Here is a 57,671-nt window from a genome sequence, read left to right as displayed (position 1 = left end):
TCGAATCGAACGTGCGCTCGGCGATGGTGGTCGGCATGGTCGGCGCGGGCGGGATCGGCGTGGTGCTGTACGAGGCGATCCGTTCGTTCAATTACGCGCAGACGGCTGCGGTGATGATCATGGTGATCGTTGTCGTGACGGTGCTCGACATGGCATCCGCGTGGCTGCGCGAACGCGTGACCTGATGCAATTTCACGCTGCCTGAGGTGCCCCGATACCGATCGGCACTCAGGGCTGGCGAGGCGCCAAAGCGCCATTCAGCGCCTCGCCAACCTTACCGAAGAACGCTTCATATTCTTCGCGCGCCAACACCGTCTTCGTGCGAGCGTCGCCGTTGCTGTCCCATACCGTATTGTCGAAACGCGCCCGCACGACGACACCCTGGCCACTTTCTGCCGGCCGCACGCTGACGAGCGCCGCGGTGTACTGGTGATCGGGTTTGGCCGGCAACATGCCGATACGCGTCTTGAGCACGCCACGCAGCACTTCCCGCCATTTCGGCACCAGCACTTCGGAGCGGCCGGCTTCCACCAGCGCCGTATCCGTTTCCACCGTCACCGGCGCATAGCCGCTCGATTTCAACGCGCTGGCGACCGCCGTCAGCGCCTTCTCACGCGTGGCGCCCGGAAAACCGCGGTCGCGCATCGCAGCAAGCGCGGTGCGTTCGCTGTCGGTCAGATCCACGCTCACCTGACGCGAACTGTATTTGACCGCGGTGCCGCCCGAGCCTGTCACGCGCTCGTTCGGATCCGGCGCCTTGCATGCGCCCAGCAGGGCGAAGACGCCCGCACACATGCAGACACTGCGCCAGAACGGGCGGCGCCGTGCCTTGGGATAACAGGAAAACTGGGTTGTGGCGCGCTGCAACACGGGCAATGCCATTGCTATGACCGGTGGTGGAAAGCCTTATCGTAAAAGCGTGAAGCCGATATCCTCAATGGAAAGTTTCTGTTAGAAATACAAGTAATACTTGGATATAGGGCTTTTCATGCGCCGCCTGCCTCCTCTCAACACGTTGCGCAGCTTCGAGGCTGCCGGACGCCTCGGCAGCCTCACCAAAGCCGCCGAGGAACTGTGCGTCACGCATAGCGCGATAACACAACAGATTCGCGCGCTCGAAGACTATCTCGGGCAGAAGCTGTTCGAACGCAACGGCCGCACGCTGCAAATGACGCCGCATGCCAGGCATTACCTGGTCGATGTCGCCGGCTGTCTGAGCCGGCTGGCCGAAGCCACCGCGCAAATGCGCGGCAACACCACGCGGCGAACACTCCGCGTGAATACATCGGCATCGTTCGCGCACGGCTGGCTGATTCCACGGCTCGCGCGCTTTCACGCGCGCCACCCCGAAATCGACGTACAGGTCGTTACCGTCAACGGCCTGAACATCGACCACCTCGACGAAGCGCACGATGCCATCATCCGCCGCTACCAGCCGAATCTGCGGCGTTACGGCTTCGACTCGCGGCCCCTCGTCCCCAATGTGGCAGTGCCCGTGTGCGCGCCCAACCTGCCCGAACTGGATACCCTGCGTACCCCCGCCGATTTGCTGCAGGCGCGGCTGCTGCACTATGCGGGCTTGCCGGAGGCCTGGCAGTACTGGTTCCACTGCGCGGCGGTACCGGCCGGCGAAACACTCGGCGGCCCCTTCTATGAGCAGTTCTTTTTGCTCGTGCAGGCAGCCGCGAGCGGTCTCGGCGTGGCGCTCGCGCCTCATGCCATCGTCGAAGAAGACGTACAGCGCGGGCGGCTGGTTGCCCTCTTTCCGGAAGTCAGGCTCGAAGGACCGCCGTTTCATTGCCTGTATCGCGTGGCGCCGCAGGACCGCGAACTCGGCTTATTTCTCGACTGGTTGTTCGACGATGCACCGCGGGCGACGGCGGCAGCCGAAAGCGCCTCAAAGCCCCTGTAGTTAAAGCGTGATTCGGTTATTGCGGCGTTCTGCTGGAATAATCACGGGCTTGCGGCCGCCTTTGCGGTCTTCTTCTCCCTCTCCCTGATCTGCGATGGACACCTTAGTCGTTTCGCTGGTGCTGCTTTCCGCGCTGCTTCACGCCACCTGGAACGCGTTTCTGCATCTATCCGAAGACCGTGTATGGCTGCTCGGCATGATGGCGATTCCGTATATCGCGGTCAGCGCGGTCGGGGTGGTCGTATTGCCTTTGCCCGATCCGGCGGCCTGGCCTTATATCTTCGCCTCGGTGGTACTCGAATTCGGCTACCTGCTGGCACTGATCCGTGCCTACAAGAGCGGCGACTTCGGGCAGATCTATCCGATTGCGCGAGGTCTTTCGCCGATGCTGGTGTTCGTCGGCGCGCTGGTGTTCGCGCACGAAGCGCTCAAACCGCTGGCGGCAATCGGCGTGGCGCTCGTGTCGCTCGGCATCGTCTCGCTGGCATTTCGCCGCGGCATGCGGTTTTCCGGCGAAAGCGTGCCGTTTGCGCTGCTGACCGGCTTCTTCATCGCGACGTATTCGGTCGTCGATGGAATTGGCGCACGCGTGGCGGGCAACGGCCTGAGCTACATCATGTGGGTGTATCTGATCTGGAATATCCCGCAGTTTCTGCTCGCCTGGCATTGGCGCGGCGGCGCCCGGGGGCTCTTCATCGGCCGCACGGTGGTGCTCAAAGGGATCGCCTCCGGCGTGCTCGCGCTCACCGCCTATTGCCTGATCATCGAGGCCTACCGCTATCTGCCGATCGCGATGGTCTCCGCGCTGCGTGAGCTGAGTTCGATCTTCGCGGTGCTGATCGGCTGGCTGTTCATGCGTGAAAAGCTGACAGCGCGGCGTATCGTGGCATGCGCGCTGGTTACGCTGGGGGCAGTGTTGATACGGATTTGACGCTCACCGTCATGCGCCCTCACGCGAACTGCACCAGGGTCGCGTCGATCGCATCCGCCAATGTATTGAAAGCAGGCGCGATCTCCTCGTCGGGCACGCATGCATAGCCGATCAGCAAGCCCGACGGCGCCAGCGACGGTTGCGCGTAATACCCCGACAACGGCCGCACGACGATATTGCGTTCCAGCGCGGCGGCAGCCACCGCGCGGTCATCGCTGCCTGCCGGCAATTGCATCACCAGATGCAGACCGGCATCGCCGCCTACGGCCGGCAACGCATCGCCATAACGGTGCGCAGCGGCGTCCAGCAGGGTCTGGCGACGCTGCCCGTAAAGCGTGCGCATCTTGCGGATATGGGACGTGAAATGCCCTTCCGCGATAAATTCCGCCAGCATCGCCTGCTGCAGCAACTGTCCTTCGCGATATAACTCCGCGCTCGCGGTCGCAAAGCTCTCGGCCAGCGCTTCGGGCACGACCAGGTAGCCGATGCGCAGGCCCGGAAACAGCGTCTTGCCGAAGCTGCCCACGTAAATCACCTGTCCGGACCTGTCCAGACCTTGCAGCGATGCCAGCGGCCGGCTGCCGTAGCGGTATTCGCTGTCGTAGTCGTCCTCGATGATCCAGCACTGGTTCTGGCGCGCGTACTCGAGCAGCATGCGGCGCCGCGCGAGGCTCATCACCATGCCGAGCGGATATTGATGCGATGGCGTGACGAGCATCAGCTTCGGCGGCTGCGCGAGATCGTCGGCGGACGGATTGATGCCTTCTTCGTCGACGGCGATCGGCCGCGATTGCAGGCCGGACACGTGCAGCACGCTGCGCACGCCCCAGTAGCACGGGTCTTCGGTCCAGATCAGGTCGCCCGGATCGGACAGCAGACGCACGGCCAGGTCGACCGACTGGTGAATCCCGGTCGTGATGATGATCTGCTCGGGCGTGCAGCGCACCGAGCGCGACGTGCGCAGATAGTCCGCCAGCGCGTGCCGCAACGAGGCCAGCCCGCCGCCCGGCGCGTAGGTCAGCAAGTCCGGGCGCAGCCGGCGCCAATACTTGTTGTGCAAACGGCTCCACACGCGTGCCGGAAACCTGGTGACATCCGGCACCCCCGGCATAAACGCGCCCCATTGCCGCTTCGAAACGCCGGCCCCCGCGATGAGCCGCGCGCCGCGTGTCGACAACGCGCGCTTGCCCTGCGACGACGGTGGCGGCGGCAATGATTCGGGCGGCATGCCCGGCGCCTCGGCGTCGGGTGCGCCGACGATCTCGTCCGGCGCGCTATCGGCGACGAACGTGCCACGGCCGGTCGCCGAGCTCACATAGCCTTCGAGCACCAGTTGCTCGTACACCTGCGTAACGGTATTGCGCCCGATGCCCAATTCCTGCGCCAACAGACGCGATGACGGCACCTTGCTGCCCGCCGGCAATTCGCGCGACAGGATCGCCTGCTGCAACAGCCGATGCAGCTGGCGATAGATCGGCTGGCCATTGCCGCGATCGAGGCGCTGCGCCAGCCAGTCGGACAAAACGCTCGCGCGCATGATTGGCTCCTACTTTTTTATTGAAATGGCTCTGAAATTAAGAGCCAAATCTCATTATAGTCGCTGCATGTGCTGCGTTGAGCACGCAGTCCCCTGCAAAATCGAGGAGCCAAGGAGATAACCATGAAGAATGCTGACCTGAAGAGCCGTAAAGACGCCGCCACGCCGCGCGGCGTCGGGGTGATGTGCGATTTCTACGCTGAGCGCGCCGAAAACGCCGAGTTGTGGGACGTCGAGGGGCGCCGCTTCATCGATTTCGCCGCGGGTATTGCCGTGTGTAACACGGGCCATCGTCACCCGAAGATTCTGGCGGCGATCCGCGACCAGCTCGATCATTTCACGCATACCGCGTATCAGATCGTGCCGTACGCGTCGTACGTCGAACTGGCTGAGAAGATCAACGCGCGTGCGCCGGGCGACTATCCGAAGAAGACTGCCTTCTTCACGACGGGTGCCGAAGCCGTTGAAAACGCGATCAAGATTGCGCGTGCCGCGACGGGCCGTCCGGGCGTGATTGCCTTCACGGGTGGTTTTCATGGCCGCACGATGATGGGCATGGCGCTGACCGGCAAGGTTGCGCCGTACAAGATCGGCTTTGGCCCGTTCCCGGCGGACGTATTCCATGCTCCGTTCCCGAATCCGCTGCATGGCGTGACGACGGCTGATTCGTTGAAGGCGATCGAGTTTCTGTTCAAGGCCGACATTGATCCGAAGCGTGTCGCGGCGATCATTTTCGAACCGGTTCAGGGCGAAGGCGGTTTCTACCCGGCGCCGGCCGAGTTCGTGCGTGCGTTGCGCAAGCTGTGCAATGAGCATGGCATTTTGCTGATCGCCGACGAAGTGCAGACGGGTTTTGCCCGTACCGGCAAGTTGTTTGCCATGCATCACTACGACGTGGTGCCTGATCTGATGACGATGGCCAAGAGCCTGGCAGGCGGCATGCCGTTGTCGGGTGTGGTTGGGCGTGCCGATCTGATGGATGCGGCGGCGCCTGGCGGTCTGGGTGGCACCTATGCGGGCAACCCGCTGGCGATTGCGTCCGCGCATGCTGTGCTCGATATCATCGATGAGGAGAAGCTCTGCGAGCGGGCTACCGTTTTGGGCGATCGCGTCAAGGCGAAGCTGATCGCGCTGCAGAGCGAAGTTCCGCAGATCGCCGATGTGCGTGGGCCAGGCGGGATGGTTGCTGTTGAATTCTGCAAGGCCGGTGGGACCGAGCCGGATGCTGAGTTCACCAAGCGGGTGCAGGCGCTGGCGCTTGAGCGTGGGTTGCTGTTGCTCGTTTGTGGTGTTTATTCGAACGTGGTTCGGTTCCTGTTCCCGCTTACGATTCAGGATTCTGTTTTTGATGAGGCTATGGGGATTCTTGAAGCGGTGCTTAAGGAGAATGTTGCTGTAGCTGTGTGATCAGGGTTTGGGCCTGGTCGGCGGGTTTGTTGTCTGGTTTTTTTTGGCGTTGCCCGTTTGGTCTTTTTGCCTTTTGGTCTTTTGGCCTTTCCTTGCTGTGTTAGTGGTCTATTAGCGTTCCCCCTGTGCGGGGGAGCACCTACTTTTCTTTGCCAGCCCTCCATGTCAGGCTAGTTGTCGCCTCACTCGAACGATTGATGTAAAGATGGAGGGCGGACAGCGAATGGAATATGAGACGCTATTCAGCAGAGACGCGGGAATGGGTAGTCAAACAGATGATGCCGCCGTTCAATCGTGCGGTCATCGAGCTGGCAGGGGCGACGGGCATCACGACGGTGACACTGCGTGCCTGGCGGCAGAGCGCGAGACAGGCTGGGGGATTCATGCCGGGCAATGGCAAGACAAGCGATCAATGGTCGAGCGCCGACAAGTTCAGGGTGGTGCTGGAGACGGCATCGCTGAACGAGGTGGAGACCTCAGAATACTGCCGTAGCAAGGGCATTTATCCGGAGCAGATCCGGCAGTGGCGTCAGGCGTGCGAGCAGGCCAACGTGCCGGAGGCGAAACTCACGGCTGCCCAGCGCAAGGAAGTGAAGGCTCACCAGAAGCGCATCCGTGAACTGGAGCGCCAGCTCAAGCGCAGCGATGCGGCCCGTGCGGAGGCGGCGGCGTTGCTGAACCTGCGAAAAAAAGCCGACGCGATCTGGGGCAAGGAAGAGGAAGACTGATCAGCAGCCCGGATCGCGATGAAGCCATGCAGTTGATCGATGAAGCCGTACGGCAAGGGGCATGCCGCTCGCGAGCATGCGAGCAGTTGGGGCTCAGCATACGCAGTGTCCAGCGCTGGCGCCTGTTGCCGCATGACGGGCGCACTCAGGTGAAGCGTGCAGCGCCGCCCAACAGGCTGAGTGAAGCCGAGCGGCAGGCCGTACTCGATGCGGCCAACCGCCCGGGCTACGCGAGCCTGACGCCGCACCAGATCGTGCCGAAACTGGCCGATGAGGGGGTTTATCTGGCTTCCGAATCGACGTTCTACCGGGTGCTGAAAGCGGCAGGACAGGGCCAGCGCCGGGGCCGCGCGCGTGCCCCGCAACGACGCACGCTCACGACGCATTGTGCCGATGGTCCGAATCAGGTGTGGTGCTGGGATATCACCTGGATGCCGACCACGGTAAGGGGCCGGTACTTCTACTGGTACATGATGAAGGACATCTACAGCCGCAAGCTGGTGATGAACGAGGTCTGGGAGCAGGAGTCGGCCGAGCACGCGAGCGTGCTGCTGGCCAAGGGGTGTCTGCGTGAAGGCGTCGCCGGGCGTCCGCTGGTGCTGCACTCTGATAACGGCAGTGCAATGAAAGGCGCCACCATGCGCGCGGCGATGATCGATCTGGGTGTGCAGCCTTCGTTCAGCCGGCCGCGTGTGAGCAACGACAACGCTTTTGCCGAATCGCTGTTCCGAACGGCGAAGTACTGTCCGTTGTGGCCAGAGCAGCCGTTCGACACGCTGGAGGCGGCTCGGCAATGGGTGCAGCGCTTCGTGCAGTGGTACAACGAAGAGCACTGTCACAGCGGTCTGAAGTATGTCAGCCCGGGCCAACGTCACCGGGGCGAAGCCAGTGACCTGCTGGCCCGACGGCGAGCGCTGTACCGGAGCGCACGCATGCGAAACCCGGCGCGCTGGTCAGGAGCTATCCGGAACTGGCATCTGGCAGACGCGGTCTATCTGAATCCGGAACGAACCTCGGCCTCGACCCAAATGTACAGGCAGGCAGCGTAACGGTTCACGCGACAACTACCTTGACACACACCGCCAGCCGCAAAGAAAAGTAGGGGCGGTTTCAAAATACAAGTGCAACAGCCTCAGTTAGGATGCGTTGCATGGGAAAAATATACGAACATCTGAGCGTCGAAGAGCGCGGCGTGATCTTTGCGATGAAGATGGAGAATCGCAAATCAAGCGAGATTGCGCTCGCTTTGCAGCGCTCGCGCAGCACGATCAGTCGGGAGTTGAGGCGCAATAACTGGAAGCCGAAGCACGAACGCGGCGCACTGGGCAGGCCGCCGGTTGCGGGTGGATACAATGCAACATTGGCCGGGCGCAGGGCTGCACAGCTTCGTCATAAGCCGCGTCGCGAACGCAAGCTACAGCCTGAAGGAGCCCTGTGGGCTGAAGTGCGTCAGCATCTGGACGAGTGTCACTCGCCCGAACAGATTTCTGCCGAACTCAAACGTACCCATCCAGACGAACCTGCCTTGAATGCCTCACACGAAACCATCTACAACGCCATCTACGCCATGCCGCGTGGAGAACTCAAGCGCGAGTTGGTGGGTCTGTTAAGACAGGGGCGTAGCACGCGCAAGCCGCGCACGCGAGGCGAAGACCGACGGGGCAAACTGGTCGATATGGCTAGCATCCATATCCGGCCTCCGGAGGCCAATGAGCGGCGGATTGCCGGACATTGGGAGGGGGATCTGATCAAGGGTGCGGGCAACCGTTCGGCAGTGGGCACACTGATCGATCGCAGCACGCTGTTCGTGATGCTGGTGAAGATGGAGGACAGCACCGCCGAAGCCGCGCTCAAGGCGTACAGTGCGGCGTTTGCGCCGCTCGATCCGGATTTGCTGAAGACCCTGACTTACGATCAGGGCAAGGAAATGGCGCTACACAAGAAGCTGGCCGAAACAACCGGTATCAAGGTGTATTTCTGTGATCCGCATAGTCCCTGGCAACGCGGTATCTGCGAGAACACCAATGGGTTGCTGCGCCAGTTCCTGCCGAAGGGCGTGGACCTGTCAAAGTTCACGCAGCGCGAACTCGATGCCATCGCGCTGAACCTGAATCGGCGACCTCGCAAAACACTCGGCTGGCGCCGGCCCGGCGAGGTCTTCATTGATAACTGCGCCAGACAGGGAATTGTTATCGACCCGGCTGTTGCACTTGGTATTTGAAACCGCCAGGCAAAAGAAAGCGGCTCAAACCGCTAGCTCATAAGCGGGTCCCCTAGCTTGGAGGGGGTAGTGGTGCATCTGGAATCTGTCGCCTCGCACATTCGGCGTTAGTGACAAGGCAGTCATACCTCCGGCGGCCTGCGCCGCCGAAACCCGGTTTCGAAAACCATCAGTTATGCAAAGCGCTGACCAGGTTTCCCAGGCAGACCCATCCGCGACGCATGCAGTGCGGAGTGGGAGCTGATGAGTCCTTTGTCAACGGCGCGGAGTGTGCGTGGGCACGGATTCCAGATGCACCACTACCCCCTCCAAGCCAGGGGACCCGCTTATGAGCTAGCGGTTTGAGCCGCTTTCTTTTGCCTACTTTTCTTTGCGGCTGGCAAAGAAAAGTAGGTGCCCCCCGCACAGGGGGAACGCTAATAGACCACTAACACAGCAAGGAAAGGCCAAAGAGCCAGATCAACAACAAAACCGCCGAGCAGGCCCAACCCTTAAAACTTCAAACCCTGGAGCAAAACCCAAATGCCAACGCTAGCCCTGCAAGACCCCACTCTTCTAAAAACCCAAGCCTACATAGCAGGCGAATGGCAACCCGCCGACGACGGCGCCACCTTCGAAGTAAAAAACCCAGCCACCGGCGAAACAATCGCCACCGTGCCCCGCATGGGCACAACCGAAACCCGCCGTGCAATCGACACGGCCAACGCAGCATGGCCGGCATGGCGTGCCACCACCGCCAAACACCGCGCCACGATCCTGCGTAAATGGCATGACCTGATGCTGGAAAACGCCGACGATCTGGCGAAAATCCTCACCACCGAACAAGGCAAACCGCTAGCGGAAGCCAAAGGCGAAATCCTCTACGCCGCGTCGTTCCTCGAATGGTTCGCGGAAGAAGGCAAACGCGTCAACGGCGATACCATCCCCACGCCGGCAGGCGACAAGCGCATCGTCGTAACGAAAGAACCAATCGGTGTCTGCGCGGCCATCACGCCGTGGAATTTCCCGGCAGCCATGATCACCCGTAAAGTCGGCCCCGCACTCGCCGCCGGTTGCCCAATCATCGTCAAACCGGCCGAAGCCACGCCCCTGTCGGCACTCGCCCTCGCCGCGCTCGCGGAACGCGCCGGTGTGCCGCGCGGCGTATTCAATGTCGTCACCGGCGAGCCGAAAGCAATCGGCGCCGAAATGACCGGCAACCCGATCGTGCGCAAACTGTCCTTCACCGGCTCGACACCAGTGGGCCGTCTGCTGATGGCGCAGTGCGCGCCGACAGTCAAGAAAGTGTCGCTCGAACTCGGTGGCAACGCACCGTTCATCGTCTTCGAAGACGCGGATCTGGATGCGGCCGTCGCGGGCGCCATCGCGTCGAAGTATCGCAATAGCGGTCAGACCTGCGTCTGCACGAATCGCTTCTATGTGCACGATAAAGTCTATGACGCGTTCGCCGAAAAGCTGCGCGTTGCCGTCGAGCAACTCAAGGTCGGCCGCGGCACCGAAGATGGCGTCACGCAAGGTCCGCTGATCAACGAAGCCGCCGTGCTCAAGGTCGAGTCGCATATCGAAGACGCACTCGCCAAAGGCGCGCGCATCGTCACCGGCGGCAAACGCCATGCGCTCGGCCACGGCTTCTTCGAGCCGACCGTGCTCGCGGACGTCACGCCGGCCATGAAGGTCGCGCGCGACGAAACCTTCGGGCCGCTCGCGCCGCTGTTCCGCTTCTCGTCGGACGAAGAAGTGATCCGCCTCGCCAACGATACGGAATTCGGCCTCGCGTCGTACTTCTATAGCCGCGATATCGGCCGCGTCTGGCGCGTCGCGGAAGCACTCGAATATGGCATGGTCGGCATCAACACCGGATTGATTTCCAACGAAGTCGCACCGTTCGGCGGCGTCAAACAATCCGGTCTCGGCCGCGAAGGATCGCACTACGGTATCGACGACTACGTCGTAATCAAGTACATGTGCGTCGGCGGGATCTAACGCAAAAACGGCAAAAAACGGCCACGTCGGAATCTCCGACGTGGCCGTTTTATCTTGAGTGTGAATGCAGTGCCTTTCTCAGAACGAATGGCGAATGCCGGCCATCACACCAAGTTGCCCAATGCCCGGCGCGGGCGTCGTCCCTCCACCGCCCTGGCTCACCGTATAGGCAGCGTGCGCACTGTTGAACAGATACGCGCCTTGCAGGTACACCGCGGAACGCTTCGACAACAGATACGTGGTGCGTAGCGCGGTGATTGTGCCGCGGGTGTCGTCGGCACGATTGACGATGCGGTACACGCCGCCGTCGAGAATAAACGCCGGGGTCACGTTATAGGACGCGGTCACGTAGTACAGATTCGAGCGCACGTCCGGCAACGCCGGCGACACCGTTTCGACATGACGGCCAAGCCAGCCCGCGCCGAGTTTCACCGGCCCGATGTGTCCATAGCCGTTCAGTTGCATCCGCACGTCCTTGTCTCCGGATTGCGTCAAGGCAAAAGGCGCGGTGCCGTCGTATAGATTCGCGGCCGCGCCTGGGCCGCCACGTTGTTCGTCGTAGGCGCCCGCCACGCCATAGCCGTTCATGTCATAGCGCAGCATCGCCGACCATTCGCGACAACTCTGCGAGCTGCCCGGAATCGACCCTGCGCAGGTGCCCTGCCCCGGTGAATTGCCGGTACCCGCCGAATCGCGGCCGAACGAATACGTTGCGCCGAATGTGAAACCCGAGAACGTACCCTTGTACGCAATCGTGTTGTCGCTACGCGCGCTCGGCATGTACTGATCGAACGACCCGGTGCCGCCGTATATGTCCGGACCGAGCAGGTCGGAATCGAGAATCGCCCAGTACGTCATGGTGTACTGGCGGCCGAAAGTCAGCGTGCCATAGGGGCTCTCGATCCCTACGTAAGCTTGCCGCCCAAACATCCGGCCGCCCTGGTTGAGCGTGCCGCCTTTGGTGTTAAAGCCGCTTTCCAGCACAAACACCACGGACAGCCCACCGCCCAATCCTTCCTTGCCGCGAATCCCCCAGCGCGACGGGAATTCGCCGGTAATGCCTGGCATGCGCACGACGCTATCGCCCGCCGCGTTCGCATGCGTCACCAGTTCGATACCGGTATCGATGATCCCGTATAGCGTCACGCTGCTCTGTGCGAACGACGAGGCGCTGATACCGAGCAGCACGCTGCCCAAAGCGAGTTGGTATTTCATTATCTCCGTGTCTCCTGGACTGGCGCTTTGTATGGACGCGCACCTATCCCGATGCGGCCTATACGCGGCATTTTTTATGTAGCGATACTAATTACAGACGTGGCCATGCCGACCGCTATTCAAGCCGTCCGGCACATTAACGATTGACTGCTTCAGATAGCGGCGATCCGCATCTCATGCCCGATCGCCGCAAGTCAGGACATTGCGTCCCTCAAACACCTGGCCTCGGAATATGGCGCTTGACCACCATCAGCGCGACCATCACGATCAACATCGCGATTCCGAGCATCCACAGGTACGACGATGCCCCGCCGGCCGTAATCACCACCGCACCCGCGAACGCGCTGGCGATCGCACCGAGCCGGCCGAACGCGAGCGCCGACGCGGTACCGGTGGCACGCACACGGGTCGGATAAACATACGCACACAGCGCGAACATCGTTGACTGAACCGCGTTGACGAACAGTCCGTGCACGCCAAGACCGAAGATCAGCAAGCCGGTGTGATCGGAGATATTCACGCCGAGCAGCAGCAACGCGCTCGCCGCGCCACCCGCGCTACAGAGAATCAACGGCCAACGCGAGCCGGTGCGCGCAATCACCGCGGCACACAGCAACGCACCAAGCACGCCGCCCAGGTTGTACGCGGTGAGCCCCGCACCCGCCACCGACACCGACAAGCCCTGCGTGCTCAGCATCGTCGGCAACCAGCTGAAAGCGCTATAGACGGCCAGCAGGCATAAGCAGAACGCGCACCAGATCGCCACCGTATCGGGCGCCAGGCCTTCGCGGAACAGTGCGGTAAAACCCGTGTGTTTCTCGACGGCCTGTTCGCGCGAGTCGGTAAATACGCAGTTGCTTGCGACCGGACGCGACATCCGTCCTAGCAGGCGTTTGAGTTCCGGCCAGCGTTGCGGGTGCCGGGCGAGAAAGCGCGGCGACTCGGGCAACGTGAAGATCAGCAACACGCCGAGCGCGAGCGGCAGCACGCCGCCGATCATGAACAGCCCGCGCCATCCGTACGTCGGCAGAATTTCGTGCGCGAACAATCCCGCCACCATGCCGCCGAGCGGCACGCAGACAATCGTCGCAGTGACGGCCAGGGTGCGGCGGCGAGCCGGCGTAAACTCCGCGGTCATGGTCGTCGAACTCGGCAACGCGCCGCCAATGCCGAGGCCGGCGATAAAACGCAGCACGGCAATCGTCACGATGTCGGGCGCGAAGCAGATACCGCAAGTGGCGGCACCGAACACCACCACGCTGCCGATGACCGCCCAGCGGCGGCCAAAGCGGTCGGCCAGCAACCCGGCACACGCACTGCCGATGCCCATGCCGATCAAACCGGCCGCGACCACCGGCGCAAAAGCCGCGCGCGTGACGCCCCATTCCTTGATGAGCACGGGAATCGCAAAACCGATCAACTGACTGTCGAACCCGTCCAGCACGATCGACAACGCCGCGAGCAACACCACGATCTTCTGCATGGCGGTGTAAGGACCTTCGTCGAGCGCGCGGCCGATGTCGACCGCGTGACGCCCTTCGCCGATTCCCGCGCGATTGCCGGCGAGCGGCGCATCGGCCGAGCCGCTTGCCGCACTGGCCGGGCCGGCCGGTGGTACATAACTGGTCATGCAACTGTCTCCTGATGTGTGTGCGCGATCTGAGCGCCGCGCTTTTGCCGTCATGCTCCGGGGTTACGCTTTGGGCTCAGTATGTGAGCGAGCGGCCGGCTTCTGACATTGCCATTTCGAGCAAAAGCCATGACATGTATGCATGGCTTTCGCGGCGCGTATCGTTGCGGCGCTTAACGGCACAAGGACACGCGAGAACACGCGAGAACATGCAGCGTCCGGAACGACACTCGTCCCTTCAGAACGGATAATGACGTGGCGTGGTTTGCACGGTAATCCAGCGCAGATCCGTGAATTCAGCAATGCCCGCCTGCCCGCCGAAGCGTCCAAAGCCGCTGCCCTTCATGCCGCCGAACGGCATTTGCGCTTCGTCGTGAACGGTCGGTCCATTGACGTGACAGATGCCCGATTCGATGCGCCTTGCAACATTCATCGCACGTGCTACATCGCGGCTGAACACCGCCGATGAAAGCCCATACTCGTTGTCATTTGCACAGGCCACGGCTTCGTCTTCGCCATTGACGCGCACAATGCCCTTCACTGGCCCGAACGATTCCTCGCCATAAATACGCATCGCCGGCGTGACGTGATCGAGCAGCGTGGCGGGCATCAGGGTGCTGTCCGCCTTGCCGCCGCAGACGAGCGTGGCGCCTTTGGCCAGCGCGTCGTCGATCAGCGCGTTGCAGCGTTCCACGGTCGCCATATCGACGACCGATCCCAACACCACAGGACCTTTGCGAGGATCGCCGAGCGGCAGGCCGCGTGCCTTCTGCGCGAGCCTCGCGACGAACGGCTCGGCGATCTGTTCGTCGACGATGATCCGCTCCGTCGACATGCAGATCTGCCCGGAGTTGGCGAACGCGCCGAATGCCGCGGCATTGACGGCTGCGTCGAGATCCGCGTCGTCGAGCACGATCAACGGGGCCTTGCCGCCCAGCTCAAGCACCGACGGCTTCAGATAGCGCGCGCAGGTGGCCGCGATAATCTTGCCCACGTGCGTGGAGCCCGTGAAATTGACGCGCCGGACTTTCGAATGGGCAATCAGCGCCTCGACCACGGCGCCGGCATCGGCCGGTGCGTTGGTGACGAAGTTCACCACGCCTTTCGGCAAACCCGCTTCCTGCAGGACTTCGATAATCAGCCCGTGCGTGCCGGGGCAGATTTCCGAGCCCTTCAGCACGACGGTATTTCCACACGCAAGCGGCAACGCGATCGCCCGCACCGCGAGGATCACCGGCGCATTCCACGGCGCGATACCGAGCACGACGCCCGCCGGTTGACGCATGCCCATCGCGAGACTGCCGGGCACGTCGGACGGGATCAACTCGCCGCCAATCTGCGTCGTGAGCGCCGCGGCTTCCCTCAATCCGCCGGCCGCGAGATGGACATTGAAGCCCGCCCACATCGCCGATGCCCCCGTCTCCGCGGCCATCACGCTGGCGAACGCGGCGCTGCGCGCCTCGAGGGCGTGCGCTGCCTTCATCAGCAGCGCGCGGCGCTCGCCCGGTCCGAGCGCGGACCATGCAGGAAATGCCGCTGCCGCCGCATCAGCCGCGGCTACCGCGTCGGCAACCGTGGCGGCGGGAGCCCGCGTCGCGACTTCGCCATCCAGCGGATTGCGGCGCTCGAAGGTGGCGCCGTTACTCGCTTGCACGGCTGCGCCGTTGATCAGCATGGAAATACTCTGCATCGTGTTGTCTCCTGCGGAAAATTGTAGGGATGCGGCCGCGGGGCACGCTTAACGTCAAGCCACAACGACTTCGACGAGCCTCGGTCCGGATGATGCCAATGCCTCGCGCAAAACCTCATGCAGGCGTTCGGCATCGGTCACGCGCGTGCCGTGGCAACCCATGCCCGCGGCCAGCGATACGAAGTCGAGTCCCGGCAGATCGGTGCCTTGTACAGGATCGTCCGGGCCAAAGCCGAATTCCGGCGCGAAGTCCTGCAACGCGGCATAGCGGGAATTGTTCAGGATCACGAATGTGATCGGAAGTTTCATCTGCACGGCGCTGTAGATAGCCTGGATCGAATACATACTGGAGCCGTCGCCGATCAGGCCGATCACGCGCGTGCCGGGTTTCGCCAACGCCACGCCGACAGCCGCCGGCATGCCATAACCGAGGCCGCCGCTATCCATCGTGTAGAAAGTGCCGCTGCGCGTGAACGGCAGATAGTTCTGCATCACCGGCCGCGAACTCGGCGCCTCCTCGACCACGATATCGTCCGCATGGCGCACCTCGGCGAGGGTCTGCAACGCGAAGGCCACCGACATCAACGCAGACGGTTCGGCGCGCGGACGTGCGGCGCGCGGCGCGGGTAACGGGCGCGTTGTCGGCGCCGCGCGCGATAGCAGATCGGCTACGCCCAGGCGAATATTGCCGACCGCCGCGGTGCCGGTCGGCGCCCACGCCGCGATAGCCGGATCGTCGATCAACTGGCACAGCGTTGCACCGGCCGGCAGATGCGGCCCGTGACCTTCGACGTGATACGTGAAGGCCGGTGCGCCGATCACGAAGATCAAATCGTGACCGCCGAGCAGTTCGACGATCTTCTCGCGCATGGCCGGCAGGAAACCGGCGAACAGGCGATGGTCTTCAGGGAACGCGCAACGGCCGGTCATCGGCGCAACGAACACACGGGCATTGTGACGCTCCGCGAGGCTCACCACTTCATCCCAGCCGCCGGCCCGGTCGACTGCGCCGCCCACCACGAAAACCGGCCGCTCACAGGTATCGAGCGCCGCGCCGATCTGCTCCAGCACGAACGGCTCCGGCCGCGCCCCGGTACTGACTACGCGGGCCGGCACCGGCTCCGCCGCGCGGTCCCAATCGTCGACGGGAATCGACACCAGCACCGGCCCGCGCGGCTCCTGCATTGCCACGTAGTAAGCGCGTGCGATCGCCAGCGGCACGTCTTCGGCGCGCGCCGGCTCGATGCTCCATTTGACGTACGGCTTCGGCAATTCGGTGGCCTGGGTCGACGCGAGAAACGGGTCGAACGGCAGAATCGAACGGGCCTGCTGCCCGGCGGTGATCACGATTGGCGTGCGGTTGCGGAATGCGGTGAAGATATTGCCCATCGCATTGCCCACCCCCGCCGCCGAATGCAGATTGACGAATGAAGCGTTGCGGGTGGCCTGCGCATAACCGTCGGCCATGCCGACCACGACCGCTTCCTGCAAACCCAGCACGTAACGGAAATCCTGCGGGAAATCGCGGAACAACGGCAATTCCGTCGAACCCGGATTGGCGAACACCGACGTCATGCCGAGGCGGCGCATGAGATCGATGACGGCGTCGCGCACGGTGAACGGAGTGGATTGAGCGAGTCCCGATGCGTCTGAACGGGGCGCGTTGCTGGTCATGCCTGTCTCCTGTAGATGAGCGCCGTTTCTTGAAGGCCCCATTATCGGAAGCTCGAGGTTAATTGAAAATTGCCTTTTTTGAGAAAAGGCATTACTTTTGCGCATGACTTTCAATCTTCAACAATTGCATGCGTTCGCCACCATTGTGGCGAGCGGCAGCCTTGGCCGTGCTGCGGAAGTGCTGCACGTCACGCAGCCCGCGCTGAGCCGCACCATCAAACGGCTCGAGGATCAGGTCGGCGCGCCGCTGTTCGAACGGCACTCGAAGGGTATGCAGCTTACTGCGATCGGCAGCGCGCTGTTGCCGCACGCCACCCTGCTGCAACGCGAAGCCGATCACGCGCGCGAGGAAATCGACGCGATGCGCGGTCTCGCGAAAGGAACGATTCGCGTCGGCGCGGTGGCGAGCATTGCGACGCTCGTGCTGCCGCTCGCGGTGAGCGGCGTGCTCGCGCGCTGGCCGAATCTGCGTGTGGAGATTATGGAAGGGGTGTGGGACCGTCTTGCGGACAGTCTGATGAAACACGAGATCGATCTCGCGCTCAGCATGGCGGTGCCCGACACGGATGAGATAACCGCGATTGCCGATTGCCGTTGGGAAGACACGAGCTATGTGGTCGCCGCGCTCGATCATCCGCTGCGCAACAAACCCGATTTATCGCTTGCCGACACGCTCGATCAGCAGTGGTGCGTTCCGCCGCGTGGAACGGGTCCGTTCGAGCACATGCAGCATGTGTTTGCCGAGCACGGCTTCGGCATGCCGCAGATCGCTGTCGAGACGCGTTCGATCACGGTGCTGAAAAGCCTCGTGACGCGCGCGGGGTTTCTGAGCTGGATGGCCATGCCGATGTACGACACCGAAAGCGCCGCCGGCGTGTTCGATACGCTGCCGATTCCGGGCCTGGTCGCACGCCGCACGTTGACGGCGTTTCGCCGCCGTCAGGGGATTTTGCCGAGTCCAGCGGTGAAATTGCTGGAGCAACTCAGGCAGTTGACTGCCGTACAGGGCTAAGCGCCCGCGCGAGGCCAAGAAGCCAATTACGTCGTTCAGCGCTCAATTGCAAAGCGGCCCCGCTTTCACATTGATGTGAAGGCGGGGCCGCGGTCCAACAATATCAATCAGCAATCAGGCGGGTGCGAGGCTATCGCTCACACGACCGCTTTTTAGTGCCCGAAGTTTGCAACCGGAACCGAGTACGAGCTCGGCGTCACTTCAGTGCGGCTGCCTGCTTGCGACGAGCCATTCGTGGCCGAACCGTAACCGCTGCCGTTTTGTGCGGCGACGCGCGCTTCGGCTGCCTGAATGTTTGCCGGGTAGTCGTCGACGTTCGCGGTGGCCGGGTTGTAGCCGGCCTTTTCCAGCTGAATCAGTTCAGCGCGGACCTGAGCGCGGGTGACCGGCTGGTTCGATTGCGCAAAAGCCGCGAGCGGCGCAGTGATAAGAGCAGCGATAACAGCAGCTTCGATCAGGGATTTCATGACGACTACCTCCAGAGATTGTTTTTTGCCGCGCCGCAAACGCATTTGTTTGCAGCCAGTGGACACAGTCTAGGAGTCAGTTGACCTAGGGTAAACACCTAATAAGCGAATTCACTGTTGCTAAAAACGGCACAATTGTCGCGAAAGGTCATTGAAAGCTCGCCAATAAAGCCAAGGGCGGCGCTGTCTCGCCTGATGGCAGCCCCGCTCCGCCGTTTCTGCCGCCCGTCACCTGCCGGTCGTTTCTCGGGCTGACGCCGAATCGCGCCCGATACGTTCGGGAAAAATGCGAAGGCGACTCGAACCCGCACGCGACACAAATCGACGTGATCGACATGTCGGTCTGTTGCAGCAACTCGCGCGCGCGGGTGAGGCGCAGTTGCAGATAGAAGTGCGTCGGCGTGTCCTTCAGCGACGCGCAGAACAGCCGCTCCAGTTGCCGCCGCGTCACGCTGATCTCGTCCGCGAGCTGGTCGGGCGTCAGCGGCTCTTCCATATGCTGTTCCATTGCCCCGATCACCTGAATCAGCTTGCGGTTGTGTACGCCGTAACGCGCTGCGATTTCCATGCGCTGATGGTCCGAACGCTGCCGGATCCGGCTCACGACAAACTGCTCCGATACCGCGGAAGCCAACGCCGCGCCATGCTTGCGGCCGATCAGGTCGAGCATCATGTCGATCGACGCCGTGCCGCCCGCGCAGGTGATGCGCCGCGCGCCGATTTCGAACAGCTCCTGGCTTGCGTTCAATGAGGCATAGCGCTCGCGAAACGCCGACAGCGCCTCCCAATGCACGGTCACGCTATCCGCGCCGCTGAGCAGCCCGGCTTCCGCAAGAACGAAGCTGCCCGTATCGATGCCGCCGAGCGTCGCGCCGCCGCGCTCGAGCCGCTTCAGACAATCGCCGAGCTCACGCGTATAGCGAGCGAGCGGCTCGAAGCCCGCGACCACGAATACCGTCTGCGCCTCATCGACGTTCGCGATTGCCGCGTCCGCATTGATCGAAATGCCGTTGCTGGCCGCGACCGGCGCGCCGTCGAGACTCAGAATGCGCCAGCGGTAAAGATCGCCGCGAAAGCGGTTCGCCACGCGCAACGGCTCGACCGCCGACATGAAGCCGATCGCCGAGAAGCCAGGCAACAGCAGGAACGACATATCTTCGGGCATCGTGCACAGACTCGATCAGGGACTTACGGGGGGCACTTAGGGCGCTCAGAGGTGCTTGAGGGACACAAACCGCGGGCGAACCCGGGGATTCCGGGCGAGCGTAGCAAGCAGCGCGCGATGCGGCAAGGCGCACCAAAATTCGCCGGACCCATCGATGCTGCACCGCAATGGCGACCGATGCTGGTTTTCCCTCGTTGTCGCATAGGAGCAAGAACGGGTCGCTGACGGTCGCTTTGGCGGGAATATGGGGCATTAACGTTACGTCACTCGTGCAGCGCGGACGATGCTGAGGTCCAGCTCAGTGCATGACTCAATACCAGATCGCGCAATGCCGCGCCATGCGGCGCAAGTCCGGAGGCCGCCCTGCTTTGCTCGGCGCGGCTGTTTCGAAACACGCTGTTTAACGTGTCAGAAGAGGGAACGTCATGAAGTTACGCGTCAAAGCCTTGCTTGCCTGTCTGGTCTGTCTGGCGGCCGTCACCGCTGCGTCGCCGGTCCTCGCACAGGATCCCGCAACCTGCCGCGCGGTGCATTTTGCCGACATCGGCTGGACCGACATCACGTCGACCACCGCGCTCGCGTCGACCGTATTCGAGGGACTGGGCTATCAGCCCGTGACGACTGTCGCGTCGGTGCCGATTTCGTTCGCCGGCCTGAAGAGCAAACAGCTCGACGTGTCGCTCGGCTACTGGTGGCCCGTGCAGGAAAAGGCGATTGCCCCCTTCGTCGATTCGAAATCGATCCAGGTGCTGCAACCGCCTAACCTGACCGGCGCCAAAGCGACCTTCGCCGTGCCGAGCTACGAATACGACGCAGGCCTGAAGACTTTCGCCGACATCGCGAAACACCGCGACCAGCTCGACGGCAAGATCTATGGCATCGAACCTGGCAGCAGCGCAAACGCAGCAATTCAGAAAATGATCGCCAGCAATCAGTTCGGCCTCGGCGGTTTCAAGCTGATCGAATCGAGTGAAGCGGGCATGCTGGTGTCGGTGGATCGCGCCATTCGCGAGAAGAAATGGGTGGTGTTTCTCGGCTGGGAACCGCACCCCATGAACATCCAGATCGACATGAAATACCTCACCGGGAGTGACGGCGTATTTGGTCCGAACGACGGCGAGGCACGTGTCTATACGCTGACGTCCCCCGACTATCTGACGCGTTGTCCGAACGCGGGCAAGCTCGTGAGCAATCTGCGCTTTTCGACGCAGCTTGAGAACGTGGTGATGCAATCGGTGATGAACAAGGAGAAACCCGCCGATGCCGCCAAAGCGTATCTGAAGAAGAACCCGCAAGTGCTCGATGCATGGCTTGCCGGCGTGAAGACCTACGACGGTAAGGACGGCTTGCCGGCAGTGAAAGCCTATCTCGGACTTTGATGGGGCCGCCTAGGTGGACCGGCCAGGTGTGGTCGCCAGTTGGCGGCCGCCTCAATCCATCGAGTTGCACATCTCAATCCACAGGAACCAGCACGCATGAATCATGAAGTCATCGTGACCTGCGCGGTCACCGGCGCGGGCGATACGGTCGGCAGGCATCCGGCCATTCCCGTTACACCGAAGCAGATCGCCGAAGCCGCTATCGAAGCCGCGAAGGCCGGCGCAACCGTTGCTCACTGCCACGTGCGCGATCCGAAGACCGGCCGCGGCAGCCGCGATCCGCAGTTGTATCGCGAGGTTGTCGACCGGATCCGTTCGTCGGGCACCGACGTGATCATCAACCTGACGGCGGGCATGGGCGGCGATCTCGAGATCGGTCCTGGTGAAGATCCGCTGCGCTTCGGCGCGGGCACGGACCTCGTCGGCGGTTTGACGCGGCTCGCGCACGTCGAAGAACTGCTGCCGGAAATCTGCACGCTCGATTGCGGCACGCTCAATTTCGGCGACGGCGACTACATCTATGTGTCGACTCCCGCGCAATTGCGCGCCGGCGCGCAGCGTATCCAGGAACTTGGCGTCAAGCCGGAACTGGAGATCTTCGATACCGGGCATCTGTGGTTCGCGAAGCAATTGCTCAAGGAAGGCTTGCTCGACGCGCCGCCGCTGTTTCAGATCTGCCTCGGTATTCCATGGGGCGCCCCCGCCGACACCACGACGATGAAAGCGATGGCCGACAGCCTGCCGCCTGGCGCGCAATGGGCCGGTTTCGGCATTGGCCGCATGCAGATGCCGATGGTCGCGCAGGCGATGCTGCTGGGCGGCCACGTGCGCGTCGGTCTCGAAGACAACATCTGGCTCGACAAAGGCGTCCACGCAACGAACGGCACGCTGGTGCAACGCGCGGTCGAGATCATCGAACGGCTCGGCGGCCGTGCACTGACACCCGCGGAGGGGCGCCGCAAACTCGGCTTGCCTGCGCGCGGCGAGCGGCAACTGGAGCGGCGTGCGGCGGGACAGTACGCATGAGCATGCCGCTTGTCCGTTGCGCCGGATAGCGTGCGCTGCGGTACCTGAGAACTCATAGGCAAAGGAAATATCAGCAATGGCAGTGATCGTCGATATCAAAACATTTGCGGCAATCGGCGCGGGCGTGATCGGCAGCGGCTGGGTGGCGCGCGCGCTTGCGCATGGGCTCGACGTCGTCGCCTGGGACCCCGCTCCCGGAGCGGAAAAACAGTTGCGCGAGAACATCGCGAACGCGTGGCCAGCGTTGGAGCGTGTCGGTCTTGCTGCGGGCGCAGCGCCGGAGAGGTTGCGTTTCGTCGCTACGATCGAAGCCTGTGTCGAGCAGGCGGACTTCATTCAGGAGAGCGCGCCCGAACGCGAGGAATTGAAGCTCGCCCTGCATGAGCAGATCAGTCGTGCAGCAAAGCCGGATGCGATCATCGCTTCGTCCACGTCCGGCCTGCTGCCGAGCGATTTCTATGCACGGGCGGTAAATCCGCAGCGTTGCATCGTCGGCCATCCGTTCAACCCGGTGTATCTTCTGCCGCTCGTCGAAGTGGTGGGCGGAGAACTCACCGCGCCGGCGACCATCGACGCCGCGATGCAGATTTACCGCTCACTGTCGATGCGGCCGCTTCTCGTTCGCAAGGAAGTACCCGGTTTTATCGCCGACCGTCTGCTCGAAGCGTTGTGGCGCGAAGCGCTGCATCTGGTCAATGAAGGCGTGGCGACCACCGGTGAAATCGACGACGCGATCCGCTTCGGCGCAGGCATCCGCTGGTCGTTCATGGGCACGTTCCTGACATACACGCTGGCGGGCGGCGACGCGGGCATGCGCCACTTCATGCAGCAGTTCGGACCGGCATTGGAGCTGCCGTGGACTAAACTGGTAGCGCCGCGCCTGACCGACGAACTGATCGATCGGGTGGTGGCCGGAACCTCCGAACAGGTTGGGCCGCGCTCGATCAAGCAGCTTGAACGCTATCGTGACGATTGCATTACGAGCGTGCTGGCAGCGATCGAGGAAGCCAAAGCGCGGCATGGCTTGCTTCCCGCGGAGTGACGCGGCCGGGTGCCGGCAAGCATACCGCTGCGCAGGCCGCTTGCGCTCCAGCAGCGGCCCATGCAACTCATATTGATGAAGGAGACGTTTGCCCATGCCGGATCACGCTCCACTACCCCACTATCGCGATACCGTGCGCGCTGAATGGGTCGATTACAACGGCCACTTGCGCGACGCGTTCTACATGCTGATTTTCAGCTTCGCGACTGACGCGTTGATCGACATAATCGGACTGCCCGATCCGGTGCGCAAGGAACGCGGCCGCTCGATCTATACGCTCGAAGCGCATATCAACTACCTGCATGAAATCAAGGAAGGCGTACAGGTTCGCGTCGATATGCGTGTGCTTGGGCATGATGCCAAACGGCTGCACCTTTACCTCGAAATGTTTGCTGACGATGGCGTCGAGCCGGTGGCCGCCGGCGAACAGATGCTGCTGCACGTCGATACCGGTGGTCCGCGCGCTGTTGCCTTCGACCCCGACGTCGAGGCGCGTGTTCGGGCACTGGCACAAGCGCATACTGCGTTGCCGGCGGCCAGGTTTGCGGGCCGCGTGATCGGCTTGCCGGTCAAGACGCCACGCAACGAAACTGAGGGCAGCAAGCATGCTTGAACCGGAGATCGCCGCGTTCATCGAACGAACCGCCGCCATCTATGCAGGGCATTCGACGTCCCTGCCGCCGAGCGAGCAGCGCGCGATTTACGATCGCTATGCGGCGGCGCTCACGCCACCTTTGCCCGCCGACGTGATCGCCGACGACGCTGTGTTCCAGGCGAGCGCCGGGCATCCGATCAGACTGCGGCGCTATCGGAACCGTGGAAAAGCGAGCAGGACACCGGGCGGCACCGTCCTGTACTTTCACGGCGGCGGCTTCGTGCTCGGCTCATTGGAGAGTCATCAGATCGTGACCGCGCGTATTGCCGCGGATACCGGGCTCGATGTGATCGCAGTCGATTACCGGCTGGCGCCTGAACACCGCGCGCCAGCCGCCCATGACGATTGCCTGGAGCTCACGCTGGCCGCATTGAACGGCAGGTTGCCGTTTGATTCTCTAGCGGGAAGCACGCTGCAACTGGCGGGAGATAGCGCCGGCGCCAATCTCGCTGCCAGCGTCGCCATGCGGCTGCGCGACGAAGGCGTTCAGGGCATACGCGGACTTGCACTGGTTTATCCGATGCTCGGCACCGAGCCGCAGATGCCCGCGCGTGAAACCGAAGCGCACGCGCCCATGCTGACGCTGGCAGACGTGCATGCGTTTCGCGATTTATATTGGGGCAAACACGGGAGTGACCACACGCCTTATCCCGCGTGGACGATACCGCTCGATGCGGCGCGCTTCGACCGACTTCCGCCGACGCTTGCCGTCGGTGTCGAACACGATCCGCTACGGGACGATGCAAGAGTATTTGTCGAACGCGTCAACGCGGCCGGTGGACAGGGCCGGTTATGGATTGGAACCGGGCTCGTGCATGGATGCTGGCGCGCGCTCGAGTCGAGCCCCGGCGTAAAGGCATTGCATCGCACGGTCTGCCAGTTTCTAGGCGAGCATTCCGCCATTACGTGACGCCATCAGGCGGGATCGGGCCGGATCGGGCGGAAAGCGTCGTCAGTACAACCATCGATCCACCCTTGGCGGATCGCCCTGTTCACGCCTCACGTCTGCGCCACTGCGCCTGAACGAACTGGCAAAGAACAGCACCTGATATTGCACCGCATTCGACCAGTACTTCCACGTATGTCCGCCTGGCCGCTCCGCATAGTCATGCGGCACGCCCAATTCGACCAGCCGTGCATGCAGCATCCGGTTCGACTGAACAAGCGAGTCATTCACGCCGCAATCGATCGTCAATGCAATATGCGCGTTTGCCAGACTACGGGCGTTTTCAACAATCGCCTCGTTGTTCCAGAAGTCCGCGTGACGCGCCGGATCGCCAAACACCTCGTCGATCCCCGGTTCATCCTCGCACCCGCGGGGATCGACCGCCCCGCTAATACTGCCCGCGGCGCCAAATTCGTCGGGTCGATCCAGCGCGATATGCAATGCGCCGAACCCGCCCATGCTCAAGCCCGTAATCGCGCGTGCCTGGCGCGTCGCAATCGTGCGGAAATGCGTGTCGATATAAGCGACGACTTCAGTACCTATATAGGTTTCGTAACGGCTGCGCGGATCGACGGGGCTATCGATATACCAGCTCTCGTGACCACCGTCCGGCATGACCAGGATCACGTGATAGCGGTCGGCGAGCTTGCCGATATGCGAATTCGCGGTCCAGTCGGTATAGTCGCCACCCGAGCCGTGCAGCAGGTAGACGACCGGGAAGCGATCGCCGGCTTTGCCATGCGTGTATTGGTCCGGCAGCACCACAGTCGCGTCGAATGACTTACGCATGGCCGCACTGGGAATGGCGACCACCCTGGACTGAAACGCCCAGACCGGGTTGGTGAACAGCAGCGTCAGAATGAGCCAGAACACACGGGTCATTTTCATGGTTTGTCGCTCTCCCCCTTTCTATGTGTTCGACGAACACTGTCTGGCATCTGGCGGCAAAACGCTGACGACGACTCTAACAACGACGACTTACAACCAAATTTCAACGAAGCATACGGTCCTGTCAGCTTGGCGCCGCTCCGGGGGAGCCGGAGCGGCCCAAACCGAACCGCGATGCGGCGCTACTCCCTGAAAAGTGAATACAGGGACGGCAACGCATCTATTCAACGTGTGCTGAAAACCCCACCCGGTCCGGTGCAACGTCGGATCGCAAGGTGAGCGCCGGAATGTCATACGCCCCGGCGTTCTGCGGGCGAAATGCGATCGGCGCGGTCTTCCACAGGTTATCGAGTCGTTCTCCGAGCGCGTCACAAATCTCCGAGAACCTCACTGCGTCGATCCGGCTCGTCCGATGGATGACGAACGGCGGCAACACGTCGAAACCGGGGTAATACAGCACCCCGTGCTGAATCGGGAACAACACATCGTCGATCGGCCCGTTGATGCCCCGCGGGCTGTAGTGAGACTCCCACCCGCCTGTTGTCACCATCAGCATGGCCCGCTTGCCGGCCATGGAGCCTTCCCCATAACGGTCACCCCAGCGTGCGTCGGAGTGCTCCCCCATGCCGTACGCGAAACCATAGGCATAGACACGCTCCACCCAGCCTTTCAGGATCGCCGGCATCGAGAACCACCACAGCGGAAACTGCAGAATCACCGCATCCGCCCACTTCAGCTTGTCCTGCTCGAGTGCGATGTCCTGACTTTGCCGCCCGTCGCTGAAGGCACGTTTCGAATCGAGAGAAGGATCGAAACGCGCGCCGGGTTGCGTATCCAGACTGTCGTTTGCATCGAGCGATGCTTTCCAGTTCATGGCGTACAGATCGGAGACCTGAACGACGTGCCCGGCATCCTCGAGACGTTTTACCGAAAAATCCTTGAGCGAGCCGTTCAGCGACCGGGGTTCCGGGTGTGCATAGACGAGAAGAACATTCATGACCTGAGCTCCGTTGCCAGAAAACGATACGATAGGTCTGTGTCCGGTATATTGGAAATGAATTACCAATATGTCAGGTATTGCCATGAATAATCTCAGAAGATTGGACCTCAACCTGCTCGTCACGCTCGATGTTCTGCTATCGGAACATAACGTGACCCGTGCGGCGGAACGCCTGAACTATTCTCAACCATCGGTGAGCGTGCATCTTGCCAAGCTGCGGGATATCTTTGGCGACCCCTTGTTGCTGCCGGGACCTCGCGGCATGCGCCCCACCGCGCGGGCCGAGGAACTGCGTGAACCTTTGCGCCAGGCGCTCGACGCACTTGAGCACGCGGTGGCGCCGGCCAGTCCATTCAATCCGGCCGAAGCAAACCATACATGGCGCGTGGCCGCTACCGACTACGCCGAATCGACGATTCTGTTACCCATGCTCGCCCGTTTGCGCGCAGCGGCGCCCGGTACCCGGCTTGCGATCGTGGAGGCTGTTCCACCTCGCATCGCAAAGCAGGCGGAACAGGGCGACATCGATCTGGCCTTCCATACCAGCGAAGGCGCGCCGCCCGGATTACGCCGGCGGGTGCTGTTCAAGGAGCGCTACGTACTGGTAGGCCGCGCGGATCACCCACGTCTGAAGCGACGGCCAGCGCTCGCGCAGTTCTGCAAACTGGAGCACGTGATCGTCTCTCCGGACGGCGGCGGGTTTAGCGGCGTCACGGATGACGCGCTAGCCGAGGTGGGTCTCGCGCGCAGGGTCGTACTCTCGGTCCCGCACTTCCTGTTCATGAAGGCGGTTCTGGCGGACACCGACCTCGTGGCGATGCTGCCTGCGCGCCTGGTGCGTGGCAACAGCGCGCTCAAGATCGTCGAGGCGCCGGTTGAAGTGCCGGGTTACGAAATGGCGATGCTCTGGCATGAACGCTCCCATCGCGACCCGGCGCATCAATGGCTGCGGGACTGCATCGCGGAGTCAGTGGCAACGTGAAAAGCGCGAGGGAGTTCCGCTGCCTAGGTCGAGGTCAGCGCAATGAACGGTTGAAAAAAAACGTGTGTCGCCGCGTGCGCGGCAACCGCCACGCTTAGACCGTAGCGCCGGTACAGGTACACCCACAAGATACCCGGCGCAAAAAAACGCAACGTGTCATAAATAAACGTGGAAGCGTGAAACGGCACATTGATCGCCAGGTTGAGTGCATGCGCAAGGATCAAGCCCAACCAGTACGCCCCGGGCGCAATCGCACCGTCATGACGCCATACGCGGCCGATCAGGAACACGAATACCGAGCCGAAAAAAAGCTGATAGACGATGCCCTCATTCACGCTGCGTAACACGTAGTAAATCAAACGTACCCACAGCGAGATGCCCAGCAAGGATTCCGCGGCATTGCCTGTCAACTGCGCGCGAAAAACGGCATCGAGAAGCAGCAGATATGCCGCGACCAACACGCCGACAATGAGCGAAACCCACATGGGATGCCTCAGCCCATGCGGCATGATTTCAAGCCCGCAACACCGCGCGCAGTAGAGTCCGGCGACGCCAAAGACGAGCATTAACAGTACTCGCACCGCGGGGGGATACACGCTTGCGTGAGCGAACGGGAAGAACGGCGGTACGAACGCGACAATTGCCGCGCCGACGACCAACAAAGCGGTCAGAACTATGTCACGCGCAGTGATGCGGTAAGCCGTGAAACTCGGCGCGGTCTCTTTCATCGTATCCCCTGGTCGGCGCAGAACGGGTTGAGCCACGCTTGTACCACCGTTTGCGCCCGCTTTGCTATCCGGGTCTATTTTCCCTCATTCCCCGCGCCGATCGCGTCCAGTTCAGCGAGTACCTCGTCGGTCAGACTCAAGCGCGCCGCCTGCATGTTCTCGCGCAGATGTCCGAGCGACGACGTGCCCGGAATCAGCAGAATGTTGGCTGCGCGGTGGAGAAGCCATGCAAGCGCCACCTGCATGGGCGTCGCACCGATCCGTTGCGCGACCGTCGACAGCGCCGAAGACTGGATCGGCGTGAATCCGCCAAGCGGGAAGAACGGCACATAAGCAATCCCCTGCCGCGCCAGGTCATCGACCAGTGCGTCGTCTTCGCGATGAACCAGGTTGTAGTGATTCTGTACGCAGACAATCTCCGCGATTCTCTGGGCCTCAGCCACCTGCGTGGCCGTCACGTTGCTCAAGCCAATCTGGCGAACCAGCCCCCGCTGTTGCAATTCAGCAAGCGCCGCGACCTGCTTTTCAATCGATCCTTCGGCGGGTGCATGCATGCTGCCCATGATTCGCATATTGACGACGTCGAGCGCATCGACGCGAAGATTGCGCAGATTGTCGTGAACCCCGCGCTCGATATCTTCCGGTTGGATCGCCGGCAGCCACGAGCCATCGTCACCACGGACCGCACCCACCTTGGTGACGATCAGGAGGTCGTCCGGGTAGGGATGCAGCGCTTCGCGAATCAACTGGTTGGTGATGTGAGGGCCGTAGAAATCGCTCGTATCGATGTGATTGACGCCCGAGGCCACCGCTTCGCGCAGCACCGCGATCGCCGCGTCACGATCTTTTGGTGGTCCGAATACGCCGGGGCCGGCCAGTTGCATGGCGCCATAGCCCATGCGTTGCACGAGATGGCCGGCCAGCGGAAATGTGTCTGTGGGATTGAAGTTCGACATAGTGCGCTCCTTGATGTGAGGGGTTGAGCGGCAGTATGGCGACGATTGCACTGTTCGATAATCCAGTCTAGATTGCACAGGTTGTTAAACATTTTGAACAGTAACCATGGAATTCAACGATCTTGCCGCCTTCGTTTCGGTTGCCCGTGCCGGCGGCTTTCGCGACGCCGCGCGCATCAGCGGCGTCTCAGCGTCCAGTCTGAGTATTGCCGTGCGCCGTCTCGAGTCGAAACTCGGCATGCGTTTGCTCAACCGAACCACTCGCAGCGTGGCCCCGACCGAAGCGGGACTGCGTCTGATCGAAAAGCTCACGCCCTTGTTCAGCGAAATGGAAGCCGCGCTGGACGTCCTGAACCGGTTCAGAGACAAACCGAGCGGCACACTCAAACTCAACGTCCCCTCGAGCGCCGCACGCATCGTGCTGCCGACCGTCATCCCCCGGTTCCTCAAGACCTATCCCGACATACGCGTGGAAGTTGTGGTGGAGGACGGCTTCGTCGACGTGCTGGCAATCGGCTGCGACGCAGGCATTCGCTATGACGAGCGGCTCGAGCAGGACATGATCGCGATTCCAATCGGGCCACGTGTGCAGCGTTTTGCTACGGCCGCGGCGCCGGACTATCTCGACACCCATGGCCGACCCGAACATCCGCGCGACCTGCTCGCTCACGCATGCCTGCGTGGTCAATTCGCCGGCGGCGCCACACCGACCTGGTACTTCGAGCAGAACGGCGAGGTGGTCCAGTTGAATCCGTCGGGACCGCTCCTCGTGAGACCCGGCGCGGCAATCGACCTTGCGATCAGCACGGCTGTCGCGGGCGTGGGGGTGATTCACCTTTTCGAGGACATGCTGCGCCCGCATCTCGATAGCGGCGCCCTGGAGCCGATCCTGGAGCCATGGTGGCAGCGCTTTTCCGGGCCGTTTCTTTACTATCCGGGCCGTCGTCATTTGCCGGCGCCGTTGCGCGTATTTGTCGACTTCCTGAAGGCAGACGGTCACCCAGAAAGTCCGTCATGACGGATGCCCGTCAACCTGCAGGCATCCGTCATACAAGCTCGCTTAACGTGAAGTCAGTGAGGTCAGCGCGGCCGTTCAGAATGCGTGACGCATCCCCACCGTAACCGCCACTTGCGAGTTCGACGCAGAAGGCGAGAGCGTGTTGATCATCGCATGCGAGAGCACGGAGTCGGCCGGTGCGCCGTGCACGTTCTGATAGACGCCTTCCAGATAGAAGTCGGTGCGCTTGCTGATCGAATAGTCGGCCTGAAGCATCCCCGTATTCCATCCCGGCGACGAGCCGTTATAGGCACCGCGCGTATAGGTGTAAGCGCCCGACAGGCTCAAAGCAGGGGTCAGCGCGTACTTGACGTTCGCTTCGTAGTTGTCCAGACGCAGCGAGCCGCTCAGGCTGCCGGCGGAAGCGTCGTTTGCGCCAAGATAAGTACCGGTTCCGAACGAGAAGACGCCCGACGCGTTGTCCAGTTGCGTATGGCTCCAGACGAGGCCGACGGTAGCGGGCCCGAACGTGTAGTTGCCGCCCAGCGACCAGATACGCTGGCGTTGCGCGAGGAAATTCGCGCTGGTGTCGCCCGTGGTAATGGCACCGCCCGAGCTGCCGCCTGCATTGTTGAACTGCAGGTATCCGGCCGCAAGATTGACCGGCCCTTGCGTATAGGAAACGCCGAAACCGTATGAACGGTTGTTCGCGAAGCTGCCTGCCTTATTGCTGAACGCATACATCGTCTCGAACGTGACGCCGCGATACGTCGGGCTCGTGTACTTGACCGTATTGTTGAGAACGACCGAATTGCCGGCAAGGTTGTCGTTTTCGAACGGATGCGCGGCCATGTTGCCGCCCCACGTGTTGAACTCCGCCGTGAGCGGTCCGACAAGATCGTTCATCACGTCAAACTGGCGGCCGAACGTGAGCGTGCCATACGGATCGCTCTGCAAACCGACCCACGCCTGGGAACCGAAACCGTCGCCGGAGAAAGCCTGAGCGCCGTTATTCAGCAGGAAGCCTTGCTCCAGCTTGAAGACCGCATGCAAGCCGCCACCGAGATCCTCCGAGCCCTTGAGACCGAATACCGTGTTTTGCGTCGAACTGCTCACTTCCTGCCAGTTGCTATGGCCGCCTTGATTATTCGTGTAGATCAATCCCGCGTCGATAAGACCATAGAGCGTCACGCTGCTTTGCGCATGCGCCGAAATAGCAAAGGCGCCCGAAAGCGCGACCACGAGTAAAGACTTTTTCATACTTGTTGGCTCCGTGATTAAGCAGTGATGAATCTAATTCGCGATGAGCGTTCGATACCGCTGGCGAGCGTGCGGATCGCCGACGGGACACGCGAACGGACAGGCAACGCACTGGCACGCCGGTGCCATGCGGTTGCCATGCCGGTTGCCATGCCGGTTGCGCAAAAATTCGTATCGTCGGTTGGTTAGTCGGTTATTGCGTATGGCGCATTGCAATGACTTGTCAATTGCGCTTACTGACTACAGTGTGGTTTTCAATTGGATTACGCGAGCGCGTCTTACGAGTAGCGCTATCGAAAAAGAACAGCGCGATGATATGACATCGAAAATAAATACCGCGTCAAAAAAATAAACCGGCGTGGTGCCAAAAGTACACCAGTGCATAACTGCGCCATGTTCGCGCCGCAATAGTGAAACGCGACATGGCGGCGCTCACCACGCCGCCTTATCGCCAGGCTTGCGTAAACTCCCCCACCACGCGCGACAGATGCGCCTGCATCGCATCACGCGCGGCAACCGGATCGCGGCTCATGATGGCGGCGAAGATGCGCTGGTGGTCTTCCTGCGAGGCTGCGCGCATTGCCGGCGTATGAAAGTGTTCCTCGATCTTGGCCCACAGCGGATCGCTTCGCGCGCAGTCCCACATCGCGGTGACCATGTGCAATAACACCGTATTGCCGGTGGCTTCGGCAATCCGCATGTGAAACTGCCGATCCGCCGCGTCGTTCGCCTGCTTGTCGTGCATCTGTTCGCGCATTGTTGTGAGCGCCGAGAAGATACGGTCGAGGTCGCTATCCTTGCGCTCGGTCGCCGCGAGCGCCGCCACCTCGGACTCGATCAATGCGCGCGCGCGCAGCGTTTCGATCGGGCCGGGGCCGCGTGGCAACTCGAAGGTCACCGGTTTGGCGCCGATCCCTGCCGACACATAAATGCCCGAGCCGCCGCGCACCTCAACCACGCCCTGCACCTCCAGCGCGATGATCGCCTCGCGAACCTGGGTGCGGCTCACGCCGAATTTGTCGGCCAGGGTGCGCTCCGACGGCAATCTCGAGCCCGCTTCGAAATCTCCGGATGCAGCGATCAACGCGTGAATCTGTTTCGCGAGGCCGATATAGGAGCGGTCCGCGGCTTCTGCGTCTTGTCGATGGGCGAATGGCTGGGTGGAGAGATCGGTCATCAAATGCTCGCGGGTAGGCATAGCGAGGCGCCACCTTCGGCCCTCGCCGAAAAATGGTACACCAATTTCACGTATCAGTACCTTTCACGTTGTTCAATCCACGGCCCGCCGCCTGCTCATCGCCAGCGGACAAAGTTCTGTGCGGCCATAGACTGGTAAACCACTATCGCATCAAATTGGTCAACCAATCATAATCCGGCTGAATCGGGAGGCTGGACAACACTGAACAGCATGTTGCCGTCCCCAACCAGCCAGGCCTGTGCAGTCAATCAAAGGAGTGAAGTCGTGAAGATGTCTTTCCGGTGGTACGGCGAGTCCGATCCCGTCACGCTGCAGTACATTCGCCAGATTCCCGGCATGACGGATATCGTCTCCGCCATCTACGACGAACCCGTGGGCGAAGTGTGGCCCGCGCACAAGATCACCGCGCTGAAATCGACGATCGAGGCGGCCGGTCTTCGCTTCGAAGTCGTCGAATCGGTGCCCGTGCATGAAGACATCAAGCTCGGCAAGCCAGGCCGTGACCGTCTCATCGCCAACTATCAGCAAACCATCCGGAATCTCGCGGCAGCCGGTATCAAGGTGATCTGCTACAACTTCATGCCGGTGTTCGACTGGACCCGCACGGAGCTGTCGAAAACCCTCGAAGACGGTTCGACCTGTCTCGCGTTCAGCACGAAGGAAATCGAAGCGATCGACCCGAACAACGGCATTGCGCTGCCCGGCTGGGATTCGAGCTACCAACCCGAGCAATTGAAGGCCTTGCTCGCCGAGTACCGCGAGGTCGACGAAACCCGGCTTTGGCAGCATCTGGAATATTTCCTGAAAGCGATCATTCCTGTCGCCGACGCATGCGGCATGAAGATGGCCATTCATCCGGACGACCCGCCGCGCCCTATCTTCGGCTTGCCGCGTATCGTGAAGAACCGCGACGACCTTGCGCGCATCGTCAAGATCGTGGACTCGCCGGCCAACGGCCTGACACTGTGCTCGGGCTCGCTCGGCGCCGGACCGCAGAACAACGTGGAAGCACTCGTGCGCGAGTTCGGCGGCATGGGGCGCATTCACTTCGCGCACATCCGCAATGTGAAGATCACGCCCGAGGGCGATTTCGAAGAATCGGCCCATCTGTCCAGTTGCGGTTCGCTGGACATCGCCGCGATCGTGAAGGCGTATCACGACACCGGATTCACTGGCTATTTCCGTCCGGATCACGGCCGCATGATCTGGGGCGAAACCGGCAAGCCCGGCTATGGCTTGTACGACCGCGCACTCGGCGCCGTCTATATCAACGGCCTGTGGGAAGCAATGGACAAGCTGTCCTGAAGCCCGAATAAAACACTCAGAAAAAGGCCCTGGCGGACGACCCGGCCGGCGCCCTCATAACCACAATCCGGACGGAGACTTCCATGCCACGCATCCGATGGACCATGATCTTCATGTGTTTCCTCGCCAACGTCATCAACTTTGTCGATCGGGCCAATCTGGCGATCGCCGCGCCGAGCATTCGTGCGGAGCTGGGTTTGGACGCTGTCGGCATGGGGCTCGTGCTCAGCGCGTTCTTCTGGACCTACGCGTTCCTGCAACTGCCGGCCGGCTGGTTCATCGACAAGGTCGGTGTGCGCGTGAGCCTGGCGCTGGCGGTGGGCTGGTGGTCGGCCTTCACGATTGCGACCGGCGCGGCACGCGGTCTCGCGCAACTCGTGGGCGTGCGGCTGATGCTCGGCGTGGGTGAGGCGGCGGCGATTCCGTCGTTTGCCAAGGTCGCGTTCAACTGGTTTCCACGCAGCGAACGCGGCCTCGCGAGCAGCATTTTCGACAGCGGCTCACGCGTCGGATCGGCACTTTCGCTGCCGCTCGTCGCATGGTTGATTTCCATTGTCGGCTGGCGTGGTTCGTTTGTGATAACGGGAGGTCTGGGTGTGGTGTGGGCACTCGCGTGGTGGTTCATCTATCGCGACCCGGAGCGCTACCGCGCGATTGCCCCCGCGGCGGTCGACGCCTTGCTGGCGCAACGCAGCGCGCCCACCACGGTCACCGCGGCCAGCGACGCCGAAACCGCCGGCACCGTGTCGTGGCTCGATCTGTTTCGTTACCGCACGGTGTGGGGCATGATGATCGGGCTGTTCTGCCTGAACTTTGCGATCTACTTTTTCATTACGTGGTTCCCGAGTTATCTGCTGCAGTCGCGTGGCTTCTCGCTCGCGTCGCTCGGAACGTGGGGCATGCTGCCGGCGCTGCTGGCCATTCCCGGCGGCTGGCTGGGCGGCCTCGTGTCGGACAGTCTGTTCAAGCGGGGCTGGAGCGCAACCGCGGCACGCAAGACATGCCTTGTGACCGGCATGCTGCTCTCGTCGTCAATCGCGCTCTCGGTGCTCGTCCAAAGCACGTGGGCGTGCCTCGCGTTGTTCGCGCTCGCTTATGCGAGTTTGTCGTTCGCCGGCGCCAATGTCTGGACCCTGGTTGGTGAAGTGGCGCCGACACCGGCACATGTGGCATCGCTCGGCGGCATTCAGAATTTTGCGGGAAATCTCGCCGGTATTTTCATCACCACGTTCACCGGCGTCATGCTGGCGATCACCAAGGGTTCGTTTGTGATTCCCCTGATGGTTGCGGGATCGCTATGCGTGGTTGGCGCCCTGTCGTATCTATTCGTGGTCGGTAAGGTCGAGCCGTTGCCCTTGCTTGCCCGTGCCCGAACGGCAAAGATTGCCGGGCACGGAGCCGCTTGAATGGGAGCACCGGCGGCGGTTACGTCAAACCTGCTGTTCAGCTGGTCACGCTTCTGCAAGAGATGTTCCACTGGCAAAAATTGCGGTGATAATGGGGTGGAAAATTCACCCCGACGCACCCACTATGACCGACACACGCCTTAGCCCGCTGCGCAAATTTGCCGATTTCGTTCGCGAACAGCGAACCCGCCTGACCGAACAATGGATGAAAACCGTTTTCGGCGATATCGACCTCGTCGAAGCGGACAAGCTCACGTACCAGCAACTCGCCGATCACCTGCCGGAAATTCTTGAAGGACTGTGCCGCGCGCTCGACGTCGAAGATCTCGAACGCGTCGAACCGGCGATCGAACGCGATGCGAGACAACACGGCATGGTCCGCTGGCGCCAGGGCTATCGGATCGAAGAACTCGTGCGCGAACTCGACCTGTTTCACCAGGTGCTCGATGAAGCACTGGAAGAATTCGCGGGCCAGAACAGCACATTCACGCGCCGCCACGAAAGCCGGGCACGGCGCATGGTTGCCGAAACTCTCAGCATGGTGACGCTCACGTCGATCAAGGAGGCGGTCAGCGAACGGGATCGCAAGATCGACGAGTACACCGGCAGACTCGAGCGCGTCAATCACGAACTGACACTCAAGCAGCGGCTGGTCGGCGATCTCTATGAATCGCGCATGCAGATCACGCGTAGCGTGGTCCACGATCTGCGCAATTTTCTGAACGCGTTTTCGATCGCGCTGCAACTGATCGGCCGCGCGCCCGCAAAAGCAGAGACCGCGCTGGCGTTGGCTACGCGGCAGGCCGCGGACATGAAGCAACTCGTCGACCAGATGGTCGAGTACTCTGTCGTACTGGGCGACGACACGCCACTCGCAAGCGAACAGGTCGACTTGCGCGCGCTGTACGATGAACTCGTCGCCTCTTCGCGTCCTGCCATCGAGGTGAAGGGACTCAAGCTGCACTCGACGTTCGACCCGGCACTATCCGTGGCTACCTCAAATCGTCTCAAGCTCAAGCAGATTGCCGTCAATCTGCTCTCCAACGCAACCAAGTACACGAAGTCCGGCAAGATCGAACTGGCCTTCGCAACGGCCGGCGCGGAGCACTGGCTGATTCGTGTGTCGGATACGGGCGTGGGCATCGCACCTTCGGATGCACGCCGGGTTTTCGACGAATTCGAACGCGCTGCGGGCGACGATATTCCCGGCACGGGCCTAGGCCTCGCGATCGTCAAGGAGCTTTGTCACCTGTTGAACGCTCAGATCGACTTTTCGTCACACGAGGGCGTTGGAACCACATTCGAGATCCGCTTCCCACTGGGGCAGGACAAAACCGAATGAACGCCCGTCAGCAATGGCAACAAGACCCGGCGATAACACGATAGCGACGCAAGACGTGCGAATGGTGAAAATTTATCCCGCCCGATTTCCCGAACAGCTTGAAGTTGTGCGGGAAATCTTTCGCGAGTATGCCGAAAGCCTGGGTGTCGACCTGAGCTTCCAGAATTTCGAGTCGGAACTCGCAGAGTTACCCGGCAAGTTCGCAGCGCCTCGCGGGTGCGTTCTTCTCGCTCAAAATAATGAAGATGTGGTTGGCTGTGTTGCAATGCGTCCGCTGGATGAGTCGACCTGCGAAATGAAGCGCCTTTATACCCGTCCATCCGGGCGTGGCCAACAGGTAGGCAGGCAATTGGCCACCCTGATTTGTCGAATCGCCTGGCAAGCCGGATATACGCGCATTCGTCTCGATACACTTCCCGATATGCGCGCTGCACAACAGCTTTATGCGCAGCTTGGTTTCAAGCCGATCCCCGCTTACGTTTTTAATCCCATCGCGGGTGCGATTTTTCTGGAACGCGATCTGACGGGCCTGGAAATTTAATTATTACGATTAACAAACAAAAACATTTAATTTCGTAATAAATAGCTGATTAACTCAAACCAGCTCCGCCCATAGGCTGATTGACTCACGCACGCATTGAGGTGCAACTTTCCGAAGTTGCAATTACGGAAATTCGGCACCTCCTTGACAAACTCTGGTTGCGTCACCTATTTTTCTTCTGCCGCCAATATACGAATATCCGATTAAGGAAACGCATCCCTAAAAGCACCGGAATATCTAATCCAGATATTTAGTTATTCTACGCATACCGCATAGAGATACAGATCTAGGCGCTTTGAAGCATGTTGGTCTCAACCGCTGCACGCCAATGATTCACCGTTAATATTTCGAACTCCGATATATTTTTTCCGGCACGAGCGGCCTTTGTGAAACGGTATCTGAACCCACCACCAAGGATAGAGATGAAACGAGACGAGCGTCTTACCGGCCATAGCCATTATCGTCGAGGCAGGCTGCCGGCCATGGGAACCTTAGCGGTCACAATCATGCTTCTCGGAGGCTGCGGCGGAGGAGACAGCGGTTCTTCCTCAGGCACGGCTGTGAGCATGCAGCAGACTGCGGCGAATCAGCAACTCACCCCCGAACAGGCCGCCGCGCAAGCATCAAGAGCCAATCAAACCTATATCGATCCAGTCGCCTATTCAGGCAACGCCACAGATGGCCTCGCGCCGGCTCAGGCCTCGGAGAAGGCTGCGATCATGCACTACCAGTGGAAGTTAGGCAAAACGCCGATTAACTACACCACGACCACCGGCCATCTGACGGCCTCCGATGCAAGCGGCAACCCCGAAGCCACGATGTCCTATGTCGCGTACACCGCACCGAGTACCAACGGCTCGCCGCGGCCCGTCACGTTTGTCTACAACGGCGGCCCCGGCTCCGCTTCGATCTGGCTGCGGCTCGGCTCGTTCGCGCCGACGCGGGTCGCGACGCCCGACCCGCTGTTCGGGAACTGGCCGAACTATCCGATCGTCGACAATAAGGACAGCCTGATCGACACCACGGACATGGTCTTCATCGATCCGCCCGGAACAGGTCTCTCGGAGGCGATTCTGCCGAATACGAACCAGAAGTTCTGGACGACCGACGCAGACGTCAACATCATGCGTGACTTCATCCAACGCTATCTGACGGTCAACAGCCGCAGCAGTTCGCCGATCTATCTGTACGGCGAGTCGTACGGCACGCCTCGCACCGACATGCTCGCACTGGCGCTCGAGTCGGCCGGCGTGCATCTGACCGGCATCGTCCTGCAGTCGTCAATCCTGAACTATTTCGCGGATGCGATCGAGGCTGTCGCCATTACGAACTCGACGAGCGCACTGGCATTGGACACCGATACGTTGGCGGGCTATTTCCCCGGCTACGCAGAAGTCGCTGCCTACTACAACCAGGTGTCGCCGGCACCGCTCAATCAGGATCTGTACGCACTCCAGACCAGCCTGTTCGTCACGGCTGCGTACAACCAGTTCAGGCGGTATTCGCAATCGTGGGTGCTCAGTCAACTCGGCATACCGGACGCGCTGGGTACGCCGGTGTTTCCAAGTGCTCAAACGCTTCAGGCGTGGACCTTCCCATCCAGTTTGACCACCCAGGCGCTGCAGGGCTACTTCGGCGCGAACCCGTTCTCGACGAGCCTCCTGCCCGGCACGACAATCGGCCGCTACGACGGACGCGTGTCATTGCCGAATTCGGATCCGCGTCTGCAAAACGATGGAGACCCTTCCGACATCCTGATCTCCCAGCCGTTCACCACGGCGCTGGCGACGCAGATGCCCGACTACCTGGGATATACCGCGCCGAACGCGACTTACCTGCCGCTGAACGACAACATCATCAACGTGTGGGACTTCTCGCATGACGGGCAACCCCTGCCCGACACGATCCCCGATCTGCTGGGTGCGCTGACGCTCAACCCGCAACTCAAGGTGCTGTCGGAAAACGGTTTTCATGATCTCGCCACACCGTTCCTGAATACCGAGAAACAACTGGCGCGGCTGCAAACGGTGCCCGGCCTGAATCCGGATTTGCAGGTCAACTTCTTCCAGGGTGGGCATATGATCTATCTGGACGACGTCGCCCGGCCGCGGATGAAACGGGATCTGGTGCGCTTCTATCGGGGCACGCCGATTCCGGATGCGCTCGCGCTCTGGACGCTGCCCCCGCCGTGGCGCGACGAGAGCCCCGCCAGTCAGCCGACCGCCACAGCGCAAGCCACGGCACCCTGACTGAACTGATGCGATGCGCCTCGTTCGCGATACTCTATTCACTCAATCAATGCGAGTCATCATGTCCCTTTTCGATATGTTGCGGCGTGTGTCCCCGTTACTCGTCCTCGGATGCCTGATTGGCAGCGCGCACGCGTTACCGCCGCAAGCGGTGGCGCCAGCCACACCGCCAAGCGGAGCGAGAGGTGTCGACGGTCCGTTCTTTCCTCAAAACCGTGTAGCGCCTGTCGCGCCGTCGACCGGTACGGCGCTGCAGCAGGAAGCCCAGCAACGGCTCGAAGCGCGGCTGGGCGCAAATACGGCCCTTAGCAATGGCGCGGCGGTCACGAAAACCCAGGCCCAGGCTGCGGGGCTCGGCTATGTCGCCAAGCACTTCGACCAGATCGATTCAAGCCACAAGGGGAGCGTGAGCCTGAGCGACGTCAGACAGTATCTTCAACAGCAGGGCCGCCAATAACGAGCCACGAGTCAGTGGCCACAAGTCGGGGCTTTTCTTAGCTGAAATAGCCCTTCTGACAAGCGCGAATGGCCGTTACGCCATTCGCGCGCCTACCCCGCCCCGGCGCGCTTGCCAGCCGGCAAACATTCACTCATTACGCCGCCGCGATCGCTCAGCCCGCGCACCACGACTTCGGACGATTTGCCGTCGCGTCTCGCCAATTCGGCAAGATCGAGCAATGCAGCGTATTTCGTCGAACAATCCTGTTGATGTTCAATCGCTCGACGCGCGCTATACGTTTCAGTGCGAGCGGCGTCCTCTCCCACTGCAATCGCCACACCCATCGCCACGATCATCGCCGCCAGCGTGGCTACCTTGCAAAACGTCCACCTGTGTGGCGCGTTGAAACGTGACCGGGGCGTCCGCGCGTTTGCCTGCCCGCTCATCCACGGCGGACCGGGACGCCCGGCCTCGCCGCCGGCTCCCGCTCGCAGGTTTTCACTCATGACCAGTGCGCCGGCACCCAGACGTTGCCCACCCAGTGCCCCGGCACCCACACAACAGGACGCGGCACGGGCGCTACATAAACAACGCGCGGCGCAACATATACGGCTGGCGGGGGCGGCGGCGGTGCATAAACCACCGGAGGCGGCGGTACATACACAACCGGGGGCGGTACGACCACAGCCGGCGGCGGTACGACCACAGCCGGCGGCGGTACGACGACAACCGGCTTCGGTGCAACCACGACCGTCGTGCTGCCCGTCGCGACCACACCCGTGGTCACCACGGTCCCGCTTGTCGTCACCGTGTTGCCGCGTGTGCCCGTCGCGCTAGTCGATGTCGTCACGACACCCGGAGCAACCCGCGTGGCCGTGCCGGAGTGATTCACTGTGCCGCCGTCAGACCCTGTCACCGTGCCCGAACGTGAACATGAAGCGCCGGCGCAGTTGGTGGACGCCGAATGGTTGACCGTGTTGCCGTTCGAGCCCGTAATCGATCCGGACGACGAATACTGGCCTGGCGCCGTTCTGCGCACATCGCCGGACGTAGTTGCGGTTTTGCCGTCCGGTCCGGTGAGGCTGCCGGTATGCGAACAGGTGCCGCCGGCGCAATTGGTGTCGCCCGCATGTTGGACCTGGTTGCCGTAACGTCCGGTCGCCGTGCCTGAATTCGAGAACTGGCCTGGGGCGGTTCGGGTCACCGTGCCGGTGTTGGTCGCCAAACCGCCGTAGGGGCCGGCCACGCCGCCGGCATGCGAACAGCTGCCACCGCCGCATGAGCCGTAACGCGCGCCGTTGTAGGTGCCGCGTGATGTGTAGGCGGTGCCATGTTGCGACCAGGCGAAAGCCGACCCGCTTCCGAGCGCGAGTACGGCGACGGTTGCACCGAGCGCAAGCTTGCGCAGCGCGCTGCGTGCGGATGCGGCGGTCGTCACGAGGGCCCGGGGTGCGGCGTTGGCCGGAACGATGAACGAGCAGTTTTTCATGGAAAGTCCTTCCTGATTTCGGGCCACTTTTGCGCACTGCGGCGTGGCGACGAACGGACTATAGAAGGACGCGCGGTCTTAATCAGCAGCGAAGATATGTCACCCTGTTTCACCGCGGCAGAGGCCCACAGGACAAGGGTTTTCGGGCGATTCGAACGGGCCGTGACATAGCGCGACATAACTTGCTTGCGGCCAGTCCCGCCGCACGTCGCGTGCAGCGTCGAAGATCACGGCGCCCCTGTTCGACACCGCCTGACACTTTTCCGCAAAACGCGTGTCGTAGGGTTCGATGAATACACCGGCACAAGCCGCTGACCTGTCACCCCGCTTACTCCTCAAGAGGCGCTCATGTCGACAAAACGCGAGTCGAAATCCAAAGCCAAGGCAAAAGAAAGCACGGCGAAAGCAGAAGGCAAGCGACAGTCGTCCAGCAAGACCGCGGCATCCGGCAAAAAGGCCGCCGCACTCGCCAGCGGCACAAAACAGCCGGCGGGAACTGCCGCCGCCACAGCGCTCCGGCCACGGCTGCTGGACAGGCCCGTATTCGCGCAGCCTCAGCCGACCGCGGATCCAACGGTGTTTCGCGTGCCCCATCCATCGGACGACGCGGCCTACAAGGAAATCGACCTACTCAATGCGGAGCACAAGCTGTTTCCGTTGCCCTTTCCCGCACCCAGAGGCGGCGTAGAGCCCCAGCTCACTCTCGCTGACGTCATGGGCGGCAATGCAACCGCCATCGACAGAATCACAGCCGCCGGACAACTGGTGTTTCATGCGCTGGGAGATTGTGGCAACACGAAGGGCCCGGCCACCCAGAACGAAGTGGCCGACAAACTGACCGCCGACTTCAATGAAGCCAGTGCCAGCGAGGTGCCGCAATTCGCGTTGCTGCTCGGCGACGTGGTCTATAACTTCGGCGAGGGCCAGTACTACTACGATCAGTTTTACGAACCGTATCGAGACTATCCGGCGCCGATCCTCGCCTGCGCCGGCAACCACGACGGCATGGTGTCGCCCGAGGCGCACGCCGCCAGTCTCACCGCGTATCTGCGAAATTTTTGTGCGGAGAGCTTCGCCGTGACACCCGAAGCCGGCGGCTTGTCGCGCACGGCGCAAATCCAGCCGGGCGTGTTCTTCACGTTCGAGGCCCCATTCATGCGCGTGCTGCTGATTTACAGCAACACGCTCGAAGATCCCGGTGTAATTGCCGGCCCTAGAATCGGGACTACGCAGCTCGACTTTCTCGACGCCGCGCTCAAGCGTGTCAAAGCCGAGAAGTTCAGCGGCGCGCTGCTGATCGCGAATCATCATCCGCCGTATAGCGCGGGTGGCCACGGATCGAGCGTCGACATGCTGGCGCAGATCGACAAAATCTGCGAAGCCAACGGCGTGTGGCCGCATGCGTTCCTTTCCGGTCACGCCCACAATTATCAGCGTTTTACCCGTACGCGAAATGCGGACGGCACGCAGATTCCCTACCTGGTGTGCGGCAACGGCGGGCACGGTCTGGTCAAGCTCGCCGCGCAAGGTGCGCCCGCTATCCGCGCGCCGCAGATCATGCAGGCGGCGTCGGCCACTACGGACCAGGTCGTCCTGGAAAACTACGACGACACCAATTACGGCTATTTGCGCATTGTCGTCACCGCAGCGCAGTTGCGGATCGAGTATCACTCGGCGTCCGACGGCCTCAGCACGAAAGCGCCGAACGACTACGTGACGGTCGACCTCGCCGGGCGCCAGGTGGCGCATTTCATTGCGCCGGACATGGGGCACCCGATGGCGGCACGAGCCGTGCGTGCTCTGGTGCGGCGCTAGCGGCGGGATTTCGCGCCGGGGCCCGGCGCCGCTCCACCTCGTCCGGACGCCCGCGCCGATATCCGCCTCCGGGCGCGTTGCGACTACGATTTTTCGCAAACCCGCGTTTACACCGGATCGCCTGTTTTTGCCGGGGCAAAACCATGTAATCTCTCGGTTTTCTTCCAGAACAAAAACAGATGAGTCGAGCGTTGGCGAGGGAACAACTACTACAAACGGGGGCGCGCAGGCGCCGCCGCCCTATCGTTCTTCGTTTGCGCTGCACTGTGGTGCTACTGGCGTGCGGGGTCGCCGCCTTCGCACGTCCCGCTCAGGCAGCCGAATCCGCCTGTAGCGCCCAAGGCGGTCCGGCCGGCCGCCCCTCCGTCGGTCTCGTGCTGTCCGGCGGCGGCGCGCGCGGCTATGCCCACCTCGGCGTGCTGAAGGTACTCGAGGAAAACCGCATTCCGGTCGATTGCATTGCCGGCACCAGCATGGGCTCGGTGGTCGGCGGCCTGTACGCGAGCGGTATGACGGCGCAGGACATGCAAAACCGCCTCGCGGGGATCAATCTCGCCGACATCGCGTTCGATATCACCGAACGCGCCGATCTGCCGCAATCGCGCCGCGAGGACGAGCGGCTGTATGTGAATAGCCTGTCGCTCGGCTACGGCGCGAATGGTTTCCGCTTGCCGGTCGGGCTTGTCCAGGGCAATCGCCTGCAAGCGCTGTTGCAGGACTGGACCTCCGCCGTGCCTGGCAACGTATCGTTCGACCGCTTGCCCATCCCCTATCGGGCGATCGCCACCGATCTGCGCACCGGCCAGAAAGTCGTGCTCGATCACGGTTCGCTGCCGCAGGCGATTCGCGCCAGCATGGCGTTGCCGGGCCTGTTCGCGCCGGCCGATATCGACGGGCGCACGCTGGTGGACGGTGGCATTGTCAGCAATCTGCCGATCGAAACGGCGCGCGACATGGGCGCGAACGTCGTGATCGCCGTCGATATCGGCTCACCGCTGCGGCCGCTTGATGCGCTGGCGTCACCCGCCGACGTGATGCAGCAGATGATCGGCATCCTGATTCACCAGAACGTTGCGCGCCAACGTGAACAGTTGCAACCCGATGACGTCGTGATCGAACCGGCGCTCGGCTCGCTGAGCTTTACCGATTTCGCCAACGCGAGCCAGGCGATCGCGGCCGGCGCCGCCGCCACGCGCGCGGTGCTGCCGCAGCTTCAGCATCTGGCGCTCTCGCCCGCCGACTACGCCGCGTGGCGCGCCCGGCACGGTACGCCCGCCATGCGTCCGGTACGGATCACGCAGATCGAGATTGCATCGCAAGGCGCGGTGCCCGAGTCACGCATTCGCAACGCTTTGCATGTCAAACCCGGCGACGTGTACGATCCGACCTCGCTCAACAAGGACTTGCTGGCGCTCTCCAACACGGGCGACTTCGCCAGCGTCAGCCAGCAACTCGTCGACGACGGCGACGACCATAAACTCGTCATCGCCGCGCAGCAGAAGCAATGGGGGCCGAATTTCCTGCTGTTCGGACTCGGTCTATCGAGTAGCTCGACAGACGAAGGCGGCTTCCGGCTGCATCTCGGTTATCGCCGGCCGTGGCTCACTTCGTCCGGGCTCGAAGGCCGCGTGGACGGGACCGTCGGCAGCGACCTGATCGACCTGCACGCCGAGTTGCGGCAACCGCTGTCCACTTCCTTCGGCTATTACGTCGCGCCCTATGTCGAGTTTCAGCGCCGCTACGCCAACCTCTACGACGATTCCGGCAACGTCAAGGTTACGCAATACCTGTTGCAGACCCAGCGCGCCGGGCTCGACTTCGGCATACCGCTTGCGCGCCTCGGCGACTTCCGGATCGGCGTGGCGTACGCGCACGGCTTCGCTTCGCCGCAATACAATTTGCCGCTGGACGACGGTACGCCTAACCCGCCGCTGCTGTTCCCCGATATTTACGGGCGGCAGCTTAGCGCGCGCGCACGTCTCGTGATCGATCAGCTCGACGATCCGCTGTTTGCCCGCAAAGGTTATTTCGGCGAACTACGCGTCGAACGTTCGTTATTCGCGGGCAGTGACAGCTTCACCGAGGTATACGGCAAAAGCATCGTCGCGGCGAGTTATGGGCGGCACAGCATCAACGCGAGCATCGAAGCGGGTAACGACTTCGGCGGCACCAACCTGACCAATCCGTTCGGCTTCACGCTGGGCGGCTTCCAGCATCTGTCGGCCTACGCCGCCGACCAACTGTCCGGCAACTCGATGGTGTACGGCCAGGTCACGTACATGAATCAGCTCGCCGTCTTCAACGCGTCGCCGATTCGCGGCCTGTTTGCGGGGCTGAGCATTGAAGCCGGCAACGTCTGGAACCGCGATTCCGACTTCGGCAGCGGGCCGCTGAAGCGCAGCGTGACGATTTTCACCGCGTTGACCAGCTCCTTCGGACCGATATATCTGGGTATAGCGTTCGCGCCGAGCGGCCGCCATAACTTCTACTTCCAGTTGGGCCATACCTATTGACGCTACCCAGGAACAGCGCATTTCACGCCACTGTCCCCACCGGCCAGCTCATTTCGAAGCGTGCGCCGCTGAGCGTCACGGGATCGGTGACGGCAATGCGGCCGTGGTGGGCGCGCAGCACCTGTTGCGTAATCGCGAGACCGAGGCCGTAGCCGCCGGTCTGGCGATCGAGCCGCACGAAGGCATCGAAAATTCGCGCCCGCTGGTCGGGCGGCACGCCTGTGCCGTCGTCTTCCACGTAGATTTCCACGTTGCCATGCCTGACGCTCAAGCCGACCATGATCCGCGAGTGCGCGTATTTACTCGCGTTGCGCAACAAGTTTCGCATTGCGTAAGACATGAGGCGCTTATCCATCACAACGCGTAGCGACGGGTCGACCCCGGTTTGCGGGATCAGTTGCTTGTCCGCGTAAAGCAGGGTGGCATCGGTGATCTGGCCGTCGAACCATGCCGAAAGCACGGTCGATTCCAGGTTCGATTGCAGCGAGCTATATTCGAGGCGCGCGTAGGTCAGGCTCATGTCGATGAGCTCGTCGAGTTCGGTGACGTCCTGGCCGATGCTTGCCAATGCGCTGTTGTATTCGGCCGCGGAAGCGGGTTCGCGAAGGTTTTCCAGGGCGAAGCGCACGCGGGCGAGCGGCGTGCGGAGTTCATGGGAGATGCCATTGGTGAGTTCGCGTTGCGCGGCGATCAGGCGTTCCATGCGTTCGGCCAGCGCGTTCAGCGTGCGCGCCAACGGCCCGATTATCACGCTATGCGATTCGCGGGCGCGCGTATTGAAGCGGCCGCCGGTGAAGTCGATTGCGCGTTCGCGGACCATCACCAGGTCCAGCCAGACGGGGCGCATCCAGCGGTAAGCGGTTATTGCCGGCAGCAATAGGGTGACCAATGCGATGGGTATCGACGCCTGTGCTGTTGCCAGCGTTTGCCAGATCGACGGCGATGTCTTTAGCGTCAGGCTCAGGGTTGCGATTGATGCCAGTAACACTAGTGCTGTTAGCGTCAGCAGGCGCGTGTAGACACGCAGGTATAGTCTCGACCAGCTCGGGATCCTGTCGGCCCTCGTGTCCGTCCACGAGCGGCGGAAGCGGTGTAAGCGCCACCTGGCATAGCGATAGGGGCTTAGTTTCTTTTGCTCCGCAACAGGTGGCATTTCTTCTCTTCGCTTCTTTTGATGCGGTTGTGGTCTATCTATGTGGATTGCTCCTACACCCTCTGCACAAATGCCAGAGTTTGCTCCGCTACCCTTTCACGTTCGTTGTCCAGTGTGATCATGTGATAGCTGTCGGTCAAGCGCACGAAGGTCACTGAGCGGGTCCCCAGATTCTCGCATACGAATTCCGCGGAACGGATGCTCGTCACCTCGTCTTCCTCCGAATGCATCACCAGGGTTTCGCACGTTACGCGACCCAGGGCCCGCTTCACCGCGAAGCGCATCCAGTCGACCTGCTCGATCGCCGACAGCGGCACGTACGGATAGTGGACGCCGCTGCCCTTCTGCAAATGGCGGCGGATCAGATTGCGAATACGTGCGTTCTTGATGCCGAACGGCTCGCCCTCCGGAACGCGAATCAGGTGACGCAGCCCCGGCACGCAGTACATCAGATAGCGCAGCGGACGCAGACGCGAACCGCCCCAGCCGTCGAGGAACAACGGCGGCGACAGCAGAATCAGGCGCCCCGTCGTCATGCGCTCGCGAGCACTCAACATCAATGCGAGCAATGCACCCATCGAAATGCCCGCAACGTCCACACGCTCGTAACGCGTTATCAGCTCGCGGTATGTGTGGCTCAGCAACTGCATGTAGTCGCTCAGCGTCACCCGGCTCAATGCGTCAGGGTTCGAACCGTGGCCCGGCAGCGACGGCAAATGCACGTCGCAACCGATCTGCTCGAACTTGCGGTCGAGCGCGCCAAAATCATGGCGCGTGCCACCCAAACCGTGAATCATCAACACGGCATGGCCGGAAAGTGGGGAAACGCGAGCGGACATCACTAAGCCTGTGGTTGCACAAGCTTGCGATCCTAATCATCCGCGCCTTGCATGACTGTCGATTTGCTACCGCATTTGTGGAGTTTTGTCGGCCGATTTTTCGACGTATTACTCAGTCGAAACTCAATGCCCACTCACTTTTGACCCCGGCCGCGCATCAGTGCCGGCTGCAGCAAACGCCTTCAGTCCCACGCCAGCTTGCTGAACTGATAGCCCTTGCCGCGGACCGTTTTGATGCGCTGCGGAGTACCGGAGTCGTCGTGCAATTTACGGCGCAGCTTGGAAATGCCGCCGTCGATCGTGCGGTCGAGGCCGTCGAATTCGATACCGCGCAGTTGCCGCATCAACTCGTCGCGGCTCACCACTTCGCCCGCGCAACTCACCAGTGCCCAGAGTAAGTCGAACTCTGCCGAGGTCAGATCGGGCAGGCTGCCGTCCGGCAGCTTGACCGTGCGGCTGGCCCGGCTGATCTCGAACTTGCCGAAGGTGTAGCTCTCGGGTTGAGCGCTCTCCACCGGCCGCGTGGTCACGCGGCGCAGTTGCGCCTTGATGCGCGCCAGCAGCACGCGTGGTTCAACCGGCTTATGCACGTAGTCGTCCGCGCCGAATTCGAGGCCCAGCACTTCGTCGAACTGCTCGTCACGCGCTGTCACCATGATGATCACGCCGTCGAATTGCTCGCGCGCCTCGCGGCAAATCTGAAAGCCGTCCTTGCCAGGCAAGTTCACGTCGAGAATCACCAGGTCCGGCCGGCGCTTGAAAATGGCCGGCACGGCGTCGTTGCCGTGCAGCACGGTCTCGACCTCGTAGTCGTGTTTGCGCAGGTAACCGGCGACCAGCGCCGACAGGCGGTCATCGTCTTCGACAAGCAGGATCCGGAATGGCATGGGACGAATCGTTCAGGGCTAGTTGTTTCAGTAGCGGCGGGCAGCGGCATAGCGCGGTGCACGGCCAGCAAGCGACGGTGCCGCGCCGGGTACCTATCCGCACAACGCGGACCGGCCGGCAACGGCCGCACGAGCCGGCTCGACGCACAGCATAGCTGATGCGCCGCACATCTTGCGACACGCTAAACAAAACTCGACAAACGCACAAGTAATTCGACACGGACACGTAACCCGCGCGACTAGCATCCGCTCCGTTGAAGTAGCCAAAGGATTTGCCATGTCGACTGTTTCGAACGATGGAACCCGCACCCGCTCGCCGTGGTTCGCGCGCGCCGCTGCCTCCTTTGCGGTCATCCAGCAAGCCGCCCATTCACTCTACCCCGGCACCAGCCTGTTTCATCGCTGGCGGCGCATGCGCCTGTGGCTGCGCTCGCTGATATCGTGGCGCTCCACGCAAGTATGGCTCAAACGCTGCGCCATTTCGCCCTTGCACGATCTGGTGAAACGTCACCCCACTGCGCTCGAGCGCATGCACCGGCCGTTCCTCCATACCCGCTTCAGCCCGCGCGAACGCCTGATGGCGAGCCTCGATCATCAGGCGCTGACGCAGCAACGCGTGCCGCAACTCGCCGCGCGTATCGCCGCGGTCGGCTCGGCGACGATCGCATCGTTCGGCGTGGGCGCCGAGCGCTGGCATGTGTCGCTCGAGTCGATTGAACAATTTCAGAAAGAAGGCGACTGGACCCTGTGCATCCGCGATGCGCGGGACAGGCGCATTGTCTCCTGCACGTTCAGTCTCGCCTATCTCGGCGGCAAAGTGCGGCGGCCACGTCTTTGCATCGGCTCCGTGCAGGGTCCGGACACGTCGGTCAATGGCCGCGAGCTGTTTCGCGCACTTACCAAGCGCTGGTATGGACTGCGGCCGAAGGTGCTGGTGATCTACCTCGCACAATGTGTCGCCGCGGCACTCGATGCAGGCGGCACCTTCATCGTCTCCAGGCAGGCACACATCTACGCCAACTGGCGTTACTGCCTGAGAAAGCGTCGTGTGGCCGCCGACTACGATCGCCTGTCGATGGAATGCGGCGCGCTCGCGCGCTGGAACGGCTGGTTCGTCCTCGCACCGCCGGCGCGCTACCTGGCCGAGCGTCAAGGTGACGATACCGGCAACGCAACCCGACGCAAGCGTTATGCATTGCGAAGCGCACTCGCCGCCCAGATTCGTCAGAGCGTCACGGCAAGCAAGACAGATCGGCTCCACGCGCCGCGCTTTATCGCCTGAATTCATTGCGATTTTTTTATTGACAAGACCTGCGGCAAAACGGCACACTCGATCTCATGTTGACGCACACCTCCATCCCTGTCGCGATTAAAAATCGAACAATGCATGCCATCATCGGCAGGCATTTGGGAGCACGTGCGCGTTAGCAGTCTGAATCTGCAAACAAGAACCCAAAGGCCCCGCCGGTAACGGAAGGGGCCTTTTGTTTTATGGGTGCTCCGTCCGCCGGCTCGATGACGGAGAGCAAGATGGATCAGGCAAGCCCGCAATGCATGGATGACGACTCAAGTCGGTCTGCGTGTCGACACAACGAGGGTCTTCCGAAGGTCGTACTACATTTTTCCGTAGCACCAGGCGCTACGCTGACATGGCGTGTCGACGCCGACAGCACGCTCAGTGTGCAAGGCGCGCGCCTATGGCTCACGCGCGTCAACTCGCCTTACGATCATTGGCTCGAACCGGGCAACGAGTTCCGGCTGCGCCGCGGCGAACGTGTGTGGCTTAGCACGGATAGCGAACGCAGCGCGCGTGCGTCGTTGAGTTGCGCGCTGCCGGCCAAACGTGGTTTCGTCAGGCGTTGGCTGGGATGGCTCGCAGGATTGGGACTGGAAGCGCCGGCGGCTCGATAGCGTGTCCCGACACGACTCGATGATCGAACTTTCGTACCGTGGAAAAGCAAACACCCCTGCAATGAGGGGTGTTTGCCGATCAGCCATGCCCGGCCAGTTATTGCGGCGTCACCTGCACGGCCGCCGCCGAAACGAATACCGCGTGGATCGTATCGCCAACCTTGACGCCCTTCAGATCGACGTCAGGTCCGACCTCGAGCGTTTGCGTCTGATAGGCGCCGCGCAGCGTGACGAGACGCTTCTTGTGATCGATCTTCTGCACGGTGGCCAGCACTTCGACCTGACGCGCGGATGCAAAGCCGCCCGAGGCCGGCGCATACACCTGCGTATCGACGCGTGCACGAATGCCCTTGTCCGCGCCGGTGACCTTATCCGCCTTCACCAGCAACGCATTCTTGTACAGTACATCGACCCGGTCGCCGATCTGCAACTGATCGAAACCGGCGACCTGCTGGCTCACCAGCACGACCACCACGTTGCCGGCCGGCCCTTTGAGCGTGAGCGTGCGGGTGCCCGGATCGATACCCACAATCTCCGCCTTCAGATGCACCGGTTGCACCGCGCTGACGATGCCTTGCGCGGCACTGGCCATCGCATCCTGCGCCCACGCCGGTTGCGCGGCGGCGAAAGCCGCCACCATCAATGCTGCTCCAATCGTCGCTGCCTTCATCATTTACGCGCTCCTCGAGAAATTGTCCGATCTGGCGCCATGGCGATCTGAAACCGCAGGATGCCGATTAACGCCACGAATGCATACAGCTTCAGGCTTTCACTTATTAAAGCGGTGCGGCGCAATGATTGTACATGCCTTACAAGAAGCTTCGGTCGTTTATATTACGATTTTCAAATCAGCGAACGATCTGCTCAGAAATGCCGCGGCACGGCGTCACAGCAGGCTCTGCCGCTTGACAGCACTGCTTTAATCTTGCCGGTCATTCATATACGGCGACAATACATAATATGCGTACAGCATTAAACGCATACTGCATGACGATACGATTCAGCATTATTATTTTTATCGACGGCATTCGTCACAATGCAATCGGAATCCGCCATTGACATCGATTAAATACACATTCAATTACCGATGAGTTCGCGCTGGGCGCACAAATAAAACAGCCCCTTCGCCGGAGCAAAGGGGCTGTTCATGACGTGGCCACGGGGTGCGATGCGCGCAGCCTCGACGCTAAAGACGCTGCGGCACTCCTGCACCAACGCAAGGCCGTTACACGCGCTCGATAGCGATCGCGATGCCTTGACCGACGCCGATACACATCGTGCACAGCGCAAAACGGCCCTGCATACGATGCAGTTGATACATCGCGGTGGTCACCAGACGCGCGCCGCTCATGCCGAGCGGGTGGCCGAGCGCGATCGCGCCGCCGTTCGGATTCACACGTGCGTCGTCATCCGCGACGCCGAGCGCGCGCAGCACGGCAATACCTTGCGAGGCAAACGCTTCGTTCAGTTCGATCACGTCGAACTGGTCGATGGTCATGTTCAGGCGTGCCAGCAACTTCTGCGTGGCCGGCGCCGGGCCGATGCCCATCACACGCGGCGCAACACCGGCCGTGGCGATACCCAGCACACGTGCACGCGGCGTAAGGCCAAAACGCTTCGCGGTTGCTTCGTTCGCCAGCAGCAAAGCCGCTGCGCCGTCGTTCACGCCCGAAGCATTGCCGGCCGTGACCGTGCCGTCCGGACGCACCACGCCCTTCAGTTTGGCGAGCGCTTCAAGACTGGTTTCGCGCGGGTGTTCGTCCTGCAGCACGGTGATCGGATCGCCCTTCTTCTGCGCGATCGTCACGCCGACGATTTCCTGCGCGAGCGTGCCGTCACGCTGCGCGCGTGCGGCTTTCTGCTGGCTGCGCAGCGCAAACGCATCCTGATCGGCACGGCTGATCTTGTAGTCGGTCGCGACGTTTTCGCCGGTCTCGGGCATCGAATCGACACCGTACATCTGCTTCATCAGCGGGTTCACGAAACGCCAGCCGATCGTCGTATCGAAGATATCGGCCTGGCGCGAAAACGCGCTGCTTGCCTTGCCCATCACGAACGGTGCGCGGCTCATGCTTTCGACACCGCCGGCCAGCATCAACGCGGCCTCGCCCGACTTGATCGCGCGCGCGGCAATGCCCACGGCATCCATGCCCGAACCGCACAGGCGGTTCACCGTGGAGCCCGGCACGCCTTGCGGCAAACCGGCCAGCAATAGCGACATGCGCGCGACGTTGCGATTGTCTTCACCGGCCTGGTTTGCACAGCCGTAGATCACGTCGTCGATCGCGCTCCAGTCGACGTCTTTATTGCGCTCCATCAGCGCCTTGAGCGGCACCGCGCCCAGATCGTCGGCGCGAACCGACGACAGCGAACCCGCATAGCGGCCGATCGGGGTGCGAATCGCGTCGCACAGGAATGCTTCGGTCATGTGATGTCTCCAGTTGATGTGCTGCGTGCGCTGTGCTGCTAACGGATGTCCGTTAGCAGCACGAGCCGGCTGCTCCGCAGCATCGGCCCGGCGAGTGCAATGGGAAACGGCCGCATGGCAGCCATCGAGTCAATTCAGCTTAGCGCAGGATAGTAAACGATGGGCCGAGAGTGGCAGCCATTTGTTCTTTATACGAACACAAGGTCATATATCGAACAACTAGCTGCGATAATAGGCGTGTAGCAGAAACCATGTCAAGCAAAGCCGGCCCCGGACCAGGGAATACGCGCAGGCGCGCGGCCCGATTGCAGCGGCTGTGTATAGATATGAAGATTGACGTGCCCGCACCGGCAAAGGTGCTCTTGCGCCGGCCTGCGCGCGGTTTTGAAGCATTCTGCGGCCCAAGGTGCCCTTTGCCCTTGCAACAGCGCCCCCCGGCCCGGCACAGGCCGTTATTAGCGTATTAGCGGATCGAAATACCCTCGTCGGCAATATAACTGCGAATCACATCAGCGAAGCTGCGGTCCCCGCTCAAGCCAAGCCGTTCGGCGCGCGAGGCGTCCCACTGGCCCGGCCAACTGCCCACAATTTTCTCCACCCGCGCATCCGGCGCCCACACGATCCGCCCCGCAACCTCGTCGCCCGCCACTTCGCGCAACGCCGCTGCCATTTCGTCGACGCTCACCGAAATCCCCGGCAGATTCAGCGCGCGCTGGTTGCCGAGCGCGGTGGAATCAAGCTCGAGTCCGGCGATCAGACTTTCGATCGCTTTGCGCGGCGACAGCAGCCACACGCGCGTCGAGCCCGCAACCGGGCACACCGCGGTTTCGCCGTTCAGCGGCTCGCGAACAATGCCGCTCGCGAACGACGACGCCGCCGCGTTCGGCTTACCCGGCCGCACGCTAATGGTAGGCAGCCGCAGCACGCGGCCGTCGACGAAACCCCGCCGCGTGTAATCGTTGAGCAACAACTCCGCGATTGCCTTCTGCGCGCCGTACGACGATTGCGGATTCAGCGCGGTATCGTTCTGCACGACCTCGGGCAGATCGCCGCCATACACGGCCACCGAACTCGTGAACACCACCCGTGGCGTGTGCCCGCGCTGCCGGCAGGTTTCCAGCAGCAAGCGCGATGCGTCCAGATTGATACGCATGCCGAGATCGAAATCCGCCTCGGCCTGTCCGCTGACGATCGCCGCAAGATGGAAAATTGCCGCGGCACTGTTATCGATCACGCGATCGAGCACGCTGCGCTCGGCGATATCGCCCACCTCCGAGCGCACGCGGCGGTCGCCGAAATCGCTCCCGCGCACCACGTCGAGCAGCACCAGTTCGGTAATCGCTTGTGGCTGGCCGCGCTCGTCTTTCACGACGCCGCGCGTCAACAGTTCACGCGCGAGACGCTGGCCAAGAAAACCCGCACCGCCGGTAATCAGTACTTTCATGATGGGCTCCGTCCTCAGTTCTTATTAGCGCGCGACGTTCAGATATGGCGCGAGCCAGCCGAGTCCCGCCGATGTGCCGGCCCGCGGCCGGTATTCGCAACCGATGTAACCGTCATAGCCCAGCGTGTCGATCAGATCGAACAGATACGGATAATTCAGTTCGCCAATATCGGGCTCGTGACGTTCCGGCACGCCCGCAATCTGAATATGGCCAATGCCGGCCATGTCGTGTTTGAGCTTCACGGCAAGGTCGCCTTCGACGATCTGGCAGTGGTAACAGTCGAACTGCACCTTGAGATTCGGCGCGCCCACTTCAGCGCAAATTGCTTGCGCGTCATCCTGACGGTTCAGAAAGAAGCCGGGTATATCGCGCGTATTGATCGGCTCGATCACGACGGTAATGCCGTCCTGCTGCGCGGCCTTGGCAGCATAGGCGAGATTCTTCAGATACACCTCGCGATGCCGCGCGCGCGGTTGATCCGCGCCGATCAAACCGGCCATCACGTGCAGCTTGCGATTGCCGAGCACACGCGTGTAATCGAGCGCGGTTTCGATGCTGCGGCGAAATTCGTCTTCGCGGCCCGGCAGCGATGCAATACCGCGTTCGCCTGCCGCCCAATCGCCGGGTGGCGCATTGAAGAGCGCCTGAGTCAGACCGTTCGCTTCGAGCCGCGCCTTGATGTCGTCGGCACGAAAATCATAGGGAAACAGAAACTCCACGGCCTTGAAGCCGTCTTTCGCCGCAGCGGCGAAACGGTCGAGAAACGCGTGCTCGTTGTACATCATGGTCAGGTTGGCGGCGAAGCGAGGCATGGCGGAAACTCCCTGGTAACGGTTTGGATCGGTGCGGAAGCATTCAATGAACGTGAGCGCCGGGATTGCCTGGATTGGCATCTACCAGCGCGCGCCGAACACCTTCCGAAGTTCTTCGAGCGCCGCATCGTCGAGCGGCGCGGGGCGTGGGTTGGTCATCAGCCAGAGACGCGCGGTCTCTTCGAGTTCTTCAAGCGCATACGACGCATGCGCGACCGAACGCTCCCACACCACCGGACCGAGCCGCTCGAGCAGGACCGCGCGAACCGTGCCCGCGAGTGCGGCGATCTGCTCGGCCACTTGCGGGTCGCCGGGTCGTTTGTAACGAATCAGAGGGACGTGGCCCACTTTCATCACGTAGTACGGGGTGATCGGCGGTAGAACATCGTTGTCGTGCCAGACGCCGGCGAGCGTCAATGCAAGCAGATGCGTCGAATGCGTATGGACGATGCCACGCGTTTCGTCGTTGCGTGCATAGATGCCCCGATGCAGAGCAAGCGTTTTCGACGGTTTGCCGCCAGATACCGCGTTACCGTCAAAATCGACCTTGGCGATATCGGCCGGATCGAGCCGGCCGAGGCAGGCATCCGTCGGCGTGATCAGCCAGCCGTCGTCAAGACGCGCGCTGATGTTCCCCGCGCTGCCCACCGTATAGCCGCGTTGATAGAGACTCGCACCGGTCACGCAGATTTCTTCGCGCACGCGTGCTTCGTTCGTCGTATGAAGTGCGGGCGTGCCGGTCATGGCGTGGCTCCATCGAGGTGGCGCAGCGCCTTTTCGAAAAAGTCGATCGTGCCGAAGTTGCCCGATTTCAAGGCGAGCGCGAGCGGCTCGGCATCCGTCGTTGCGGTGACCGGCACACCCGGATCGATCTGCGCGCCGATCCGCAACGTGCGCACGTCGAGTGCCTGCACCACGGCACCCGAGGTTTCGCCGCCCGCCACCACGAACTTGCGCACGCCGCGCTCGCGCAAGCCACGCGCGATCGATGCCAGCGTGGATTCGACCAGGTGTCCCGCTTCGTTGACACCGAGTTCGCGCTGCACCGCTTTGACTTCGTCAGGCGTGGCGGTTGCGTAGATCAGCACGGGTTCGTCCTGATCCAGGTACGGCTGTGCAAAGGCCAGCGCCTGCTCGACCACCGCTTCGCCGCGCGCCGCCGCAAGCGGGTCGATGCGGAACGCGGGCCGTCTCTCGCGCCAGGCCGCCACTTGCGCATTGGTCGCTTTCGAGGCGCTGCCGGCCAGCACCGCCGACAATCCTTCAATGCGCGGCAATTGCGCGGCATCGCTGCGCTCGGCGAGCAGACCGGCGCGACGAAAGTTGCCGGGCAAACCTAGCGCAATACCGGAGCCTCCCGTGATCAGCGTAAGGGCGGCACATGCCTCGCCGAGTACGTGAAGATCAGCATCCGATACCGCATCGGCAATCGCCATGCGCACGCCGTCGCCGCGTAATGCACCGAAGGATTCGCGTACGGCCGACACGCCTTTGGCCACGGTGTCGTAGCGCACGAGGCCGACTTTCGAGCCGGTTTGCCTTTGCAGCACGCGCACGAGATTCGCATCGCGCATCGGCGTGAGCGGATGGTTCTCCATACCCGACTCGTTCAGCAACGTATCGCCGACAAACAGATAGCCGCGATAGATCGTGCGGCCATTCTCGGGAAATGCCGGGCAGGCAATCGTGAAAGCCGTTGCATCAGATTCAACGGACACGGCATCGAGCAACGCATCCGTGACCGGACCGATATTGCCTGCGTCGGTCGAATCGAACGTCGAACAGTATTTGAAAAAGAACTGGCGGCACCCTTGCGCGCGCAACCAGTCAAGCGCGGCGAGCGATTGTGCGACGGCATCGGCGGCGGGAATCGTGCGCGATTTCAGCGCGACGACCAACGCGTCGGCTTCAACGACATCGCTCGACGCGGGCACGCCGATGGTCTGCACCGTGCGCATGCCGCCGCGCACCAGCATGTTGGCGAGATCGGTGGCGCCGGTGAAATCGTCGGCAATGCAGCCGAGCAGCGCGCGTCTGGACGAAGTGGTCATGGCAGACTCCGCGCTTACTTCGCCGCCGGCAAGTCGATGCCGGGGAAAATCTTGATTACCGCGGAATCGTCCTCGCCACCGTGCCCCGCGCTCGACGCCATCATGAACATCTGGTGCGCCGCCGCCGACAAGGGTAATGGAAATTTCGAGCCGCGCGCGGTATCGAGCACCAGGCCGAGATCCTTCACGAAGATATCGACCGCCGAGAGCGGCGTGTAATCGCCGCTGAGAATATGGGGCACGCGGTTCTCGAACATCCACGAATTGCCCGCGCTATGCGTGATGACCTCGTACAGCGCATCGGGATCGACCCCTTCGCGCAAACCGAGCGCCATCGCCTCCGCGGCCACGGCGATATGCACACCCGCCAGCAACTGATTGATGATCTTCACTTTCGAACCCGCACCGTGCGCCGAA

The 57,671-nt window shown here is 61.9% G+C and carries 51 protein-coding genes (2 of these 51 cut by a window edge); 25 read left to right on the top strand and 26 right to left on the bottom strand.

The window, feature by feature from the left end; all coding sequences use genetic code 11:
* On the top strand, positions 1-185 hold the end of the coding sequence (gene phnE / locus GH665_RS27035) for a phosphonate ABC transporter, permease protein PhnE (RefSeq protein WP_174771761.1). Its footprint begins 658 nt before the window's first position; 185 of the gene's 843 nt are visible here — the last part of the coding sequence; its start codon lies off the left edge, out of view; it ends in the stop codon at positions 183-185.
* Between the two features lie 43 nt (positions 186-228).
* Here phnE and GH665_RS27030 read toward each other — a convergent pair whose 3' ends face one another.
* On the bottom strand, positions 229-882 hold the full coding sequence (locus tag GH665_RS27030) for a hypothetical protein (protein WP_246216378.1): 654 nt from the start codon (positions 880-882) through the stop codon (positions 229-231).
* Positions 883-988: 106 nt separating this feature from the next.
* On the opposite strand from GH665_RS27030, the gene GH665_RS27025 reads away from it, so the two are divergent.
* Together GH665_RS27025 and GH665_RS27020 are read left to right on the top strand one after the other, a co-directional pair.
* Complete coding sequence (locus GH665_RS27025) at positions 989-1,912, top strand: LysR substrate-binding domain-containing protein (protein ID WP_153140315.1); 924 nt, start codon at positions 989-991, stop codon at positions 1,910-1,912.
* 94 nt (positions 1,913-2,006) lie between these two features.
* The gene (locus GH665_RS27020) at positions 2,007-2,843 is read left to right on the top strand and encodes a DMT family transporter (RefSeq protein WP_153140314.1); all 837 of its coding nucleotides are present in this window, start codon (positions 2,007-2,009) and stop codon (positions 2,841-2,843) included.
* A 19-nt stretch (positions 2,844-2,862) separates the two neighbouring features.
* Here the strand turns inward: GH665_RS27020 and pdxR are convergent, their stop codons facing one another.
* Positions 2,863-4,380 carry a MocR-like pyridoxine biosynthesis transcription factor PdxR gene (gene pdxR / locus GH665_RS27015; RefSeq protein ID WP_153140313.1) on the bottom strand — a complete coding sequence of 506 codons (1,518 nt, stop codon included), beginning with the start codon at positions 4,378-4,380 and terminating at the stop codon, positions 2,863-2,865.
* 123 nt (positions 4,381-4,503) lie between these two features.
* Here pdxR and GH665_RS27010 point away from each other — a divergent pair, with 123 nt between their 5' ends.
* The 4 genes from GH665_RS27010 to gabD all read left to right on the top strand — a co-directional run bounded on the left by GH665_RS27010 (position 4,504) and on the right by gabD (position 10,719).
* Positions 4,504-5,787: a 4-aminobutyrate--2-oxoglutarate transaminase gene (locus tag GH665_RS27010; RefSeq protein ID WP_153140312.1), complete on the top strand. Its 1,284-nt coding sequence runs from the start codon at positions 4,504-4,506 to the stop codon at positions 5,785-5,787.
* Positions 5,788-6,017: 230 nt separating this feature from the next.
* Positions 6,018-7,564 (top strand): IS3 family transposase gene (locus GH665_RS27005; RefSeq protein WP_425496036.1). Its coding sequence is split into 2 segments (ribosomal slippage): positions 6,018-6,483 and positions 6,483-7,564, totalling 1,548 coding nucleotides; the frame shifts between segments, so codons are not numbered across the junction.
* Positions 7,565-7,665: 101 nt separating this feature from the next.
* Entirely contained in the window at positions 7,666-8,736 is a 1,071-nt protein-coding gene (locus GH665_RS27000) for an IS30 family transposase (protein ID WP_153137766.1), read from the top strand.
* A gap of 522 nt (positions 8,737-9,258) precedes the next feature.
* Positions 9,259-10,719: an NADP-dependent succinate-semialdehyde dehydrogenase gene (gabD, locus tag GH665_RS26995; RefSeq protein WP_153140311.1), complete on the top strand. Its 1,461-nt coding sequence runs from the start codon at positions 9,259-9,261 to the stop codon at positions 10,717-10,719.
* 78 nt (positions 10,720-10,797) lie between these two features.
* On the opposite strand, the gene GH665_RS26990 is transcribed toward gabD, so the two are convergent.
* The 4 genes from GH665_RS26990 to mdlC form a co-directional block, all read right to left on the bottom strand.
* The gene (locus GH665_RS26990) at positions 10,798-11,934 is read right to left on the bottom strand and encodes a porin (RefSeq protein ID WP_153140310.1); all 1,137 of its coding nucleotides are present in this window, start codon (positions 11,932-11,934) and stop codon (positions 10,798-10,800) included.
* A 211-nt stretch (positions 11,935-12,145) separates the two neighbouring features.
* The gene (locus GH665_RS26985) at positions 12,146-13,417 is read right to left on the bottom strand and encodes an MFS transporter (protein WP_246216519.1); all 1,272 of its coding nucleotides are present in this window, start codon (positions 13,415-13,417) and stop codon (positions 12,146-12,148) included.
* 385 nt (positions 13,418-13,802) lie between these two features.
* Positions 13,803-15,254 (bottom strand): aldehyde dehydrogenase, encoded by a 1,452-nt coding sequence (locus GH665_RS26980; protein ID WP_153140308.1) that lies wholly within the window; start codon positions 15,252-15,254, stop codon positions 13,803-13,805.
* A 54-nt stretch (positions 15,255-15,308) separates the two neighbouring features.
* Positions 15,309-16,928 carry a benzoylformate decarboxylase gene (gene mdlC / locus GH665_RS26975; protein WP_153140307.1) on the bottom strand — a complete coding sequence of 540 codons (1,620 nt, stop codon included), beginning with the start codon at positions 16,926-16,928 and terminating at the stop codon, positions 15,309-15,311.
* 103 nt (positions 16,929-17,031) lie between these two features.
* On the opposite strand from mdlC, the gene GH665_RS26970 reads away from it, so the two are divergent.
* Positions 17,032-17,940: a LysR family transcriptional regulator gene (locus GH665_RS26970; RefSeq protein ID WP_153140306.1), complete on the top strand. Its 909-nt coding sequence runs from the start codon at positions 17,032-17,034 to the stop codon at positions 17,938-17,940.
* A gap of 152 nt (positions 17,941-18,092) precedes the next feature.
* On the opposite strand, the gene GH665_RS26965 is transcribed toward GH665_RS26970, so the two are convergent.
* Together GH665_RS26965 and GH665_RS26960 are read right to left on the bottom strand one after the other, a co-directional pair.
* Entirely contained in the window at positions 18,093-18,407 is a 315-nt protein-coding gene (locus GH665_RS26965; RefSeq protein ID WP_106352388.1) for a DUF4148 domain-containing protein, read from the bottom strand.
* 148 nt (positions 18,408-18,555) lie between these two features.
* A complete protein-coding gene (locus tag GH665_RS26960; RefSeq protein ID WP_153140305.1) occupies positions 18,556-19,572 on the bottom strand; it encodes a GlxA family transcriptional regulator in 1,017 nt (338 codons plus the stop codon).
* Between the two features lie 425 nt (positions 19,573-19,997).
* Between GH665_RS26960 and GH665_RS26955 the strand changes: the two genes are divergently transcribed.
* The 5 genes from GH665_RS26955 to GH665_RS26935 all read left to right on the top strand — a co-directional run bounded on the left by GH665_RS26955 (position 19,998) and on the right by GH665_RS26935 (position 24,584).
* Entirely contained in the window at positions 19,998-20,951 is a 954-nt protein-coding gene (locus GH665_RS26955; protein WP_153140304.1) for a choline ABC transporter substrate-binding protein, read from the top strand.
* A gap of 96 nt (positions 20,952-21,047) precedes the next feature.
* Positions 21,048-21,977: a 3-dehydrocarnitine:acetyl-CoA trimethylamine transferase CdhC gene (cdhC, locus tag GH665_RS26950; RefSeq protein WP_153140303.1), complete on the top strand. Its 930-nt coding sequence runs from the start codon at positions 21,048-21,050 to the stop codon at positions 21,975-21,977.
* Positions 21,978-22,053: 76 nt separating this feature from the next.
* Positions 22,054-23,019, top strand: coding sequence for an L-carnitine dehydrogenase (locus GH665_RS26945; RefSeq protein ID WP_153140302.1), 966 nt, complete (start codon positions 22,054-22,056; stop codon positions 23,017-23,019).
* A 94-nt stretch (positions 23,020-23,113) separates the two neighbouring features.
* Positions 23,114-23,632 carry a thioesterase family protein gene (locus tag GH665_RS26940; RefSeq protein WP_153140301.1) on the top strand — a complete coding sequence of 173 codons (519 nt, stop codon included), beginning with the start codon at positions 23,114-23,116 and terminating at the stop codon, positions 23,630-23,632.
* The gene (locus tag GH665_RS26935) at positions 23,625-24,584 is read left to right on the top strand and encodes an alpha/beta hydrolase (protein ID WP_153140300.1); all 960 of its coding nucleotides are present in this window, start codon (positions 23,625-23,627) and stop codon (positions 24,582-24,584) included. Before GH665_RS26940 ends, GH665_RS26935 begins: the two co-directional genes overlap by 8 nt.
* A gap of 42 nt (positions 24,585-24,626) precedes the next feature.
* On the opposite strand, the gene GH665_RS26930 is transcribed toward GH665_RS26935, so the two are convergent.
* The gene (locus GH665_RS26930; RefSeq protein ID WP_153140299.1) at positions 24,627-25,508 is read right to left on the bottom strand and encodes an alpha/beta hydrolase; all 882 of its coding nucleotides are present in this window, start codon (positions 25,506-25,508) and stop codon (positions 24,627-24,629) included.
* A gap of 220 nt (positions 25,509-25,728) precedes the next feature.
* Positions 25,729-26,505, bottom strand: coding sequence for an NAD(P)H-dependent oxidoreductase (locus GH665_RS26925; protein WP_153140298.1), 777 nt, complete (start codon positions 26,503-26,505; stop codon positions 25,729-25,731).
* A 70-nt stretch (positions 26,506-26,575) separates the two neighbouring features.
* Between GH665_RS26925 and GH665_RS26920 the strand changes: the two genes are divergently transcribed.
* Positions 26,576-27,490: a LysR family transcriptional regulator gene (locus GH665_RS26920; protein WP_153140297.1), complete on the top strand. Its 915-nt coding sequence runs from the start codon at positions 26,576-26,578 to the stop codon at positions 27,488-27,490.
* Between the two features lie 23 nt (positions 27,491-27,513).
* Here the strand turns inward: GH665_RS26920 and GH665_RS26915 are convergent, their stop codons facing one another.
* Both GH665_RS26915 and GH665_RS26910 read right to left on the bottom strand, forming a co-directional pair.
* Positions 27,514-28,218, bottom strand: a complete 705-nt coding sequence (locus tag GH665_RS26915) for a hypothetical protein (protein ID WP_153140296.1) — start codon at positions 28,216-28,218, stop codon at positions 27,514-27,516.
* Positions 28,219-28,292: 74 nt separating this feature from the next.
* Positions 28,293-29,174, bottom strand: a complete 882-nt coding sequence (locus GH665_RS26910; protein ID WP_153140295.1) for an aldo/keto reductase family oxidoreductase — start codon at positions 29,172-29,174, stop codon at positions 28,293-28,295.
* Between the two features lie 106 nt (positions 29,175-29,280).
* Here GH665_RS26910 and GH665_RS26905 point away from each other — a divergent pair, with 106 nt between their 5' ends.
* The gene (locus GH665_RS26905) at positions 29,281-30,192 is read left to right on the top strand and encodes a LysR family transcriptional regulator (RefSeq protein WP_153140294.1); all 912 of its coding nucleotides are present in this window, start codon (positions 29,281-29,283) and stop codon (positions 30,190-30,192) included.
* 75 nt (positions 30,193-30,267) lie between these two features.
* Here the strand turns inward: GH665_RS26905 and GH665_RS26900 are convergent, their stop codons facing one another.
* Positions 30,268-31,431 carry a porin gene (locus GH665_RS26900; protein WP_153140293.1) on the bottom strand — a complete coding sequence of 388 codons (1,164 nt, stop codon included), beginning with the start codon at positions 31,429-31,431 and terminating at the stop codon, positions 30,268-30,270.
* 445 nt (positions 31,432-31,876) lie between these two features.
* Positions 31,877-32,608 (bottom strand): FadR/GntR family transcriptional regulator, encoded by a 732-nt coding sequence (locus tag GH665_RS26895; protein WP_153140292.1) that lies wholly within the window; start codon positions 32,606-32,608, stop codon positions 31,877-31,879.
* Positions 32,609-32,893: 285 nt separating this feature from the next.
* Between GH665_RS26895 and uxuA the strand changes: the two genes are divergently transcribed.
* The 6 genes from uxuA to GH665_RS26865 all read left to right on the top strand — a co-directional run bounded on the left by uxuA (position 32,894) and on the right by GH665_RS26865 (position 39,929).
* On the top strand, positions 32,894-33,934 hold the full coding sequence (gene uxuA, locus GH665_RS26890; protein WP_174771760.1) for a mannonate dehydratase: 1,041 nt from the start codon (positions 32,894-32,896) through the stop codon (positions 33,932-33,934).
* Between the two features lie 83 nt (positions 33,935-34,017).
* Positions 34,018-35,340, top strand: coding sequence for an MFS transporter (locus tag GH665_RS26885; RefSeq protein ID WP_153140291.1), 1,323 nt, complete (start codon positions 34,018-34,020; stop codon positions 35,338-35,340).
* A gap of 124 nt (positions 35,341-35,464) precedes the next feature.
* On the top strand, positions 35,465-36,682 hold the full coding sequence (locus tag GH665_RS26880; RefSeq protein ID WP_153140290.1) for a sensor histidine kinase: 1,218 nt from the start codon (positions 35,465-35,467) through the stop codon (positions 36,680-36,682).
* Between the two features lie 61 nt (positions 36,683-36,743).
* Positions 36,744-37,223 carry a GNAT family N-acetyltransferase gene (locus GH665_RS26875; protein WP_153140289.1) on the top strand — a complete coding sequence of 160 codons (480 nt, stop codon included), beginning with the start codon at positions 36,744-36,746 and terminating at the stop codon, positions 37,221-37,223.
* 422 nt (positions 37,224-37,645) lie between these two features.
* Positions 37,646-39,472 (top strand): S10 family serine carboxypeptidase-like protein, encoded by a 1,827-nt coding sequence (locus GH665_RS26870; protein ID WP_153140288.1) that lies wholly within the window; start codon positions 37,646-37,648, stop codon positions 39,470-39,472.
* A gap of 61 nt (positions 39,473-39,533) precedes the next feature.
* Positions 39,534-39,929, top strand: coding sequence for a hypothetical protein (locus GH665_RS26865; protein ID WP_028198246.1), 396 nt, complete (start codon positions 39,534-39,536; stop codon positions 39,927-39,929).
* Positions 39,930-40,021: 92 nt separating this feature from the next.
* Here GH665_RS26865 and GH665_RS39215 read toward each other — a convergent pair whose 3' ends face one another.
* Positions 40,022-40,417, bottom strand: coding sequence for a hypothetical protein (locus GH665_RS39215; RefSeq protein WP_246216377.1), 396 nt, complete (start codon positions 40,415-40,417; stop codon positions 40,022-40,024).
* A complete protein-coding gene (locus GH665_RS26855) occupies positions 40,414-41,400 on the bottom strand; it encodes a hypothetical protein (RefSeq protein WP_153140287.1) in 987 nt (328 codons plus the stop codon). Before GH665_RS26855 ends, GH665_RS39215 begins: the two co-directional genes overlap by 4 nt.
* A 348-nt stretch (positions 41,401-41,748) precedes the next feature.
* Here GH665_RS26855 and GH665_RS26850 point away from each other — a divergent pair, with 348 nt between their 5' ends.
* Together GH665_RS26850 and GH665_RS26845 are read left to right on the top strand one after the other, a co-directional pair.
* On the top strand, positions 41,749-43,215 hold the full coding sequence (locus GH665_RS26850; RefSeq protein WP_153140286.1) for a metallophosphoesterase family protein: 1,467 nt from the start codon (positions 41,749-41,751) through the stop codon (positions 43,213-43,215).
* Positions 43,216-43,481: 266 nt separating this feature from the next.
* Positions 43,482-45,728: a patatin-like phospholipase family protein gene (locus tag GH665_RS26845; protein ID WP_343038767.1), complete on the top strand. Its 2,247-nt coding sequence runs from the start codon at positions 43,482-43,484 to the stop codon at positions 45,726-45,728.
* Between the two features lie 22 nt (positions 45,729-45,750).
* Here the strand turns inward: GH665_RS26845 and GH665_RS26840 are convergent, their stop codons facing one another.
* From GH665_RS26840 to GH665_RS26830, 3 genes are all read right to left on the bottom strand, one after another.
* A complete protein-coding gene (locus tag GH665_RS26840) occupies positions 45,751-46,881 on the bottom strand; it encodes an ATP-binding protein (RefSeq protein ID WP_153140284.1) in 1,131 nt (376 codons plus the stop codon).
* Between the two features lie 53 nt (positions 46,882-46,934).
* Entirely contained in the window at positions 46,935-47,720 is a 786-nt protein-coding gene (locus GH665_RS26835) for an alpha/beta hydrolase (protein WP_153140283.1), read from the bottom strand.
* 182 nt (positions 47,721-47,902) lie between these two features.
* On the bottom strand, positions 47,903-48,607 hold the full coding sequence (locus tag GH665_RS26830; RefSeq protein ID WP_153140282.1) for a response regulator: 705 nt from the start codon (positions 48,605-48,607) through the stop codon (positions 47,903-47,905).
* Between the two features lie 277 nt (positions 48,608-48,884).
* Between GH665_RS26830 and GH665_RS26825 the strand changes: the two genes are divergently transcribed.
* Together GH665_RS26825 and GH665_RS26820 are read left to right on the top strand one after the other, a co-directional pair.
* Complete coding sequence (locus tag GH665_RS26825; protein ID WP_153140281.1) at positions 48,885-49,889, top strand: DUF535 family protein; 1,005 nt, start codon at positions 48,885-48,887, stop codon at positions 49,887-49,889.
* A 248-nt stretch (positions 49,890-50,137) separates the two neighbouring features.
* Positions 50,138-50,518 carry a DUF2917 domain-containing protein gene (locus GH665_RS26820; protein ID WP_153140280.1) on the top strand — a complete coding sequence of 127 codons (381 nt, stop codon included), beginning with the start codon at positions 50,138-50,140 and terminating at the stop codon, positions 50,516-50,518.
* A 97-nt stretch (positions 50,519-50,615) separates the two neighbouring features.
* Here GH665_RS26820 and GH665_RS26815 read toward each other — a convergent pair whose 3' ends face one another.
* From GH665_RS26815 to ltnD, 7 genes are all read right to left on the bottom strand, one after another.
* Positions 50,616-51,188 (bottom strand): hypothetical protein, encoded by a 573-nt coding sequence (locus GH665_RS26815; RefSeq protein ID WP_153142316.1) that lies wholly within the window; start codon positions 51,186-51,188, stop codon positions 50,616-50,618.
* Positions 51,189-51,743: 555 nt separating this feature from the next.
* The gene (gene pcaF, locus GH665_RS26810) at positions 51,744-52,946 is read right to left on the bottom strand and encodes a 3-oxoadipyl-CoA thiolase (protein WP_153140279.1); all 1,203 of its coding nucleotides are present in this window, start codon (positions 52,944-52,946) and stop codon (positions 51,744-51,746) included.
* Between the two features lie 463 nt (positions 52,947-53,409).
* Positions 53,410-54,390 carry a D-erythronate dehydrogenase gene (gene denD, locus GH665_RS26805; RefSeq protein WP_153140278.1) on the bottom strand — a complete coding sequence of 327 codons (981 nt, stop codon included), beginning with the start codon at positions 54,388-54,390 and terminating at the stop codon, positions 53,410-53,412.
* Between the two features lie 24 nt (positions 54,391-54,414).
* Positions 54,415-55,203 (bottom strand): 2-oxo-tetronate isomerase, encoded by a 789-nt coding sequence (gene otnI, locus GH665_RS26800; RefSeq protein WP_153140277.1) that lies wholly within the window; start codon positions 55,201-55,203, stop codon positions 54,415-54,417.
* 81 nt (positions 55,204-55,284) lie between these two features.
* Complete coding sequence (otnC, locus tag GH665_RS26795) at positions 55,285-55,947, bottom strand: 3-oxo-tetronate 4-phosphate decarboxylase (RefSeq protein ID WP_153140276.1); 663 nt, start codon at positions 55,945-55,947, stop codon at positions 55,285-55,287.
* Positions 55,944-57,254: a 3-oxo-tetronate kinase gene (gene otnK, locus GH665_RS26790; RefSeq protein WP_153140275.1), complete on the bottom strand. Its 1,311-nt coding sequence runs from the start codon at positions 57,252-57,254 to the stop codon at positions 55,944-55,946. The genes otnC and otnK overlap by 4 nt, the downstream gene beginning before the upstream one ends.
* Positions 57,255-57,268: 14 nt before the next feature.
* Positions 57,269-57,671: the 3' end of an L-threonate dehydrogenase gene (ltnD, locus tag GH665_RS26785; protein WP_153140274.1), read on the bottom strand. 488 nt of this gene lie beyond the right edge of the window; 403 of the gene's 891 nt are visible here — the last part of the coding sequence; its start codon lies off the right edge, out of view; its stop codon occupies positions 57,269-57,271.

It is taken from the genome of Paraburkholderia agricolaris (assembly GCF_009455635.1).
GTDB lineage: Bacteria > Pseudomonadota > Gammaproteobacteria > Burkholderiales > Burkholderiaceae > Paraburkholderia > Paraburkholderia agricolaris.
Note: the sequence above shows the minus strand (reverse complement) of the source record. Positions and strands in the feature narration are given on the sequence as shown.

Excerpts from the sequence above, each read along its gene's own strand:
- GH665_RS27030 (WP_246216378.1), bottom strand. The coding sequence starts at position 882 with ATGGCATTGCCCGTGTTGCAGCGCGCCACAACCCAGTTTTCCTGTTAT.
- GH665_RS27025 (WP_153140315.1), top strand. The coding sequence starts at position 989 with ATGCGCCGCCTGCCTCCTCTCAACACGTTGCGCAGCTTCGAGGCTGCC.
- GH665_RS27020 (WP_153140314.1), top strand. The coding sequence starts at position 2,007 with ATGGACACCTTAGTCGTTTCGCTGGTGCTGCTTTCCGCGCTGCTTCAC.
- pdxR (WP_153140313.1), bottom strand. The coding sequence starts at position 4,380 with ATGCGCGCGAGCGTTTTGTCCGACTGGCTGGCGCAGCGCCTCGATCGC.
- GH665_RS27010 (WP_153140312.1), top strand. The coding sequence starts at position 4,504 with ATGAAGAATGCTGACCTGAAGAGCCGTAAAGACGCCGCCACGCCGCGC.
- GH665_RS27000 (WP_153137766.1), top strand. The coding sequence starts at position 7,666 with ATGGGAAAAATATACGAACATCTGAGCGTCGAAGAGCGCGGCGTGATC.
- gabD (WP_153140311.1), top strand. The coding sequence starts at position 9,259 with ATGCCAACGCTAGCCCTGCAAGACCCCACTCTTCTAAAAACCCAAGCC.
- GH665_RS26990 (WP_153140310.1), bottom strand. The coding sequence starts at position 11,934 with ATGAAATACCAACTCGCTTTGGGCAGCGTGCTGCTCGGTATCAGCGCC.
- GH665_RS26985 (WP_246216519.1), bottom strand. The coding sequence starts at position 13,417 with ATGCAGAAGATCGTGGTGTTGCTCGCGGCGTTGTCGATCGTGCTGGAC.
- GH665_RS26980 (WP_153140308.1), bottom strand. The coding sequence starts at position 15,254 with ATGCAGAGTATTTCCATGCTGATCAACGGCGCAGCCGTGCAAGCGAGT.
- mdlC (WP_153140307.1), bottom strand. The coding sequence starts at position 16,928 with ATGACCAGCAACGCGCCCCGTTCAGACGCATCGGGACTCGCTCAATCC.
- GH665_RS26970 (WP_153140306.1), top strand. The coding sequence starts at position 17,032 with ATGACTTTCAATCTTCAACAATTGCATGCGTTCGCCACCATTGTGGCG.
- GH665_RS26965 (WP_106352388.1), bottom strand. The coding sequence starts at position 18,407 with ATGAAATCCCTGATCGAAGCTGCTGTTATCGCTGCTCTTATCACTGCG.
- GH665_RS26960 (WP_153140305.1), bottom strand. The coding sequence starts at position 19,572 with ATGCCCGAAGATATGTCGTTCCTGCTGTTGCCTGGCTTCTCGGCGATC.
- GH665_RS26955 (WP_153140304.1), top strand. The coding sequence starts at position 19,998 with ATGAAGTTACGCGTCAAAGCCTTGCTTGCCTGTCTGGTCTGTCTGGCG.
- cdhC (WP_153140303.1), top strand. The coding sequence starts at position 21,048 with ATGAATCATGAAGTCATCGTGACCTGCGCGGTCACCGGCGCGGGCGAT.
- GH665_RS26945 (WP_153140302.1), top strand. The coding sequence starts at position 22,054 with ATGGCAGTGATCGTCGATATCAAAACATTTGCGGCAATCGGCGCGGGC.
- GH665_RS26940 (WP_153140301.1), top strand. The coding sequence starts at position 23,114 with ATGCCGGATCACGCTCCACTACCCCACTATCGCGATACCGTGCGCGCT.
- GH665_RS26935 (WP_153140300.1), top strand. The coding sequence starts at position 23,625 with ATGCTTGAACCGGAGATCGCCGCGTTCATCGAACGAACCGCCGCCATC.
- GH665_RS26930 (WP_153140299.1), bottom strand. The coding sequence starts at position 25,508 with ATGAAAATGACCCGTGTGTTCTGGCTCATTCTGACGCTGCTGTTCACC.
- GH665_RS26925 (WP_153140298.1), bottom strand. The coding sequence starts at position 26,505 with ATGAATGTTCTTCTCGTCTATGCACACCCGGAACCCCGGTCGCTGAAC.
- GH665_RS26920 (WP_153140297.1), top strand. The coding sequence starts at position 26,576 with ATGTCAGGTATTGCCATGAATAATCTCAGAAGATTGGACCTCAACCTG.
- GH665_RS26915 (WP_153140296.1), bottom strand. The coding sequence starts at position 28,218 with ATGAAAGAGACCGCGCCGAGTTTCACGGCTTACCGCATCACTGCGCGT.
- GH665_RS26910 (WP_153140295.1), bottom strand. The coding sequence starts at position 29,174 with ATGTCGAACTTCAATCCCACAGACACATTTCCGCTGGCCGGCCATCTC.
- GH665_RS26905 (WP_153140294.1), top strand. The coding sequence starts at position 29,281 with ATGGAATTCAACGATCTTGCCGCCTTCGTTTCGGTTGCCCGTGCCGGC.
- GH665_RS26900 (WP_153140293.1), bottom strand. The coding sequence starts at position 31,431 with ATGAAAAAGTCTTTACTCGTGGTCGCGCTTTCGGGCGCCTTTGCTATT.
- GH665_RS26895 (WP_153140292.1), bottom strand. The coding sequence starts at position 32,608 with ATGACCGATCTCTCCACCCAGCCATTCGCCCATCGACAAGACGCAGAA.
- GH665_RS26885 (WP_153140291.1), top strand. The coding sequence starts at position 34,018 with ATGCCACGCATCCGATGGACCATGATCTTCATGTGTTTCCTCGCCAAC.
- GH665_RS26880 (WP_153140290.1), top strand. The coding sequence starts at position 35,465 with ATGACCGACACACGCCTTAGCCCGCTGCGCAAATTTGCCGATTTCGTT.
- GH665_RS26875 (WP_153140289.1), top strand. The coding sequence starts at position 36,744 with ATGGTGAAAATTTATCCCGCCCGATTTCCCGAACAGCTTGAAGTTGTG.
- GH665_RS26870 (WP_153140288.1), top strand. The coding sequence starts at position 37,646 with ATGAAACGAGACGAGCGTCTTACCGGCCATAGCCATTATCGTCGAGGC.
- GH665_RS26865 (WP_028198246.1), top strand. The coding sequence starts at position 39,534 with ATGTCCCTTTTCGATATGTTGCGGCGTGTGTCCCCGTTACTCGTCCTC.
- GH665_RS39215 (WP_246216377.1), bottom strand. The coding sequence starts at position 40,417 with ATGAGTGAAAACCTGCGAGCGGGAGCCGGCGGCGAGGCCGGGCGTCCC.
- GH665_RS26855 (WP_153140287.1), bottom strand. The coding sequence starts at position 41,400 with ATGAAAAACTGCTCGTTCATCGTTCCGGCCAACGCCGCACCCCGGGCC.
- GH665_RS26850 (WP_153140286.1), top strand. The coding sequence starts at position 41,749 with ATGTCGACAAAACGCGAGTCGAAATCCAAAGCCAAGGCAAAAGAAAGC.
- GH665_RS26840 (WP_153140284.1), bottom strand. The coding sequence starts at position 46,881 with ATGCCACCTGTTGCGGAGCAAAAGAAACTAAGCCCCTATCGCTATGCC.
- GH665_RS26835 (WP_153140283.1), bottom strand. The coding sequence starts at position 47,720 with ATGTCCGCTCGCGTTTCCCCACTTTCCGGCCATGCCGTGTTGATGATT.
- GH665_RS26830 (WP_153140282.1), bottom strand. The coding sequence starts at position 48,607 with ATGCCATTCCGGATCCTGCTTGTCGAAGACGATGACCGCCTGTCGGCG.
- GH665_RS26825 (WP_153140281.1), top strand. The coding sequence starts at position 48,885 with ATGTCGACTGTTTCGAACGATGGAACCCGCACCCGCTCGCCGTGGTTC.
- GH665_RS26820 (WP_153140280.1), top strand. The coding sequence starts at position 50,138 with ATGGATCAGGCAAGCCCGCAATGCATGGATGACGACTCAAGTCGGTCT.
- GH665_RS26815 (WP_153142316.1), bottom strand. The coding sequence starts at position 51,188 with ATGAAGGCAGCGACGATTGGAGCAGCATTGATGGTGGCGGCTTTCGCC.
- pcaF (WP_153140279.1), bottom strand. The coding sequence starts at position 52,946 with ATGACCGAAGCATTCCTGTGCGACGCGATTCGCACCCCGATCGGCCGC.
- denD (WP_153140278.1), bottom strand. The coding sequence starts at position 54,390 with ATGAAAGTACTGATTACCGGCGGTGCGGGTTTTCTTGGCCAGCGTCTC.
- otnI (WP_153140277.1), bottom strand. The coding sequence starts at position 55,203 with ATGCCTCGCTTCGCCGCCAACCTGACCATGATGTACAACGAGCACGCG.
- otnC (WP_153140276.1), bottom strand. The coding sequence starts at position 55,947 with ATGACCGGCACGCCCGCACTTCATACGACGAACGAAGCACGCGTGCGC.
- otnK (WP_153140275.1), bottom strand. The coding sequence starts at position 57,254 with ATGACCACTTCGTCCAGACGCGCGCTGCTCGGCTGCATTGCCGACGAT.